Below are 55,224 nucleotides of genomic sequence, written 5' to 3' on the forward strand. Positions count from 1 at the left end.
CAGCGCCTCCGAGGTGGCCTTGCCGTACTTCTGCATCAGCCGCTTGTCCAGCGAGCCGGCGTTCACCCCGATGCGGATCGGGGTGCCGTGGTCCTTGGCCGCCTGGGCGATCTCCTTGACCTGGTCGTCGAACTTGCGGATGTTGCCGGGGTTCACCCGGACGGCCGCACAGCCCGCCTCGATGGCCGCGAACACGTACTTCGGCTGGAAGTGGATGTCCGCGATGACCGGGATCTTGGACTTGCGGGCGATGGCCGGCAGCGCCTCGGCGTCGTCGGCGCTGGGGCAGGCCACCCGGACGATGTCACAGCCGGCGGCCGTGAGCTCCGCGATCTGCTGCAGGGTGGAGTTGACGTCGGAGGTCAGTGTGGTGGTCATGGACTGCACCGAGACCGGGTAGTCGCTGCCCACCCCGACGGGGCCGACATGCAGCTGTCGGGTGGGCCGCCGGTCGGCGAGGGTCGGCGGCGGCGTGGCTGGCATACCGAGGCTGACGGTGGTTGCGCTCACGACCCCCAGTATCCCCCGGCGCCGGCGGCACCGGCCAACTCGGTGGCGGATACCTCAGCTGACCAGGCGGATAGTGAGCGGATAGCGGTACGGCTCACCGTTGCTCACCTTGATCGTGGCCACGATCGTGAGCACCAGCCAGAACACGAACACCGCGCCCAGCACCACGAACCCGATCAGCACGAACACCAGGATCCAGCCGATGATGGAGTAGATCAGCACGCTGATGTTGAAGTTCAGCGCCTCCACCGCCTGCGACCGCACGTACGGCGACTCCTTGCCCTTGGCCAGCAGCACCACCAGCGGGCCGAGCGCGCCGAGGAAGCCGATCCAGATGCCCAGCACCGAGGACAGGTGCGCGGCCACCGCCCAGTTCCGCTCCTCGGTGGTGTGCCCGGGTACACCGGCGGCACCGCCGGAGTACGGCGGCGGGTACTGGCCGAACGGTTCGCTCATAGGCCCAGCGTAGCCGGGCGATCGAGGAAATAATCGGGTCTGTATGCCTATTGCAACATGCCTATTGCAACCGGATCGGGTTGACGATGTCCGCGGTGATCGTCAGCAGGCTGATCCCACCGATGATCAGGATGAACACGTAGGTGAGCGGCAGCAGCCGGGTGTAGTCCACCGGCGGCATCTTCGGCTTGCCCAGCCGCCGACGCACCGAGTCGCGCACCCGCTCGTACAGGTTCACCGCGACGTGCCCGCCGTCCAGCGGCAGCAGCGGCAGCAGGTTGAACACGCCGATGAAGAAGTTGAACACCGCCAGCAGCATCAGGAACGTCGGCCACTGGCCCTGGTCGACAGCGTCACCGCCGATGATGCTCACGCCGACCACACTCACCGGCCGGTTCGGGTCGGTCTCCCCGCCGATGGCCCGCAGCACCGCCGGCACCTTCTCCGGGAACATCAGCAGGCCTTCCCAGGTCTTCTCGAACATGTAGCCGGTGAAGACGACCGTGCCCGGGATGGCGGTCAGCGCGTTGTAGTGGTTCGGCGGCAGGATGCCGGCGCCCAGCCCGATGGCGCCCACCGTGGTGAGCGGGTTGTGCTGGCCGGGCTTGGCCTTGGTGTCCGCCCGCTGCACCTGGACCACGTCCACCTGGAGGGTGAGCTGGCGGTCCCCGCGCTCGATCACGAACGGCACCGGGCCGGTCTGGCGCCGGATCGTCTCGACGGCGTCCTCCCAGGTCGGCGTGGGTGTGCCGGCGACGGAGAGGATGCGGTCGCCCGGCTGGATGCCGGCCCGCTGGGCCGGCGAGGCGTCGGCGGGCGCGCAGGACGCGTACTGCAGCGTGGTCGGGTCCTGCGAGGACGGCACGCACGCCGTCTGCCCGGCCACCGCGCCCTCCCGGGTGTCCGGCAGCCCGAACGACACCGCCAGCGCGTAGATCAGCGCGATGCCCAGCAGGAAGTGCATGGCCGAGCCGGCGCACAGCACCACGACGCGCTTCCACGTCTTGCGGGTGAAGAACGCCCTCGGCGCCTCGTCCACGGTCACCGGGTCCAGCGCGGTCATCCCGGCGATATCACAGAACCCGCCGATGGGCAGCCACTTGAGGCCGTACTCGGTCTCTCCCCGGCGGTACGAGAAGACGGTGGGCCCCATGCCGACGAAGTAACGGCGGACCTTCATGCCGAACGCGCGCGCCGACCACATGTGGCCCGCCTCGTGCAGCGCCACCGATAGGCCGATGCCGAGCGCGAACAGCACCACACCCAGAGCAAAACTCACCCGACTGATCCTCTCGCCGTGCTCTTCACCGTGCTGCCAACCCGGCGTCCACCAGCTCACGGGCGCGGGCTCTCGCCCACGCCTCGGCCGCTAATACGTCATCCACAGTATCGGGATCGGTGTTACATCCGTGCGCGGTGGCGAGCACCTCGCCGACCAGATCGGTGATTCCGGTGAACGACAGCCGCCCGGCCACGAACGCCGCCACCGCCTCCTCGTTCGCCGCGTTGAACACCGCCGGCACGCAGCCCCCCGCCGCGCCGGCCGCGCGGGCCAGCGCCACGCCGGGGAACGCCTCGTCGTCCAGCGGCTCGAAGGTCCAGCTCTCCGGCCGGTCGAAGGCGCAGGCAGCGGCCGCACCGGACACCCGCTCCGGCCAGCCCAGGGCCAGGGCTATGGGCAGCCGCATGTCGGGCGGGCTGGCCTGAGCGATGGTCGAGCCGTCGGTGAAGGTGACCATGGAGTGGATCACCGACTGCGGGTGCACCACCACGTCGATGTGCTCGTAGGGCACGTCGAAGAGCAGGTGCGCCTCGATCAGCTCCAGGCCCTTGTTCACCAGGGTGGCCGAGTTGATGGTCACCACCGGCCCCATGTCCCAGGTCGGGTGCTTGAGCGCGTCGTCCAGGCCGACGTGCGCGAGCTCGTCGCGGCGCCGCCCCCGGAACGGGCCGCCGGACGCGGTCAGCACCAGCTTGGCCACCTCGTCCCGGCGGCCACCGCGCAGGCATTGGGCCAGCGCGGAGTGTTCCGAGTCCACCGGCACGATCTGCCCCGGCGCCGCCGCCCTGGTCACCAGCGGCCCGCCGGCCACCAGCGACTCCTTGTTGGCCAGCGCGAGGCGGGCCCCGCTGGCCAGCGCGGCCAGGGTGGCGCTCAGGCCCCGGGAACCGGTGATGCCGTTGAGCACCACGTCGGACGGCGCGCGTTCGATCAGCTCGAGCACCGCGTCGGGCCCGGCGTACACCTCGGCCGACGACCCGGCGGCGCGCAGCTCGGCGCGCAGCTCGTGCTCGGCCTCCGGCTTGGCCACCGCCACCCTGGGCACGTCGAACTGGGCGGCCTGCCGGGCCAGCAGGGCCACCCCGGCCTCGGTGCTGCCCGCCGTGGCCAGGCCGGTCACCGCGAACCGGTCCCGCCGGCCCCGGATGACGTCCAGCGCCTGGGTGCCGATCGACCCGCTCGAGCCCAGCAGCAGTACTCCGCGAATGGTCATCGACGGCCATTGTCCAGCACGCCCGTACCGCCGTCCGCATGACACTGTGACAACATGGACCGCACATCATTTGAGGCATGAGCAGGCTGGAGGATCTGTGTCAGGCACGGGTCAGGAGCTGGCGAAGCGCAACGGGCACGCACCGGCGACGGTGGACCCGGACGAGGAGCCGTCGGCGGAGTGGGGCTGGCACGGCAGCTTCCCGCGCGGCACGCTGATCGCCGGCTGGGTGTCCACCGTCTTCATCCTGCTGATGCTGATCGGCAACCACACCGGCAAGGTGGAGGACCTCTGGCTGGTCGGCACCGCGCTGGTGATGGCCTACGGCCTGATCCGGATGCAGCTCAAGCAGCGGCGTTCCTGGCGGCAGTAGCGCTCCACGATGGAGCTGGAGGTCGAGGATCGGGTCGTCCGGATCAGCAATCCGGACCGGGTCTACTTCCCGGCGCGGGGAGAGACCAAGCTGGACCTCGTCAACTACTACCTCGCGGTGGCCGAGGGCGTGGTGCGCGGGCTGCGTGAACGCCCGTGCATGCTGCACCGCTTCCCCAAGGGCGTGACCGGCGAGAAGGTGCACCAGAAGCGCCTGCCGAACGGCGCCCCGGACTGGGTGCGGACGGTGCGGGTGGACTTCCCCCGCTACGGCCGGCACGCCTACGAGCTGTGCGTGACCCACCCGGCGGACGTGATCTGGGCGGTGCAGATGTCCACCGTGGAGTTCCACCCCTGGAACTCCCGCCGGGCGGACGTGGAGAAGCCCGACGAGTGGCGGATCGACCTGGACCCGATGCCCCAGGCCGGCTTCGACGACGTGCGCGAGGTGGCCCGGGTCGCGCACGAGGTGCTGGACGAGCTGGGCGCGGTCGGCTGGCCGAAGACCTCGGGCGGCAAAGGGCTGCACATCTACGTGCGGATCGAGCCGCGCTGGGGGTTCGCCGACGTGCGCCGCGCCGCGCACGCGTTCGCCCGCGAGGTGGAGCGGCGCTGCGAGCTGGTCGACCTGACCTGGTGGCGCAAGGACCGGGATCCGGCCTCGGTGTTCGTGGACTACAACCAGAACACCCGGGACCACACCCTGCGCTGCGCCTACTCGGTGCGCGGCGCGCCGGAGGCCCCGGTCTCCGCGCCGATCCGCTGGGACGAGCTCCCCACGGTGCACCCCGGCGACTTCACCATCGCCACCATGCCCGCCCGCTTCGCCCAGCTGGGCGACCTCCACGCCGGCATTGACGACGCCGTCTACCAGCTGGACGAACTCCTCGACTGGGCCGCCCGCGACGAACGCGACGGCGCCGAAGCACCCCCACCCGAGGACGACTGACGCAGCGGCCAGGCCGCTGTCAGGCGCCGATGCGGGCGGCTAGGAGTAGGAGTGGTTGGCCGGGACCGGAGGGTTCGGCGACCACGTGTTTGCGGCCAAACCTCTCGCAGCTGGTGAGTCTCCGTCAACCGTTCGTAGAAACTTACCGACCGGGGCCGCGGTCGCGGGGCGCCACCGGCTCCGGCTCGGGCACCGGTTCCCCCGGGCACTGGGACAGCACCTTGGCGATGGCGTCCCGCTCGGCCGAGGTGACCCACAGGCGGTACCGGGTCTTCACCGCCACCTGCCGGGCCACGTACCGACACCGGTAGGCCTTGTTCGGCGGCAGCCAGGTGGCCGCGTCGGAGTCCGACTTGCGGATGTTGGTCGGGCCGTCCACGGCGAGCAGGTTCAGCGGGTCGTTGGCCAGCTGCTTGCGGGTGGCCTCGTCCAGTTGCTGCGCGCCCTTCTGCCAGGCGTCGGAAAGGGCCACGACGTGGTCGATCTGCACGTCGTCGCTGGTCCCCTCGCCGCGCACGAACTGGATGACCGTGTTGGTGTACGGGTCGTCCAGCCGCCCGGTGAGCACCACACAGTTGCGGGTGCCGGGCTTGAACGTCTCGTCCGTCATGTCCCGGGCCATCACCTGGTTGCGCTGGTCGCAGCCGTCCCGGTCGATGTCCGACCAGGCCGGGCCGAACTGGTCGCGCGAGTAGCCGGTCTTCGGCGCGCGGCCCTTCACCGGGAGCCCGTCCAGCGCCGTCCGCGCCGTGCCGTGGGCCGGCTCGGCCGGGCCGACGGTCAGGGTGGCCGCCTCGGCGGTCGGCGCGACCACCCCGCAGGCCACGAAGGAAATCGAACACATCAGCACCAGGCCGGTCAGCCGCCCGCCCGCCACTGCCGACCGCCGGCCCGCCCGCGCCAACCCGCCCACCCCGGACACTCGCCCACCCACCCTCGCCACCCCACGAACCCGCCCCATAAACGCCGCCCCACCAGCCTCGGCGATATCCCGCCGGCAGGCGATCCGCCACGCCGGTGGCGCCCGGTAGCTCCTGGTAACCGAAACGCTTGACATTGACGCAACGTCAACTTCTACCGTGGTCCATGTGGTTCACGAGTGGTCCATCCAGGACATCGCGCGGGCGGCCGGCACGACCAGCCGGACCCTGCGGCACTACGACACGATCGGGTTGCTCACGCCCAGCCGGGTCGGCAGCAACGGCTACCGCTACTACGACGAGCACGCGCTCGTCCGGTTGCAGCGGATCCTGCTGCTGCGCGAGCTGGGCCTGGGTCTGCCCGCCATCGCCGGGGTGCTCGCCGGGCAGCGGGACACGGCCGGCGCGCTGCGCGAACACCTGGAGCTGCTCGAGTCACAGCGCGCCCGGCTGGGCCGGCAGATCGAGTCGGTGCGCACCACGCTGCGCAAGACGGAAGGAGGTGAGCAGTTGATGGCGAGGGAGGTATTCGACGGCTTCGACCACACCAAGTACCGGGAGGAGGTGATCGAGCGCTGGGGCAAGGAGGCCTACCAGCGCGGGGACAACTGGTGGCGGGCGCTTTCCGCCGACCAACGGGCCGAGTTCCAGCGGCGCCAGGCCGACATAGCGGCCGGCTTCGGCCGGTTGCGCGCGGCCGGCGCGGCGCCCGACGGCGCCGAGGCCCAGGCGCTGACCCGCGAGCACTACCGATGGGTCACCGCCGGCTGGCAGGGCAACCGGCCGACGGCGGAGCAGTTCGCCGGGCTGGGCCGGATGTACACCGACGACCCCCGGTTCACCGCGCACTACGACGTGCACGGCGAAGGCACCGCGGCGTTCATCCGGGACGCCATGGCCGCCTTCGCGGCGGCCCTGTGAGTGGCGAGTGTTGCTATAGCGATACTCGCCACTCACAGGGCGCCGCATGGCGCCATACTGGCCCCCGTGCAGCTACCCGTTATGCCACCGGTCAAGCCGATGCTGGCCAAGCCGGTCAACGCCATCCCGCCCGGGCACCTGTACGAACCGAAGTGGGACGGGTTCCGGTCGATCATCTTCCGCGACGGCGACGACGTGGAGATCGGCAGCCGCAACGAGCGGCCGATGACCAGGTACTTCCCCGAAGTGGTGGAGGCGGTCAAGGCCAACTTCCCGGACCGCGCGGTGATCGACGGGGAGATCGTGATCATCGACCGGGCCGCCAACCGGCTGGACTTCGAGGCGCTGCAGCAGCGAATCCACCCCGCCGCGAGCCGGGTGAACTTGCTGGCCGGCGAGACCCCGGCCAGCTTCATCGCCTTCGACCTGCTCGCCCTCGGCGACCGGGACCTGACCGGCGAGCCGCTGGCCGCCCGGCGAGCCGCCCTGGAGGAGGCGCTGGCCAAGGCCTCACCCCCGGTGCACGTCACCCCGCTGACCTCGGACGACGCCCTGGCCGGCCAGTGGTTCGACCAGTTCGAGGGCGCCGGCCTGGACGGCCTGATCGCCAAGCCCAAGGAGTTGACCTACCAGCCCGACAAGCGGGTGATGTTCAAGATCAAGCACGAGCGCACGGCGGACTGCGTGCTGGCCGGCTACCGGGTGCACAAGTCCGGCCCGGACGCGATCGGTTCGCTGCTGCTCGGGCTGTTCGACGAGACCCGGCCGGACGCCGGCCTGGTATCCGTCGGCGTGGTCGGCGCGTTCCCCATGGCCCGCCGCCGCGAGCTGTTCACCGAGCTGCAGCCGCTGATCACCACCTTCGACGACCACCCGTGGGCCTGGGCCCGCCAGGAGGAGGGGCACCGCACCCCGCGCAAGAGCGAGACCAGCCGGTGGAACGCGGGCAAGGACCTGTCCTTCGTGCCGCTGCGGCCGGAGCGGGTGGTCGAGGTGCGCTACGACTACATGGAAGGCCCCCGCTTCCGGCACACCACCCAGTTCGTGCGCTGGCGCCCCGACCGGACCCCGGAATCGTGCACCTACGCCCAGCTGGAGCGCCCGGTCACCTTCAACATCGACCAGGTCCTGAGCGGCTGACCCCTCTGACGCCGGCCGGCGGGTTGGGTGGGTTGCGTTCCAAGGATCGCTTGGACGGCCGCGGCTGGTCTGTGGCCCGGCTTGGCTGGGCTGCCGCCCGTCGCATTCCGCTCGCTCCAGCGCCCGGCCGCCGTCACCCGGCGTAGTCACCCCGCACGGATTCCGAGGGGGTGCCGCGGGAGCGCCGCATCGAGTGGCAGCTGAGTCGCGTCTTCACATGATCGAAAGGCGACTGGACTGCCACTCGGCGAAACCGGGGGCCGCGCCAGGAGCAACGCGCTCACGCTCGGCAGCGAAGGACTCCGATTCGGTGCCGTCGAGCTCCATCGGAACGTCCGAGGCCGCCGCGAAGCCGGGAAAGCTCCTAGCCGCGCCGTCCAAGCCGCTTTTTTGAAACCCGCACCGCGCCTAACCGCCACCGTCACGCACAGCCGCGTAGGCGGTGCGCACGGCCGACGAGACCTCCCCGACACCGGCCGGCGGTGACTCGGTGGACTCCTCCGGGCGCGCCCAACCGGGCGCCTCGCCGGTGAGTGCCCACGCCGCCTGCCGCGCCGCCCCCAAAGCCACGTACTCGGCCGGCGCCAACACCGTCACCGGCACGCCGAACACCAGCGGCGCGATCGCGCGCACCGCCGCCGACCGGCTGCCCCCGCCCAGCAACAGCACCCGCCGCACCGGCACGCCCTGCGCCACCAACCCGTCCAGCCCGTCGGCCAGGCCGCAGAGCATGCCCTCCACCACCGCCCGGGCCAGGTTGGCCGGGGTGGCGTTCGCGCCGGTCAGGCCGGCGACCGCGCCGCGGGCGGTGGGCCGGTTGGGGGTCCGTTCCCCCTCCAGGTAGGGCAGCAGGACCAGCCCATCGGCCCCGGGTGAGGCGGATAGGGCCAGCCGGTCCAGCTCGGCCAGGTCCACGCCGAGCAGGTCAGCACCGGCCCGCAGCACCCTGGCCGCGTTCAGCGTGGCCACCAGCGGCAGGTAGCCGCCGGCCGCGTCGGCGAACCCGGCGACCACTCCGGAGGCGTCCGCGCTCGGCCGGTCGTGGGTGGCGAACACGGTTCCGCTGGTGCCGATGGAGACCAGCACGTCCCCCGGCTCGGCGCCGGCGCCCAGCGCGGCCGCCATGTTGTCCCCGGTGCCCGCTCCGAGCACCGCGCCCGGCACGAACTCGGCCACGGAACCGGCCCGTTCGCCCGGACCGCACACCCTGGGCACCTCGAGGTCACGGCCGAAGGCCAGGCGCAGCAGGTCCGGCCGGTATTCGCCGGTCACCGTCGACCAGTAGCCGGTGCCCGACGCTTCGCCCCGGTCGGTCACCGCCCCGGCGGGGCGGCCGGCGAGCAGCCAGGTCAGCCAGTCGTGCGGCAGCAGCACCCGAGCCGCCCGTCCGGCCACCTCGGGTTCGGCGCGGGCGGTCCAGCGCAGCTTGGTGGCGGTGATGCTGGCCACCGGCACGGTACCCACCTCGGCCGCCCAGCGCGCCGGCCCGCCCAGCTCATCGATGAGGTCCCGGGCCGCGCCGGCCGAGCGGGTGTCGTTCCACAGCAGCGCGTCGCGCACCGGCTCGCCGGCCGCGTCCAGCAGCACCATGCCGTGCTGCTGGCCGCCGACGGAGATCGCCGCGACTCCGTCGAGCACCCCGCCGGCCGCGGCGAACGCCGCCCACCACGCCCCGGGGTCCACCTCGGTGCCCGGCGGGTGCGCGGCCCGCTCCTCACGCACGGTCCGCCCGGTGGCCAGGTCCACCACGACGATCTTGGTTGCCTGGGTGGAGGAGTCGACGCCGGCGACAAGGTCCATGCCCGAAGTATCACCGAACCAGGCGGAAGAACGCGCGCACCTCGTCCACGAAGATCTCCGGCTGCTCGAAGGCGGCGAAGTGACCGCCGCGCGCGGGTTCGCTCCACCGCCGGATGTCCGGGAAGCGCCGCTGCGCCCAGCGCCGGGACGGGCGGGGCAGCTCCTTGGGGAACACCGCGCAGCCGGTCGGCACGTCGACCGGGTCCGGCGTGGCCGAGGTGAACCAGGACTGCACCTCGCGGATGCTCTCCCAGTACAGCCGGGCCGAGGAGGCGGCGGTGCCGGTCAGCCAGTACAGCGTGACGTTGTCCAGCATCTCGTCCCGGGTGAACACCGTCTCCGGGTCGCCGCCGCAGTCGCTCCACGCGCGCAGCTTCTCCACGATCCAGCCGCACAGCCCGGCCGGCGAGTCGACCAGGCCGTAGCCGAGGGTCTGCGGCCGGGTGGCCTGCTGCACCGAGTAGCCGTCCTCCCAGCGCTGGGCGTGCTCCAAGGCCTCCAGGGTGGCCCGCTCAGCCTCGGTCAGGTCGTCGTACGTCGAAGGGTCGGGCGCGGCCAGCGGCGGGGTGAGGTGGATGCCGGCCAGGTGCCCGGCGTCCAGTTCGGCCAGGCAGGTGGTCACGCTGGTGCCCCAGTCGCCGCCCTGGGCGCCGTACCGGTGGTAGCCCAGCCGGGCCATCAGCTCGGCCCAGGCGGCGGCGATGCGGCGGATCCCCCAACCGGTGCGGCCGGGCTGGTCACTGAACCCGTAGCCGGGCAGCGAGGGGCAGACCACGTGGAAGGCGTCGGCCGGGTCACCGCCGTGCGCGGCCGGGTCGGTGAGCGGCCCGATCACCTTCAGGAACTCCACCACCGAACCCGGCCAGCCGTGGGTGAGCACCAGCGGCAGCGCGTCGGGGTGGGGCGAGCGCGCGTGCAGCAGGTGGATGCCGAGGCCGTCGACGGGGATGCGCAGCTGCGGGATGGCGTTCAGCCGGGCCTCGCAGGCCCGCCAGTCGTAGCCGCGCTCCCAGTAGTCGCACAGCTCGCGCAGGTAGCCCAGCGGCACGCCCTGGGACCAGTCCGGCACGGTCTGCGCGTCCGGCCACCGGGTGGCGGCCAGCCGCCGCCGCAGGTCGACCAGGTCAGCCTCGGGGACCTCGATCCGGTACCGGGTCATGCGTTGCACACTAGAGCTGGCGCAACCGGTCGATGCGTTCCTCCAGCGGCGGGTGGGTGTCGTACATCCGGTTCAGCCAGGCGAACCGGCCCTCCGACTTCCGCCGGGGCAGCGGCGACTCGATCCACAGGTGCGCCGTGGCCCGGCTGTGCGCGGACACCACGGTCTGGTCGTCCCGCAGCTTCTCCAGCGCCGAGATCAGGCCGGCCGGGTACCGGGTCAGTTCGGCGCCCCGGGCGTCCGCGAGGGACTCCCGGTTGCGGCTCACCGCGTACTGCATCAGCTGCGCCAGGAACGGGCCGAACACCAGCAGCAACGCGCCGACCACGGCCAGCGGCCCGCCGCCCTCGCGGTCGCTGTGCCGCCGGCCGGAGAACCGCATGGACAGGTCGGACACGATGGCGATCGCGCCGACCATGGTCACCGCGAGCGTGGCCACCAGCGTGTCGTAGTTCTTGATGTGCGCCAGTTCGTGGGCCAGCACCCCCTCCAGCTCGGCCCGGTTCATCTTGGCCAGCAGCCCGGTGGTGACCGCGATCGCCGCGTGGTCGGGGTCGCGGCCGGTGGCGAAGGCATTGGGCGCGTCGTCCTCGATGACGTAGATGCGCGGCTTGGGCAGCGCGCCGGACAGGCACAGCCCCTCGACCAGGTTGTGCAGCCGAGTGAACTCCTCCTCCGGCGCCGGGCGCGCGCCGCTCACCGCCAGGGCGATCCGGTCGGACGTCCAGTAGGACGCGAACGCCATCCCGCCGGCCACCAGCACCGCCAGCACAATGGCTCCGGAACCGAACTTCATCTGCCGGAAAGCCGCCGCGAAAATCGCGGTTGTAAGGAGAATGAAAATCCCCAGCAGCAACACGCTCCGCCGTTTGTTCCGGTCTATTTCGTCGAGCAGCATCAGAACTGGACCCGCACGTTTTCCCGGCGCGCGTCGTCCACCTCGAAGTACTCGCGGCGGGTGGCCCTGGCCAGGCCGGCCAGCCACATCGACGGGACCGTCTCGATCCGGGTGTTCAGCTCCCGCACGCTGTCGTTGAGGAACTGCCGGGAGTAGGCGATGCGGTCCTCGGTGGAGGTCAGCTCCTCCTGCAGCTGCAGGAAGTTCTCGTTGGCCTTCAGCTCCGGGTAGGCCTCGGTGACCGCGAACAGCGACTTCAGCGTGTTGGAGAGCGCGTCCTCGGCCCGGGCCCGCTCCGCGGAACCCCGCGCGGACATCGCCGCGCCCCGGGCCGCGACCACCCGCTCCAGGGTCTCCCGCTCGTGGGCGGCGTACCCCTTCACGGTCTCCACCAGGTTCGGGATCAGGTCGTGCCGCCGGTTCAGCTGCACGTCGATCTGCGCCCAGGCCGAGTCCACCCGGTTCCGCAACGTGACCAGCCGGTTGAAGCAGATGACCCCATAACCCGCCACCGCCAGCAGGAGCAACAGAATAATTGCGCCAGTCATTTCTTCCCCTCGAAAAGCTCGCTTGATCGACCGCTTGATTGTTCAAGTCGAGCTTTCCGGCAACAAACGTGTGGACACCCGCTCCGGGGAGGGAAAACCCTACCTATGCTCACCTGGATGAAGGCAAAGTTCTGGCCGGCGGTGCTGCTCGCGGTGGCACTGGCCACCGGCTGCGCGTCCGGCGGCGGCGACGCACCGCCACCGGCGACCAACCCGACCAATGCGGACCATCTGGCCCAGTGCCAGGACGGGCCGTGCCAGGTCACCGTCACCGCTCCGGCCGAGTTCGTCCTGCGCGGCATCCGGACCGAGCTCACTGTGGCCAACGGCCGGGTGAAGCTGCGCCAGTCCACCGAGGACGGGTCGAACAACCAGGTGATGAGCACCGGCAGGGGCGGCCGGTCCTCGATGAGCGGCGACCAGGGCGAGGTCACCATCAAGGTGCGCTCGGTGGAGGGCAACGAGGTGGCCATGGACATCTCCTGAGCGGCTCGACGGGTCCGAGCCGACAGAGGTGATCTCCCGACGTACCGTGTCCCCCATGTCCAAGCTGCCGCTCGCGGCCGTGCTGCTCATCCTGACCCTCGCCTCCGCCGCCTGCGGCTCACCCGAGCCGGCCCCGGCCCCACCGCCACCCGTCGAGTCATCGGCCCCGTCCTCGGCGCCCGCCGCGGCAGGGCTGCCCCCGGCGGCGGACGGCACGAACCTGGAGGCCTGCCGGGACGGCGCCTGCCAGGTCTCGGTCACCGGCTCGGCGCAGACCGTGGTCAACGGGCGCCCGACGAAGATCACCGTCAGGGACGGCCGGGCGCAGATCACCATGAGCGACTCGAGCAACAACCGGATCAGCTCGGGGCTGCGGCCCGGCAACACGACCACCATGGTCAGCTCCGGCCACAAGTTGGTCATCCGGCTGGTCGCCGCCCGGGGCGACACGGCCGTGGTGCAGTTCTCGGCAAACTGACGCCAGTCTCAAGGTTCCTCTCTGTGCCGACGGTGCATGTCAGGGAGGGGTCGATGCCGGTTCAAAGATCGACTTGGACGGCGTGGCGTGGGAGCCCTGCCGAGGTTCGGGTGCCGCCCGGCGCGTTCCCGTTCGTCACTTCGTTTCACGACCGATGGTGCGGCCCTGGCGACCGGTCCATGATCAGCATGACATGGTGGTCTTGTCGGCCCGTCCGGAGCGGCCCTGGTGTCATGCTGACCATGAAATCGATGATCATCAGGCATCCACCGGAGCGCCGACGCGAACCGAACGCACGAGGCGGCACCCAAGCGGCGGCAGGGCCCCACGCCGCGCCGTCCAAGCCGCTCTTCGATCTGGTTACGCACCGTAATGCAGACGGAGCGGGGCGGTGGCGAATGGTTCGGCCAGCGTCGGTCGACATCGACACCAGTCTGGATCCAGCAAGATCCAACCCGGCTCAGGTCGATCTCGATGACGCAAGGTGGGCCGGACGCCCGCCCAGTCGTCACGGACCGTGATTGTGGGGTGCCGGTTGGGGTGATCACTGTTCCGGCGGTCGAGCCGCGATCAAAACTAGCGCGGGCAGCCGCAGGAGTCGCGGTGCACGAAGGTGGGCGGTAGCCGCACGGTGCGCGCCGGGGCCAACGGGTCGGCCATCCGGGCCAGCAGCATCTCCACCGCGCGCCGCCCCATCTCCACGAACGGTTGGGCGATGGCGGTGAGCCCGGGGCTGAACAGGTCCGCCCACGGGAAGTCGTCGAATCCGGCCACCGCCATGCCGGCCGGCACCGGCACCTTGGCGTCACGCAGCGCGGCCAGCGTGCCGATGGTCATCGAGTTGTTCCCGGCGATGATCGCGGTCGGCCGCTCGGCCAGCTCCAGCAGCGAGCGCACCGCCGCGCGCGCCGCCTCGGTCTCCGAGTTCCCGTCCACCACCAGCTCGGGTTCGGCGGGCAGGCCGGCCCGGCGCAGGCCGAGCAGGTAGCCGTCCCGGCGCTCGGTGGTGGTGGCCAGCCCCCGGTGCCCGGCGACCAGCGCGATCCGCCGGTGGCCGCGCCGGGCGAAATGGCCGACCAGTTCGGCCACCGGCTCCACGTTCGCCGAGCCGACCTGGTCCAGGCCGGCGTTGATCAGGCGGTCCACCAGCACGGTGGGCACGCCGTGCTCCTTCAGGTAGGCCAGCGCGGCGGTCGGCTCGCCGGAAGGCGCGAGTACCAGGCCGTCCACCCGGCGCTGGCGCAGCCGGCGAACCACGGTCAGCTCGTAGTCCGGCTCCTCCCGGGGATCGGCCAGCAGCAGGGTGTACCCGGCGGCCGCCGCCGTGGCCTCGATCGCGCGGAGCAGGTCGCCGAAGTACGGGTTGGAGATGGCCGAGATGGCCAGCCCGATGGTGGTGGTGCGCGCGGTGGCCAGCGAGCGCGCCACCGTGTTCGGCGTGTAGTTCGCCTCCTGGACGGCGGCCAGCACCAGGTCCCGGGTCCGCGGCCGGACCACCCGCGTGCCGTTCAGCACGTGCGACACGGTGGCCACCGACACCCCGGCGAGGCGCGCGACATCCGCCATGGTCGCGATGGGGCACCTCCGGTAGGCGCTCTGGGCCACCATCCTCCGATCGTGGCGCCGCTCACACACGCTACCCCGCAAGCGGTTGCGCAAGCGCTTACGTCACCCGTATGGTGACCCCCAGCTGTGACTCAGCCCACTGGGAGGGCACCGTGGCCCCACCGCCAGAGCTTCGCCGTGAGATCGGCCGAGGAAGCGCCCGCTGGCGCGCGTTGCTGTGCGCCCTGTTCGCCCTCGTCCCGGCCGGCTGCGCCGGCGCGGGCGCGCTGGGCGGCGGGGGCGACGGCGTCAAGACGGTGACCGTGGCGATCGTGTCCAACCCACAGATGGAGGACGCGATATCCCTGGTCCCGGAGTTCGAGAAGGCCCACCCGAACATCCGGCCCAAGTTCGTCAGCCTCTCCGAGAACGAGGCCCGCGCGAAGATCACCGCTTCGGTGGCGACCGGCGGTGGCGAGTTCGACGTGGTGATGATCAGCAACTATGAGACTCCGCAGTGGGCGCGCAACGGCTGGCTGACCGACCTGCAGCCCCTGGCCGACGCCACCCCCGGCTACGACCCGAACGACTTCCTGCCCACGGTGCGGGACGCGCTGTCCTACGACGGGCACCTCTACTCGGTGCCGTTCTACGGTGAGTCGTCGTTCCTGATGTACCGCAAGGACCTGTTCGAGCAGGCCGGGCTGACCATGCCGGCCAAGCCCACCTGGCAGCAGGTGCGGGACTTCGCCGCCCGGCTGCACGACCCCGAGCAGGGGCGCTCCGGCATCTGCCTGCGCGGCAAGCCGGGCTGGGGCGAGGTGCTCGCCCCGCTGGACACGGTGATCAACACGTTCGGCGGCAGCTGGTACGACAAGGACTGGCAGGCCAAGCTGGGCTCGCCGGAGTCGGTCGAGGCGGTCAAGTTCTACGTCGACCTGCTGCGCGAGTACGGCCAGCCGGGCGGCGCGATCTCCGGCTTCTCCGAGTGCGCCACCCAGTTCGGCCAGGGCAACGCCGCGATGTGGTACGACGCCACCTCGGCGGTCGGCGTGCTGGAGGACCCGAAGGAGAGCAAGGTCGCAGGCAAGGTCGGCTACGTGCCCGCCCCGGTGGTGAAGACCCCGCAGTCCGGCTGGCTGTACAGCTGGTCGCTGGCCATCCCGAAGACCTCGGAGAACACCCAGGAAGCCTGGCAGTTCATGGCCTGGATGACCTCCAAGCAGTACATGCGGCTGGTCGGGGAGAAGTACGGTTGGTCACGGGTGCCGCCGGGCTCCCGGGCGTCCACCTACCAGATCCCGGAGTACCGGCAGGCCGCCGCCGCGTTCCTGCAGCCGACCCTGGACGCGATGAACGCCGCCGACCAGCGGAAACCCACGGTGAACCCGGTGCCGTACATCGGCCTGCAGTTCGTCGGCATCCCGGAGTTCCAGGACCTGGGTACCCGGGTCAGCCAGCAGATCAGTGCGGCGATCGCCGGCCAGCAGTCGGTGGACGAGGCGATGCGGCAGTCTCAGGAGTACGCGCAGACCGTGGGTGACACCTACCGGGAGGGATCCCGATGACAACCACCGTTGAACGGGTCACCACGACCAAGCCGGCCCGCCCGGAGCACGGACCGGGATCGCGCGCGGACGGCTGGGTGCGGCGGATCCCGCTGCTGCCCGCGCTGATCTTCCTGTTCGTGGTCACCCAGCTGCCGTTCGTGGTGACCATCTACTACTCGTTGCAGTCGTGGAACCTGGTCCGGCCCGGCTCGCGGCACTTCGTCGGCCTGGACAACTACGTCCAGGTGTTCACCGACAGCACGTTCCGAGCGGTGGCCTTCCAGACCGTGCTGCTGACCGTCGGCGCGGTGCTCATCGCCGTGGTCCTCGGGCTGGGCCTGGCGCTGCTGCTGAACCGGCGGTTCGCCGGCCGGGGCGTGGTGCGCACCCTGCTCATCACGCCGTTCCTGATCACTCCGGTGGCCGCCGCGCTGCTGTGGAAGACGGTGCTGCTGGACCCGACGTTCGGCCTGGTCAACTTCGTGCTGCGGCCGTTCGGCGCACGCGGCGTGGACTGGATCTCCACGTTCCCGCTGCTCGCGGTGATCATGGCGCTGGTCTGGCAGTGGACGCCGTTCATGATGTTGCTGCTGCTGGCCGGGCTGCAGAGCCAGTCCCACGAGATCCTGGAGGCGGCGGCCGTAGACGGCGCGACCGGGGCCGCGATATTCCGCGAGGTCACCCTGCCGCACCTGCGCCGGTTCATCGAGCTGGGCATCGTGCTCGGCACCATCTACCTGATCAACACCTTCGACGCCATCTACATGATGACCCGGGGCGGACCGGGCACGGCCAGCGCGAACCTGCCCTTCTACATCTACCAACGGGCGTTCCTCGGCTTCGACATAGGCCAGTCGGCGGCGATGGGCGTGGTGGTGGCCCTGCTGACCACCATCGTGTCCACCTTCGCGCTGCGGCTGATCTTCCGCACGTTCAGCGGCACGGAGAGGGCAGCCTGATGAAAGAGCGACGCTCCGCCGGCGGCAGCCTGATGAAAAATACAGCGCTCAACGTGTTCACCTGGATCATCGCCATCGGGTTCTTCTTCCCGGTGCTGTGGATGGTGCTCACCGCGTTCAAACACGAGGCGGACGCCTACACCGACCCGCCGACGCTGTTCTTCGTGCCCACCCTGGAGCAGTTCGAGCAGGTCTTCGGCTCGGGCATCGGCCCGTCCCTGCTCAACTCGGTGGGCGCGACGCTGATCTCCACGGTGATCGTGCTGCTGCTGGGCATCCCGGCCGCGTTCGCGGTGTCACTGCGCCCGGTCGGCAAGACCAGGGACGCGCTGTTCTTCTTCATCAGCACCAAGATGCTGCCGGCCGTGGCCGCCATCGTGCCCATCTACGTGGTGGTCAACGAGCTGCACATGCTGGACAACATCTGGACGCTGGTGGTGTTGTACACGGCGATGAACCTGCCCATCGCGGTGTGGATGATGCGCTCGTTCTTCCTCGAGGTGCCCGGCGCGCTGCTGGAGGCGGCGAGCATCGACGGGGCGTCGGTGCCGCGCACCATGCGCGAGGTGGTGCTGCCGGTGGTCTCCCCCGGTATCGCCGCGACCGCGCTGATCTGCGTGATCTTCGCCTGGAACGAGTTCTTCCTCGCGGTGAACCTGACGGCGGCGCGGGCCGGCACCGTGCCGGTGTTCCTGGTCGGGTTCATCACCAGCGAGGGGTTGTACTTCGCCAAGCTCTGCGCGGCGGCCACCATGGCCGCGCTGCCGGTGATCATCGCCGGCTGGATCGCGCAGAACAAGCTGGTGCAGGGTCTTTCTTTCGGCGCCGTGAAGTAGGGGAGCTCATCATGGCTGAAGTGGTCTACGACTCGGCGTCGCGCATCTACACCCCGGGGGCGCGCCCCGCCGTCAACCAGCTCAACCTGAACGTCGACGACGGCGAGTTCGTGGTGTTCGTCGGGCCGTCCGGGTGCGGCAAGTCCACCGCGCTGCGCATGCTCGCCGGCCTCGAGGAGATCGACGGCGGGCAGATCCGCATCGGTGGCAAGAACATGGTCGGCGTGCCGTCCCGGGAACGGGACATCGCCATGGTGTTCCAGAACTACGCCCTGTACCCGAACAAGACGGTCGGCGAGAACATGGACTTCCCGCTCAAGATGCGCGGGCTGCCGAAGTCCGAGCGGGACGAGAAGGTGCGCGCCGCCGCCGAGACGCTCGGGCTGACCGAGTTCCTGGACCGCAAGCCCGGCGCGCTCTCCGGCGGCCAGCGCCAGCGGGTGGCCATGGGCCGGGCCATCGTGCGCGAGCCCCAGGTGTTCCTGATGGACGAGCCGCTGTCCAACCTGGACGCCAAGATGCGGGTGGGCACCCGCGCGGAGATCGCCGCGCTGCAGCAGCGGCTCGGCGTCACCACCATCTACGTCACCCACGACCAGGTCGAGGCCATGACCATGGGCAACCGGGTGGCCGTGCTCAAGCTCGGCGAGCTGCAGCAGTTCGCCAGCCCGGCCGAGCTGTACGACAAGCCCGGCAACGCGTTCGTCGCCGGGTTCATCGGTTCGCCGGCGATGAACCTGTACACCGTCCCCCTGGCCGACGGCGGGGCCCGGCTGGGTGGCGCGGTGGTACCACTCACCGGTGAGCAGCGCGCCGCGCTGGAGCGGGCCGGACTGAGCACGGTCACCCTGGGCATCCGCCCGGAGCAGTGGACCGCGAACGGCGACTCGCCGGCGAACGGAACCGGGGAGGGCATCGCGGCCGAGGTCACCGTGGTGGAGGAGCTCGGCAGCGACGCCTTCCTCTACGGCAACCTGGCCACCGAGCCGGAGCAGGGCATCGTGGTGCGAGCCCCGGGCCGCTCCGGCGCACGGATCGGCGACAAGATCACCCTGCGCACGATCAGCGACCAGCTGCACCTGTTCCACCCCGACACCGGCGAACGGATGTAGGTCCGCGGTGGTCGACCACTAACCCCGATCTGGCAGCAGAATCGATTCGGCCCAGTCTGGAACAGAGGAGAATCTGCGGAAAGGTACTCGGAAAGTCACTCAAGCAGACTCTCGATAGTCCCGCTCCCGCTCACTCGTCCGGCGCAGTTGCTCGCGATCCTCGTACACCCGCCGGGCGATCTCCTCGACCTGCCCGACCGTGAGCACCGGCACGCTCGGTCCGTTCAGCGCCTCGGTGAGCAACCGCCGGACCAGCGCCGAGGTGGGGATCCGCTCGATGTCCGCGCGTGCCTTAAGCGCGGCGGCCAGGGAGGCCGGCACCCGCAATGACAGCGCCGCCGTCTGCTGGCCCTCCGCAATCTCCGCCGCGATCGCCTCAGCCTCGTCCTCCATCACCGCCTCACGAGCGTCGGCCATCCGCAGCCGGTCCGCCCGGATCGCCGGGTCCGGTTCCGCGTTCGCGCGCCGCCGCAACTCGGCGATCTCCTCGCGGAGTTTGACCAGCACCTCGTCCTTAGTCATGTTCCCTGTTCCGGTCATGGTCGCGCCTCCCTTTCGGCTCGGTACGAGCGCAGATCCGCACCGCTGGTTCGCCACGCCGTAGCCCCGGAGTGGTTGTCCGACCGGATCATCACGGTGATCACGAACCCCGCTGATGGCGAGTAGCCGATCAGCCGGATGTCGCCCGCCCATCTCCTGGGATCGGGGTCTCGGACTATTCGGTCGGGTCGGCGGCCGCCTCCAGGGTCCACTCAGGTTGAACGTCTACGGCGCTGGGGTAGCGAACCGATCGGGATCGGATATGTTCCGCGTCCTGCTCAGTCCACCACAGTCCGCTTGTCAAACATACATTTTCACACGTCTACACACTCAATATAACGGAACCGTGTCCGCCAACTATGGCCTGCGGACCAGTTGGGCGAGGCCGTCCAGTACCTCGGCCCGCGCCAGCGGTACCTGGATGTCCAACGACACCCGACCCACGGTACGGGTGACCGCGAAGTCGAAGAAGGAACAGCAGCGGCTCTCCCGTCGGGCCAGGTCGCGCACCCTTGCGGCGACGCCGTCCGCGTCGGCGAAGCTCACCCGCAGCCACCGCTGGTCCACCCGGGTGACGTCGAGCGCGGTGCCGAACAAGGCCGCAAACTCGGCCTCCCGGATCGGCTGCTCGGCGGTCGGCAGGGTGCATTCGGTAGGGCTCTGGAAGCTGGTCATACCTCGACAGTAAGTCCGTACCCGGGTACCGGATGCAAGTCCTCAGAGCGCATCTCCGAACTCCGGGCCTACTTTCGGGACGCGCGTTGTGACCGACGGCGCAGGGGGACCGTCCTGAATTGACCCGCGAGTGCACCACCACCCGTCCGTCTCGAGGCCTGCTTGGGAGTGGTCCCTCGGGCTACGGGTGCGGTCACTTCGTCTTCGTGAGGGGTACGCGGTGGGGGTTGCGGCAGAGGTCGGTTCAAGGTCATCAGGACCTCACGGCCGTTTTCGACCGGCCGTACCGACCGTGGTGTCCTGATGACCATGTAACGGGCTGAGCATCGGGCAGCACCCGGTACTCACACGAACCACCGTCACCTGGCGTGACGGTCGAGTCGGAATGCGTGACGGAACGCGACCGGCGCGGCCTCGGCGACGGCAGACCGCTCAGCCGGTGCCGTCCAGCCACTTTTGTTGGACCACCCGCCGCGCCGGCATCCGCGCCCCGCCGGGGACAAGCACGAAGGCCTCACCGAACGAGTCCGAGTTCGAAGCCGCGCTATGACAGCGAGAAACCGAAGGGCAGCTCGAGGCGGTGCCGGCGCAGTAGCTCGGGGTCGGCAAGCAGCTCGCGGGTGGGGCCGTCGGCCACCACGATGCCGTCGTCCAGGATCACCGAGCGCGGGCACAGCTGCACCGCGTAGGGCAGGTCGTGGGTGACCATCAGCATGGTCCGGTCCAGCCGGAGCAGCACCTCGGCCAGCTCGCGGCGGGCCACCGGGTCCAGGTTGGCGGACGGCTCGTCCAGCACCAGGATCTCCGGGTCACAGGCCAGCACGGTGGCCAGCGCCACCCGGCGGCGCTGCCCGCCGGACAGGTGCAACGGGGAGCGCTCGGCGTGCTCGGTCATGTCCACCGAGGCCAGCGCGTCGGTCACCCGCCGCGCCAGCTCCGGCTCGCGCACGCCGAAGTTCAGCGGGCCGAAGGCCACGTCCTGTCCCACGGTGGGCATGAACAGCTGGTCGTCCGGGTCCTGGAAGACGATGCCCACCCGGCGGCGGATCTCCGCCAGGTGCGGCTTGGTGACCGGCAGGCCGCCCACCGCCACGGTGCCGTGGCCGGCGGTGAGGATGCCGTTCAGGTGCAGCACCAGGGTGGTCTTGCCGGCGCCATTGGGGCCGAGCAGGGCGACCCGCTCCCCCGGCTCGATGCGCAGGTTCACGCCGAACAGCGCCTGGTGCCCGTCCGGGTAGGCGAAGGCCAGCTCGCCGACCTCGAGGGACGGCTCGACGGACGACACGGCCTCGGGCGTGGAGACCGAGGCGCGGCCGGGCTCGGGGCGGTTCACCAGGCCACCAGTGCGGTCAGGGCGAGCGCGGCGGCGCAGGCCACCGGGGTGAGCCCGGCGGCCCACTGGCGGGCCGAGGCCGGCCGTTCGGCCAGCGCCGGCATGGTGCCGGTCCAGCCCCGGGAGAGCATGGCCAGGTGTACCCGCTCGCCCCGCTCGTAACCCCGGATGAACAGCGTGCCGATGCCCCGGGCGACCGCGCCGGCCTGCCAGAGGAACCGGGGGTCGTGGCCCCGGGAGATCCGGGCCATGCGCATCCGGCGGGCCTCGCCGGCGATCACGTCCAGGTAGCGCAGCATCAGGGTGCAGATGGTGACCACCACGTTGGGCGCGCGCAACCGCTGCAGGCCGAGCAACAGGTCGGGCAGCGGTGTGGTGGCCGCCAGGGTGAGCGAGGTGAGCACGCCCAGCGTGCCCTTGGCCAGGATGTTCCACGCGGCCAGCAGGCCGGGCTGGGACAGCGACAGCCCCAGCCAGTCCACCCGCTCGCCGCCCTCGGCGAACGGCAGCAGCACCGCCAGCACCACGAACGGTGCCTCGATCAGCGCCCGCGAGGCCAGCCAGCGCGGCGGGATGCCGGCCACCAGCCATACCCCGGCCAGCACCGCCAGGTAGCCGCCGAACGCGCCGAACGCCTCACGCGGCGTGGCCACCACGCAGATCAGGCCCGACACCGCCGCCACGATCTTCACCTGCGGCGGCAGCCGGTGCACCGGCGAGTTGCCGGCCAGGTACAGCGGATGGGCGTGTCCGGCTCCCACCGGCTACTCCGCCGGGCGGCGCCGCAGCAGCCAGAACAGGCCACCGGCCAGCGCGAAGGTGACCAGCACGCCGACCACCCCGGCCACCCCGGTGAGCGCCGGGTTGCCACCGACCGCGTAGTCGGCCAGCGGTGAGGAAGCGGTGGCCGGGTCGGTGGCGTTCCGCGCGATGCAGGTGCCGACCAGCTGCTCCTTGCCGTCTATCTCGGTGACCTGACAGCCCTCCTGGGCGACCGTGTCCAGCCCGTCCGGGTGCGGGTAGGCCAGGTAGGAAACCACGCCGGCCAGCAACAGCGCGGCCAGCAGGAAGCCCAGGTAGAAGCGTTTCATGCCGGGCTCCCCTCCGCTCGGTGGCGCAGCGCGAGCTCCGGCTTGGGCAGTCCGCGCAGCAGGTGGATCAGGTCCGGCCGGGTGGCCGCCACCGAGCCCACGGTGAGCGCGGTGATCACGCCCTCACCGATGCCGATCAGCGCGTGCAGCCCGACCATCAGCGCGAACACCGTGCCCAGGGACAGGCCCGGACTGCCGCCGACGGCGTACTCCAGGACGAACCCGAGCGAGGCCACCACGGTGTTGATGAACGCGGCCAGGAAGGCGGTGGCGATCAGCCCACCCCGGCCCCGGGCGGCCAGGCCGCGCAGCGCACGGGCCACCCCGTAGCCGACGAACACGCCGATCAGGGCCATGTTGGTGATGTTCATGCCCAGCGCGGTGATGCCGCCGTCGGCGAACAGCAGGCTCTGCACCACCAGCACCAGCGCGATGCAGATCGAGCCCACCCAGGGGCCGACCAGGATGGCCACCAGCGCTCCGCCGAGCAGGTGGCCGCTGGCGCCGGGCAGGATCGGGAAGTTCAGCATCTGCACGGCGAACACGAACGCCGCCACCAGGCCGGCCATCGGGGCGGTGCGGCTGTCCAGGTCGGCGCGCGCCTTGGCCACGCACACGGCCAGGCCGAGCGCGGCCACCACGGCGAACGCGGCGGAAGTCGGCGCGTTGACCAGGCCGTCGCTCATGTGCATCGCCAAGTACATGGCTCGAGCTAAACACCAGGTAGCGGCAATCGCAATATATTGCTGATAAGGGCGGCGTCACCCTTCGGCGGCGAGCTGGCCGCAGGCGGCGGCGATCTCCTGGCCCCGGGTGTCCCGGACGGTGCAGGCCACGCCCTGCGCGTTCACCCGCCGCACGAACTCCCGCTCCACCGGCTTCGGGCTGGCGTCCCACTTGCTGCCCGGGGTCGGGTTGAGCGGGATCACGTTCACGTGCGCGAACTGGCCGAGGTGCCGGCGGAGCAGTTTGCCCAGCAGGTCCGCCCGCCACGGCTGGTCGTTCACGTCCCGGATCAGGGCGTACTCGATGGACACCCGGCGGCCGGTGCGGTCCGCGTAGCCCCGGGCCGCCTCCAGCACCTCGGCCACCTTCCACCGGTTGTTCACCGGCACCAGGGTGTCCCTCAGCTCGTCGTCCGGGGTGTGCAGGGACACCGCCAGGCGCACCTGTAGGCCTTCCTCGGTGAGCTTGCGGATGGCCGGCACCAGGCCGACCGTGGACACCGTCACCGAGCGCTGCGAGATGCCCAGGCCGTCCGGTGCCGGGTCGCAGATGCGGTGCACGGCGTCGATCACCCGGCGATAGTTGGCCAGCGGTTCGCCCATGCCCATGAACACGATGTTGGACAACCGGCCCGGAGCACCGGTAGCTCCCTCGCGCATCGCCACCGCGCCCATCCGCACCTGGTCCACGATCTCGGCGGTGGACAGGTTGCGGGTCAGCCCGCCCTGGCCGGTGGCGCAGAACGGGCAGGCCATGCCGCAGCCGGCCTGGCTGGAGATGCACAGCGTGGCCCGGTCCGGGTAGCGCATCAGCACGCTTTCGATGAGCGTGCCGTCGTGCGCCCGCAACAGCGTCTTGACCGTTTCGCCGTCGTCGCAGCTCATCGCGCGAACCACGGTGAACAGCGGGGGCATCATCTCGGCCACCAACCGCTCCCGGCTGGCCGCCGGGATGTCCGTCATGTCTGCCGGGTCGACGGTCAGCCGGGCGAAGTAGTGCCGGGACAGCTGGTTGGCCCGGAACGGCTTCTCGCCCAGCGCGACCACGGCCGCCCGCCGGTCATCGGCGGAAAGGTCGGCGAGGTGGGAGGGCGGGAGACCGCGCTTGGGCGCGTCGAACACCAACGGCAGTGAGCTCATGACGGGTCCATTGTCCCACGTAGCGGACGGGAGTCCTCGGCCGGCGACGCGTTCCATTTGGGCCACGGAAAGCAACCGGCAAGCACACCGACCGGGGGCTGTGGTGGACTGGCGGACCTCCCACCACGAAGAAAGGTCAACAACGTGTCCGAAGGCAACGCCGCACCCCCGAACACCGCGCCGCGGCTGAACCGGCGGGGGGCGCTGGCCGCCGGTGGCGCCGCGACCGCGGCCGCCGCCCTGGTGGCCACCGGCTGCTCCACCTACTCCCCCGCGCCGGCCCCCGCTCCCGCTCCCACTCCCGCCGAGCCGGCCACCGGCGGCCAGGCCGCGTCCGGCGCCCCCCAGGCCGCCGCGCCCGGAAACCCCCCGGCGGCCCAGCCCTCGGGCATCGACCTCGGCCCGGCCAGCGCGGTCCCGGTGGGCGGCGGCAAGGTCTTCTCCGCGCAGCGGGTGGTGGTCACCCAACCGGCCGCCGGAACTTTCAAGGCGTTCTCCGCCACCTGCACCCACCAGGGCTGTACGGTCGGCTCGGTGAGCGGTGGGAACATCATCTGCCCCTGCCACGGCAGCGAGTTCAGCGCCACCGACGGCTCGGTCACCAACGGTCCGGCGAAGCGACCGCTGGCGGCCCGCCCGGTGTCCGCCGAGGGCGGCCAGCTCCGGCTGAGCTAAGGCAGCACCAGGCCCGACGGCTTGCGGCGGGTGTGCAGCCGGTAGCCGACCGGCAGGGTCAGCCCGTCGGTGGCCGCGATCGCCCGGCCGGCCACCTCGGCGGAGAACTCGATCCGCAGCACCGCCTCCAGGGTGGCCCGGTCGGCGAACCGCCAGCGGGTGTCCACCCGGCGCTGTCGGAACCCCTGGCGGGCGAAGAACCGCTCCACCTCGGCCGGGTCGTAGCGGGGCAGGTCGGCGCGCATCCAGTCGCCGTACGGCGGGCACGTGGCGTCCAGGTCGACGATGGCCAGCAGGCCGCCGGGGCGCAGCACCCGGTCCGCCTCGGCCAGTCCCGGCTCGCAGCCCGGGCCGAAGAAGTACGCGGTGCGCGCGTGCACCAGGTCCACGCTGGCGTCCGGCAGCGGCAGCGACTCGGCACCGCCGGCCAGCACGCGCACCTCCGGGAGGCCGGTCACTCGAGCCCGGGCGCGGGCCACCAGCGGCGGGTGGGGCTCGACCCCGGCCACGGTGCGCGCGGTCCGGGCGAAGTACGGCAGGTGGAAGCCGTCCCCGCAGCCGACGTCCAGCACATCCGCGCCGGCCCAGTCGCCGGCCTCGCGCAGCGCCGCCCAGATCTGCCCGGCGGCGTCCTGCGCGCGGTTCTCCTGCTCGTAGACCTCGGGCCAGTGCCAGATGTTCGGGCTGGGCACCGGGGCCGGGACACCGGGGGCGGACCCGCGCCTCACGGGGCGGTAGGCACGAACGTGCTCAGCAGCACCCAGGCGACCAGTGCGGTGGGCAACATGGAGTCCATCCGGTCCATCAGCCCGCCGTGCCCCGGCAACAGCGAGCCCATGTCCTTCAACCCGAGGTCACGTTTGATCAGCGACTCGATCAGGTCGCCGATGGTGGCCGCCGCGACCAGCAGTGCCCCCAGCGGCGCGCCCAGCCGCCAGTCCCCGTGCAGCAGCTCGGAGACGCAGATCGCGCCGGCGACGGAACCGGCGATCAGCGAACCGGCGAAGCCCTCCCACGACTTCTTCGGGCTGATGTTCGGGGCCATCGGGTGCCGCCCGGCGAGCACACCGGCCGCGTAGCCGCCCACGTCCGAGGCGACCACGCACAGCATCCAGGTGAGCACCCGCTGGGTGCCGTCCAGCGGCAGCACCAGCATCGCCGCGAAGGCGGCGAAGAACGGCACGTAGGCCACGGTGAACATGGACGCGCTGACGTCCCGGAGGAAGTTGTCCGGCCCGTCCGGCATCCGCCACAGCATGCAGGCCAGCATCGTGGTCGCGGCCGCCGCGACCACGCCGAGCGCGCCCAACGGCCAGGCCAGCCACAGCATCGCCTGGCCGCCGATGAGCGCCGGCCACAGCGACACCTTGATGCCGCCACCGCGGCGCAGCGCGCCGGCCAGCTCCCAGGTGGAGACCGCCACGGCCACGGCGACGACCACGATGAACAGCTCGCGAATGAACCACAGGCTGGCCACTATGACCACGCCGAGAGCGACTCCCACCGAGATCGCCGCAGGCAGATCTCGACCTAGCCGGGAAGGCGGTCGATCCGCCGCGGTAGCCACCTCGCTCACACCTCGAGGAGTTCCGCTTCCTTGTGTTTGACCAGCTCGTCGACCTGGGCCACGTATCGGTCGGTGGCCTGCTGCAGTTCCTTCTCCGCGCGGGACACCTCGTCCTCGCCGGCCTCGCCGTCCTTGGCGATGCGGTGAAGCTCTTCCATCGCCTTGCGCCGGATGCTGCGGATGGACACCCGGCCGTCCTCGCCCTTGCCCTTGACCACCTTCACCAGGTCCCGGCGGCGTTCCTCGGACAGCTGCGGGATCACCACCCGGATGATCAGGCCGTCGTTGGAGGGATTGACACCCAGGTCGGAGTCCCGGATCGCCTTCTCCAACGCCTTGAGCTGGCTGGCGTCGTAGGGCTTGATCACCGCCATCCGGGCCTCGGGGATGTTCACCGAGGCCAGCTGGTTCAGCGGGGTGGGCGCCCCGTAGTAGTCCACCACGATCCGGGAGAACATCGCCGGGGTGGCCCTGCCGGCACGCACCGCGCTGAGGTCCTCTCGGGTGACCGAGACGGCCTTCTCCATCTTCTCCTCGGCTTCGAAGAGAGTCTCGTCGATCACGGCTGCTCCAGGTGCTTGCAGTGGTTGGGCCGGACGCCCGCGCGCTTGGTTCGGCTACTCGGGCGTACTGACCAATGTGCCGATCCTCTCACCCCGGACCGCGCGGCCGATGTTGCCCTCGGTCAACAGGTTGAACACGATGATCGGCATCCGGTTTTCCATGCACAGGCTGAACGCCGTGGCGTCCGCGACCTTGAGCCCGCGCTCGAGTGCCTCCCGGTGGCTGATCTCGTCGAACATCTTGGCGTTCGGCTCGGTCTTGGGGTCGGCGTCGTAGACCCCGTCCACGCCCTTGGCCAGCAGGACCACGTCGCAGCCGATCTCCAGGGCCCGCTGCGCGCCGGCCGTGTCGGTGGAGAAGTACGGCATGCCGACCCCGGACCCGAAGATGACCACGCGGCCCTTCTCCAGGTGCCGGATGGCCCGGCGCGGGATGTACGGCTCGGCGACCTGCCCCATGGTGATCGCCGTCTGCACCCGGGTGTCGATGCCGTGCTCGCGCTCCAGGAAGTCCTGCAGCGCGAGACAGTTCATCACCGTGCCCAGCATGCCCATGTAGTCGGCGCGCGAGCGCTCCATGCCGCCCTCGATGAGCTGGGCGCCGCGGAAGAAGTTGCCGCCGCCGATCACCACCGCGACCTGTACCCCGCTGGCTACGACGTCGGCCAGCTGACGGGCCACCGTCTGCACCACGATCGGGTCCACCCCGACCGAGCCGCCGCCGAACATCTCACCGCCGAGCTTGAGCAGCACACGGCGGTAGCCGCCGAGATGACTCGGACGGCCACCGCCGTTGGTGCCAGTCACGCGCTCAGGCCTGCCCGACTTCGAGGCGGGCAAACTGGTTCACGGTCACGCCGGCCTCGGCCAGCGCGGCCTTGACGGTCTTCTTGGTGTCCTGCACCGAGGCCTGCTCGAGCAGCACGACGTCCTTGAAGAAGCCGTTGACCCGGCCTTCGATGATCTTCGGCAGGGCCTGCTCGGGCTTGCCCTCCTCGCGGGCGGTCGCCTCGGCGATGCGCCGCTCGTTGGTCACCGCCTCCTCGGGCACGTCGTCCCGGGTGAGGTACTTCGGCCGGGCGGCGGCGATGTGCATCGCCACGCCCCGGGCGAACTCGGCGGCCGACTCGCCTTCGCCGGTGTAGGAGACCAGGATGCCGATCGCCGGCGGCAGGTCGGTGGCCCTGCGGTGCAGGTACAGCGCGACCGGGCCGTCGAAGTGCACGTACCGGGAGAGCTGGAGCTTCTCGCCGATCCGGGCGGAGAGTGCCTGCACCGCGTCATCCACCGTCCCGCCGTCCAGCGCGGCCGCGCGCAGCGCGTCCACGTCGGCCGGGGTGGTCGCGGCGGCGGCGGCCAGCACCTTGGCGGCCAGCGCCTGGAAGTCGTCGCTCTTCGCCACGAAGTCGGTCTCGCAGAGCAGCTCGACGACGGTGCCGCCGTTGTCGCTGGTCTGACCGACCACGAGACCGGCCGAGGTGGCCCGCTCGGCGCGCTTGCCCACGTCCTTCGCGCCCTTGATGCGGAGCAGCTCGACGGCCTTGTCCAGGTCGCCGTCCGACTCCTCCAGGGCCTTCTTGCAGTCCATCATCCCGGAGCCGGTGATTTCACGGAGTCGCTTGACGTCGGCGGCCGTGTAATTCGCCATGGTGGTGTGCTACCCGTCCTTGCTGAGGTTTGAACTGGGGACTTACTCGGCGGTCTGCTGCGCACCGTTGCTGGTGCTGGCGGGCGCCGCACCGGCGGCGACCGGGTCACCACCGGCCTCGGGGGCGGTCAGGGTCGCGCCGTCCGAACCACCGGCCAGCAGCTCCTGCTCCCACTCGGCCAACGGCTCGTCGGTGGCCGGGCCGGCCTCCGGCTTCTCCTCGCCGTCGTTGCCCCGGCCGCGCGAGGAGCGGGCCATCAGGCCGTCGGCGGCGGCGCGCGCGATCACCTTGGTGAGCAACGCGGCGGACCGGATCGCGTCGTCGTTGCCCGGGATCGGGAAGTCGACCTCGTCCGGGTCGCAGTTGGTGTCCAGGATGGCCACCACCGGGATGCCCAGCTTGCGGGCCTCACCGACCGCGATGTGCTCCTTCTTGGTGTCGACCACCCACACCGCGCTGGGCACCTTGGCCATGTCCCGGATGCCGCCGAGGGTGCGCTCGAGCTTGTCCTTCTCCCGGGTCAGCATCAAGATTTCCTTCTTGGTGCGCCCGTCGAAGCCGCCGCTCTGCTCCATCGACTCCAGCTCCTTGAGCCGCTGGAGGCGCTTGTGCACGGTCTGGAAGTTGGTCAGCATGCCGCCCAGCCAGCGCTGGTTGACGTACGGCATGTTCACCCGCTGGGCCTCGTCGGCGATGGCCTCCTGGGCCTGCTTCTTGGTGCCGATGAACAGCACCGAGCCGCCGTGGGCGACGGTCTCCCGGACGAACTCGTACGCCCGGTCGATGTAGGACAGCGTCTGCTGCAGGTCGATGATGTAGATGCCGTTGCGCTCGGTGAAGATGTAGCGCTTCATCTTCGGGTTCCAGCGGCGGGTCTGATGCCCGAAGTGCACGCCGGAGTCGAGCAGTTGCTTCATCGTGACGACGGCCATGGCCTGTCCTCACTCCTCTTTTCGATCAGCGGTTGTGTCGCGGCACCGGGTGGTACCGCCCTAGCGCCGCGCCGTCTCCCGGACCCTCGGGCCGATGTTGCTGACGCCCTCGGGACCGCCCGGGCTACGTTGCCCGCCGACCGGCCGCGAACGACTCGGACAACGGGTTGCGCGGACGCGCGAAGTCACCTCGTGGTACACGAGATGCGTCCGTCAGTGTACGCCGGAACGGATCGGTGACCACACCGGGTCGGTGGAGGTGACCGGGTTGTGCACAGCGGCCGGAGTTGTCCACAGCGGCGGGTCCGCCGGGTGACTCCGGGGACCTGGTCGACGCACCATCGCGGGCATGGCGCTGGGACGGGTTCGGATGGCGATGGTGCTGGTCAGCGTGGTTATGGCCGGGTTGGGCGGGAGTGCCCGAGCCGAGCCGATGGCGACGTTCCGGGACGATTCGCGGCCGGTAGCGGCGGTGCCGGGCTGGGTGCGGCCGGTGCCGGTGGCGCGGTTCGGCTGGCCGCTCGCGCCGGTGCCCTCGGTGACCCGGCCGTTCCAGCCGCCGTCCATGCCGTACGGACCCGGCCACCGAGGAGCCGACCTGGCCGGTGTGCCCGACCAGCCAGTGCTGGCGCCGGCCGATGGCACGATCGTGTACGCCGCCCCGCTGGCCGACCGGGGCGTGGTGGCGGTTGATCACGCCGACGGGCTGCGCACCAGCTACGAGCCGGTCACCGCCGCGGTGCGGGCCGGGCAGCGGGTGAGCCGGGGTGAGCCGCTCGGCCGGCTGGCGCCCGGACACCGGGCCTGCCCGGCGGCCGCCTGCCTGCACTGGGGCCTGCGGCGGGACGGCGAGTACCTGGACCCGTTGCTGCTGGTCCGCGCGCTACGGGTGCGCCTGCTCCCCTGGTCCGGCCCGCCGCGCTGAGAGCGCCGGGGCGCGCTGAGCGTGATCGCCGTTCCGGGCGATCGATCAGACGTCACGCCCTGGGGTGCGCCTGGTCGTGAATTGCCTTGAGGCGGTCCACCGTGACGTGTGTGTACAGCTGGGTGGTGGCCAGCGTGGCGTGGCCGAGCAGCTCCTGCACGGAGCGCAGGTCCGCGCCGCCGACCAGCAGGTGGGTCGCGGCGCTGTGCCGCAGGCCGTGCGGCGACAGCGCCGGCCCGCCGGGCACGGCGCCGGCGGCGGCGTTGACCACGGAACGGGCCACCCTCGGGTCCAGCCGGCCGCCGCGCGCGCCGAGCAGCAGCGCGGCCGGCGAGCCGGGCCGGGCCAGCGCGCTCCGGTGCCCGCCGAGCCAGCGCTCCAGGGCGCGCTGGGCGGGCACGCCGTACACCACGGTGCGTTCCCTGCCGCCCTTGCCGAGCACGCGCAGCGCCCTCCGGCGCTGGTCGACGCCGTCCAGGTCGAGGCCGCACAGCTCGGACACCCGGACCCCGGTGGCGTAGAGCAGCTCGAGCAATAACAGGTCACGCACCGCGACCGGGTCCTCCTCGGCCGCACCGGAGGTGGCCGCGGTGAGCATGGCGTCGGCCTGTTCCACGGTCAGCACCGACGGCAGCGTGCGGTGCTTGCGCGGCGCGGCGAGCCGCTGGCCGGGGTCGGTGGCCAGCCGGCCGGTCCGCGCCGCCCACGCGGTGAACACCCGCGCCGAGGAGGCCCGTCGGGTGAGGGTGGCCCGGCTGGCCCCGGCCGCCCGTTGCGCGGCCAGCCAGCGGCGCAGCGCGGCGAGGTCCAGGCCGGCGAGGCCGGTGTCGGCCACCGTGCGCAGCAGGGCGTCCAGGTCGCCCAGGTAGGCGCGGACGGTGTGCGCCGACGTCGCCCGCTCCAGCCGGAGGTGGCGCTCGAACGCCCGGCGCGCGTCCGCCAGGTCCGCCGGCAGCGCGTCCGCATCTGCCGGTTCGTCGGAGCTCGGCATACCTGGTGCCCAACCTTCCGTGTCGAGGCGGCACCAGCACGGTGCGCTCCCGGGGCCGCCCGGTCAAGCACCGCCACGCCGGTTACCCGAGCCGGGGACAGCGCCGCCAGCCGTTCCCTGTGCGCTCGGCGAGGCCGTTGCGTACCAGCTCGGGCAGCGCCACCCGGACCAGCTCGACGGGCAGCCCGGATTCCATGGAAACCTGGTCCGGGTCGCTGGCCGCCGACCAGGACAGCGACTCGTGCACCCGCTGCCCGGCGTCGGAAAGCCCGTCGGTGATACGCCTCGGACCGCCGCCCTCGGCCAACCCCGGGGCGAGGTCGACGCCGATCCGGCCGACTGCTTCGATGACCTCTTCCGGCCGGGTCACCGCCACCGTGCCGGGCTCACGCAGCAGCCGGTGGCACCCGACCGACATCGCCGAGGTCACCGGCCCGGGCACGGCCATCAACGGCCGGCCGAGCAGCCCCGCGTCCGAGGCGGTGCGCCGCGAACCGCTGCGCCAGCCCGCCTCCACCACGACCGTGCCGCCGGCCAGACCGGCGATGATCCGGTTGCGCACCAGGAACCGGTGGCGCGCCGGCGCGGTACCCGGCGGGTACTCGGAGACGACCAACCCGGTCCGCGCGATGTGCCGCAGCAGCCGGTCGTGGGCCATCGGGTAGGCGCGTTCGATGCCGCAGGCGAGCACCGCGATGGTGCGCCCATCGGCGGCGAGCGCCCCCCGGTGCGCCGCCGCGTCGATGCCGAACGCGGCGCCGGAGACAACCGTGAACCCCGCGCCGGCCACGCCGAGGGCCAGCGTGTGGGCGACCCGGCCGCCGTAGCCGGTGGCCGCCCTGGAACCGACGATGGCCACCGACCGCTCGACCATCTCGTCCAGCCGGGCCTCGCCGCGCACCCACAGCGCGATCGGGGCCGGCAGGTGCCTGTGGCCGGCCAGCTCGAACGCCAGGCACTGGGCGGCCGGCCACTCGGCGTCCTCCGGCGTGACCAGCCGGGCACCCACCGCCGCCGCCGCGCTGAGGTGGGCCACCACCCGGTCTCGGTCCCGGCGCGCGATCGTCTCCTTCTCCACGATCTCCGGCACCTCACCCGCGCGCACCAACTCGGCCGCCCGGACCGGGCCGTGACGGGCCACGAACGCCGCGAGCGCGGGGGCCGGCGGTTCAGCGACGGCGGACAGGTAGGTCCGGGCCAGCCGCACCTCACTGGCATCCTGGCTATGCCTCATGCTCATGCCACCCGCCGTTCCTTGAACTGGATGGCCCGCTCCACCATGTCCCGGTCCGGCCGGGACGCACCGGCCAGGTCGGCCAGCGTCCAGGCCACCCGCAGTGCCCGGTCGGCGCCGCGAGCGGTGAGCAGGCCCCGGCTCAGCCCCACGTCCAGCGGCTGGACCACCGGCCGGGGCAACCGGAAGCCGGTGCGCAGCACCGTCCCCGGAACCTCGGCGTTGGTGTGCCAGCCGAACTCGACCCACCTGGCCCGCGCGGCCGCCCGGGCGGCGAGGACCCGCGCCCGCACCGTCGCGGTGCTCTCCGACGGCTCGTGGCCCGGCTCGCACAGCCCGACCAGCGGGTGCAGCTCGGCGCGCAGGTCCACCCGGTCGAGCAACGGGCCGGACAGTTTGGCCAGGTAGCGGCGGCGGACCGAGGAGGGGCAGCTGCAGTCCCGGTCGTGCGCGGGAGCACACGGGCACGGGTTGGTCGCCAGCACCAGCTGGAACCGGGCCGGATAGCGCACCGAACCGTCGGTCCGGGCCAGCCGGATCTCCCCCTCCTCCAGGGGCGTACGCAGCGACTCCAGCAGGTGCGACGGCCACTCGGCCGCTTCGTCGACGAACAGCACGCCGAGGTGGGCCAGGGAGACCGAGCCGGGTTTGGCCAGGCCGCCACCGCCACCGACCAGCGAGGCCAACGAGGCCGACTGGTGCGGGGCGATGAACGGCGGCGTCCGGGACAGCGGCCCGCTCCTGGGCAGCTTCCCGGCAACCGAGCGGACGGCGGCGAGCTCCAGCGCCTCGTCCGGAGTCAGCTCGGGTAACAGGCCCACCAGCCGCCGGGCCAGCATGGTCTTGCCGGTGCCCGGCGGGCCGACCAGCAACAGGTGATGCCCGCCGGCGGCGGCGATCTCCAGCGCGGCGCGGGCATGCTCCTGCCCGAGCACATCGGCCAGCTCGGGGGCCGGCTCCCCATCGGCGACGGTGACCGGCCCACCCGGGCGGACCAGCTCGGCCCGGCCCTTCAACCACTCCAGCACGTCGTTCAGCCGGCGCGCACCGAGCACGGGCAGGCCGGTGACCAGGGACGCCTCCGGCAGCGTCGACTCGGGGACCACCACCGCGCGGGCCGCGACACCCCGCGCGGCGAGCAGGCAGGGCAGCACCCCGGGCACGGGCCGCAGCCGGCCGTCCAACGCCAGTTCCCCGACCAGCACCGCCCGGTCCAGCCGGCTGACCGGGACCTCACCGGCCGCCGCGAGCACCGCGCAGGCCAGGGCGAGATCGAACCCACTCCCCGCCTTGCGCATGGTCGCCGGGGACAGCGCCAGGGTGATCCGCCGGTTCGGCCACTCCCAGCCCGAGTTGACCACGGCGGAGCGCACCCGGTCCTTGGCCTCGCCGAGCGCCGCGTCCGGCAGGCCGACCAGGTGCACTCCGGGCAGCCCGATGCCGATGTCGGCCTCGATCTCCACCAGCCGGCCGTCCACCCCGAGCAGCGCGACCGACCAGGCCCTGGCCAGCCCCATCAGAACGCCCCCGGGTAGTGCCGCACGGTGACCTGGCCGCCCGGCGGGGCCATGACCGCCAGCACGTCGAACCGGATCTCACACCAGCGGGTCCGGTGCGCGGCCAGCCAGGACTGGGTGACCCGGCGGATCCGGGCGGCCTTCTGGTGGGTCACCGCCTCGGCCGGCGAACCGTAGCCCGTCCCGGAGCGCGTCTTGACCTCGCACACCACCAGCCGCGTGCGGTCGGTGGCCACCACGTCCAGCTCGCCGTCCCGGCAGCGCCAGTTGCGCGACAGCACCACCAGGCCCTGCCGCTCCAGGTACTCGACGGCGAGGTCTTCGCCCCGCCGACCCAGCTCGTCCTTGGCTCTCACACCGCCAACGGTGGCGCACCGCCGAGGCACCGACCAGGCGTTCCGGGCCGCCTGTGGACAACTCGACCCGATGTGCACAACTCGGCCATCGGGCCGCCCCGGTTCAGCCGAACGCCTCGTTTTCTGGTAAACGCAGGTCCGGCTTGTCCAGCTCCTCCACGTGCACGTCCTTGAAGGTGATCACCCGGACGTGCTTGACGAACCGCGCGGGCCGGTACATGTCCCACACCCACGCGTCCGACATCCGCACCTCGAAGTAGATCTCGCCGTCCGAGTTCCTCGGCGCCACGTCGACCGCGTTCGCCAGGTAGAAGCGGCGCTCCGTCTCCACCACGTAGGAGAACTGACCGACGATGTCCCGGTACTCCTTGTAGAGCGAGAGCTCCATCTCGGTCTCGTACTTCTCGAGGTCCTCCGCGCTCACTCTCCCACCCCCGCTCCGATCTTCTCCCTGATCTCGTCCGATCCGTCGGCCGAGCCCACCACGGCGAACCTCGATTCGCCCGTTCCCAGATTGTCCCGCATGCCGGCCACCGCGCGAGCGGCCCGCGCCACGTTGACGAACGAGTACCGGTGCACCGGGCTCGGGCCGTGCTCGGCCAGCGCCCGGTCGTGCGCCGGTGTGCAGTAACCCTTGTGCTCGGCGAACCCGTAGGCCGGCCACTCCCGGTCCAGCTCGACCATGATTCGGTCCCGGGTGACCTTAGCCAGCACCGAGGCGGACGCGACACAGGCCGCCGCCTGGTCCCCCTTCGGTACGGCCAGGGCGGGCACGGAGAAGCCCTTCACCGCGAAGCCGTCGGTCAGCACGTAACCGACCGGCAGCTTCAGCTTGGCGACCGCGCGGCGCATCCCGGCCACGTTCGCCGCATGCACCCCGCGCACATCCACCTCGGCCGGCGGGATGATCAGCACCGCCCAGTCCAGCGCGCGGCGGACGATCTTCTTGTAGAACGCCTCGCGGGCGGCCGGAGTGAGCAGCTTGGAGTCGGTGAGGCCGTCGAACCGGCCGGCGTCACCCGGGCGCGGCACGCAGGCGGCGACCACCAACGGGCCGGCGCAGGCGCCCCGGCCGGCCTCGTCCACCCCGACGACCGGGCCGAGCCCGTGCCGGTGCAGGGCGGACTCCCAGGCCCATATGCCGGTGGAGCGACGCACCACGGCGCGCGGCGGGCGCGGCCACGGCTCCGGACGGACCGCGACGGATCGAACCATGGGCTGACTACTTACCGGATGGCGGTCGACGCTCGACAGGTGGGGCGGCCAACACCACTCGCTGCGGATTCGGGTCGGGAATCGACTTGATCCGGGAGAACGGCAGCACCACGAACCGCGCCTTGCCGATCACGTTGCCGATCGGGATCGCCCCGTGCCCCGGCCAGCGCGAGTCCTTCGAGTTGTTGCGGCTGTCCCCCATCACCCACAGGAACCCCTCCGGCACCTTGACCGGGCCGAAGGACTGCTGGCCGACCGGGCGGGTGGGCACGTAGTAGATGTACGGCTCGGCCAGCGGTTTCCCGTCCACGGTGACCCGGTTCTGCGCGTCGCAGCAGGCCACCGTCTGGCCCCCCACCGCGATCACCCGTTTGATCAGGTCCTTCTCGTCCGGCGCGGCCAGGCCGATCAGCGAGCCGGCCGACTGCAGCGCGCTCACCACCGGGTTGCTCGACCGGGAGCTCTCCGTGTCGTCCTCGTCCTTCCAGCTGGGCGGACCCTCGAAGACGACGACATCACCCGGGGACGGGTCGCCGAACCGGTAGCTCAGCTTGTCCACCATCACCCGGTCGTTGGTGCAGCCGGTGCACCCGTGCAGCGTCTTCTCCATCGAGCCGGACGGGATCTCGTACACCCGGGCCAGGAAGGTCTGGATGAGCGAGGTGAGCAGCAGCGCGACCAGCAGCAGCATGGGGATCTCGCGCCAGAGGTTCTCCTTCTTCCGGCGCCGGCCGCTCCTGGTCTTGACGGCCGCGGCGCCGTTTTCGGAGGCAGGCGCGGTGGCCGGGCGGCGTTCGGTCTTCGAGTCGTCCTCGGCCGACCGGCGCCGGCGCGGGGTGCTCGGTTGACCCCGGTCCAGCAGTTCCAGCCCGCCGTCGGCGGTCCGTGCGCTCGGCACCGAATCGGACCGCACCGCTTCGGTGCGCTCGGCGCCGGCGACGTCCGGCTCGGCCTCGGCCAGGCCGGGCGCGGCGGCCCTGACCGCCTCGGTGCGCTCCGCTCCGAACCCGGGTTCGCCGGGCACCGGTTCGGGCTTGCCCAGGCCCGGTTCGGCCAGGCCGGTCGGCGGGCCGGACCACGTCTCGGCCGGGGCCGGTACGTCCGCCGGCCGGTCGCCCGGACGCGGCGGCGCCGGGGCGCCGAGCCCCATGCTGGCGGCCGGCGGGAGCGCTCCGGGGATGCCGGGGGTGCTCCTGGTGCCGCCGCCGATGGACCGCCGCCCCGGCGAACGAGGACCCGGGGGAGGTTGGCCGGGCGCCGGCGAACCGGTCGGGCCGAAGGTCCGCGGCGGCTGGCCGATCGGCCGAGGACCGCCCGGCACGAAACCGTCCGGCTGACCGGGGGGCCGGGGGCCATCGGGTACGAAGCCGTCCGGCTGACCGGCTGGGCCGGGACCACCCGGCACGAAACCGTTCGGCTGGCGCAGGCCGTTCGCTCCCGGACCACCGGGCTGGAAACCGCTGGGCGGCGCACCTGGTCGGCCGGCCGAGGGCGGGCCACCGGGAGGCTGGCCCGGCACGCCAGGAGGCGGCTGGTGCATCGGGGGTGGCCCGCCCCGGCGCGGCGGGCGCGGCGGCCCGTCCGAAGGCGGCCCGCCGGGCGGGACGGCCCACGGCGGCGGAGGCGAGCCCGCGCGCTGGCGGGGTGGCATGGCCCCGGGCGGCAGCGCGCCGGGTGGCAGCGCACCGGGGCGGGATCTGCCCGATGGCGGAGCACCGGGCGGCGGAGCCCCCGGGGCGAAGGAGGACGGCGGCTGGCCGTTCCCCGTCGGCCCACCCGCACGCCTCGAACCCGAGCGCGGCGGGGCCTGGTCGGGCAGCGGCGGGCGCTCCAGGAACGACGAGGGCGACTCTCCGAACAGCGGGTCGTCCGCGAACGACGGCGTCCCGGCGAACGGAGGCGAGTCGTTCGACGGCCGCGCCCGGTCGAACGAGGTCGAACCGCCGAACGACGTGGATCCGTTGAAGGACGGCGAGTCGCCGGAGGACCGGTGCGCGCCGCGGGGAGGCGAGTCCGTGAACGAGGACGTGCCGTTGAACGAAGCCGAGTCCGTGAACGACGAGTCCCCGTTGAACGAGGACGAGTCGGTAAACGACGAGGTCCCGTTGAACGAAGACGACTCGGTAAACGACGAAGTCCCGTTGAACGAGGACGAGTCACTCGGCGACCGATGCCCGTCCAACAGGGACTCGGAAGGCGACCGGGCGCCACCGAGCGGAGACGACTCGGTGAACGACGAGGCTCCGTTGAACGAGGACGAGTCGGTGAACGACGACGGGGACTCGGTGGGCGGCGCCGGTGGGAGCGGTAGCGACCCGGAGGCCTGGTCGAGGGGCGAAACCGGGTAAGCCCCGCTTCGGTAGGTCTGCTCGGGACCGGACGCGTGCCGGGGCCCGGGCAGCTGGCCCGGTTGCTCCGGAACGGGCGGATCGGACCGCCAGGAGTCCCGATAGCCGATGCTGCCCAAGCCGTCCAGCCCGGAGGCCGCGGCGCCGTTGCCCTCGGCCGGGCGGGAGTGCCGGCCGGCCGAGGGCGACTCCGGCGACTGTGACGTACGCCATGAGTCGCTCAGCGAGCTCAGCGGGGCTTCAGCTTCGGACCGGCGATGCCTGGGCGGCGCCCCGTTCGCGCCGTCGGCCAGGCCGTTGCCGGAGCTGTGTCGACCGTTGCCGTTGCCGTTACCACCCGACGAGCCGTTGCCCGGCAGGCCGTTGTGCCAGCTCAGGCCGTTGACGGAGGGGCTCCACGTGGATCGGCCGCCGGCCGAGTGCCGCCCGGGATCGGCGCCGTTGTGGTGCCCGTTGCCCTCCGGCTCGACCTCGTCGAGACCGTCCTCCTCCAGCGGCTCCTCGAACTGGGTAGAGGTGCCCCAACGCCCCACTCTGCGGGGAGGTAGCCGAGACTCGCCCGGACCGTTGGGGAAGACCACGGCTACGAGGCTACGGCAACGGCCGAGATTCGGTCAGGGCCTACGAGGCGGACGGGGTCTCCCGCTTTTCCTTGATCTTCGCGGCCTTGCCACGGAGGTCGCGGAGGTAGTAGAGCTTCGCGCGGCGCACGTCGCCACGGGTGGCGACCTCGATCTGCGCGATGTTCGGGGAGTGCACCGGGAAGGTCCGCTCGACGCCCACGCCGAAGGAGACCTTGCGCACGGTGAAGGTCTCGCGCAGCCCGGCGCCCTGCCGGCGGATGACCACGCCCTGGAACACCTGGACCCGCGAGCGGGATCCCTCGATGACCTTGACGTGGACCTTCAGGGTGTCGCCGGGGCGAAAGTCCGGGATGTCGGACCGCAGCGACGTCGCGTCCAGTTCGTCCAGGGTGTTCATCGTGAAGGTCCGTTCTCCAGAGTCATTACCGTAAGTTTGGTTGCCCAGCGTTCGCGTGCTGCCGCCCGACCGGCGTCCGCCGGTGGGTCCGGCGCCCCCTGCACGGGGCGGTAGCAACCAGTCCAGTGTGCCAGACGAGATATCCCAGATTGAAATCGGTGCTACCGGTCCGGGCGTTCGCCCAGCGCGTCGAGCACCTCGCGGTCCCGGTCGGTGAGCGCACCGGGGGGCAGGGCGGCGAGCAGGTCGGGACGCCGCGACGCGGTGCGCGCCAGCGACTGCTCCCGCCGCCACCGGGCGATCGCGCCGTGGTCGCCGCCGCGCAGCACGTCCGGGACGGCCAGCTCGCGCCACTCGGCGGGCCGGGTGTAGGCGGGTCCTTCCAGCAGGCCGTCGGAGAACGAGTCCTGCTCGGCCGACTCCGGGTTGCCCAGCACACCGGGCAGCAGCCGGGCCACCGCCTCCACCACGACCAGCACCGCGACCTCGCCGCCGACCAGCACGTAGTCCCCGATGGAGACCTCGTCGACCACCATTCGGCGGCGCGCGTCGTCCAGGACCCGCTGGTCGATGCCCTCGTAGCGGCCGCAGGCGAACGCCAGCCTGGGCTCGGTGGCGTACTCCCGGGCCAGGGCCTGGGTGAACGGCCGCCCGGCCGGGGTGGGCACCACCAGCCGGGGGGCCGGGCCGGCGCACACGGCGTCCAGCGCGTCGCCCCACACGGTGGGGCGCATGACCATGCCGGGACCGCCGCCGTACGGCGCGTCGTCCACCGCCTGGTGCACGTCGTGCGTCCAGTCCCGCAGGTTGTGTACGCGCAGCTCGATCAGCCCGGCGGTGATCGCCTTGCCCACCAGCGCCTCGCGCAGCGGGGCCAGGTAGCCGGGGAAGATGGTGACGACGTCGATCCGCATACCGGGCAAATCCTGCCACTCGATGTGCTGAAGTGACTGAATCAGCCTGCTGAAGCGACTGAATCAGGTCTCGGGGGGTAGGTCGAGGAGGCCTTCGGGTGGGGTGAGGGTGAGGACGCCGGACGTGAGGTCCACCGTCGGCACGATGTCCCGCACGAAAGGCACCAGCGCGTCCGGCTGGCCCTCCCGGGCCAGCACCAACAGCTCGCCGGCCGGGCCGTGCAGGACGTCCCGCACGGTCCCGGCCGGCCGGCCGTCGGCCAGTTCGGCACGCAGGCCGACCAGCTGGTGGTCGTGGAACTCCTCGGGGTCCTCCGGCGGGGGAAGGTCGTCGACGGCCACGGTGAGCACCGTGCCGCGCAACCGCTCGGCGGCGTCCCGGTCGGCGATGCCGTCCAGGCGCAGCAACAGGACACCCCGGTGCCAGCGGTGACCGGCCACGGTGAGGCGTTCGCCGGGCACGTCGAAAACCGTGCCCGGCGCGAACCGGGTCTCCGGTGCGTCGGTGCGCACGGTGACGCTCACCTCGCCGCGAAGGCCGTGGGGCCGGCCGATCCGGCCGACCACCACGCTGCGCCGCTCGGGCGCGGACAACGCGAGCCCCTCAGCGATCGGTGTCGACCACGTCCACCCGGACGCCCCGGCCACCCACGCCACTGATCACGGTGCGCAGCGCGGTGGCCGTACGGCCACCGCGACCGATCACCTTGCCCAGGTCGTCCGGGTGCACCCGAACCTCCAGGGTGCGCCCCCGGCGAGTGGTGACCAGCTCCACCTGGACCTCGTCCGGGTGATCCACAATCCCCCGCACCAGGTGCTCGAGGGCATCGACCAGCGCGCTCACGAGTCAACCCCGGACACCAGCTCGATCACTGTGCCCAACACGGAAGCTCCCCCGCTCACGCCCCAGCCTCGGCCGGGGCCTCGGCACCCGACTTCGAGGCGTCCTTCTCGGAGTCCTTCTTGGCCTTGGCGTCCTTGTTGTCCTTGGACTCCTTGGCCTCGCCCTTCTTCTTGGGCGTGGTCGCGTCGCCGGCGGTCTCGCCGCCGGCCTCGGCCAGCGCGGCGTTGAACCGGGCCAGCTTGTCCACCGGCGGGGCCGGCTGGCGCAGCGTGCCCTCGGCGCCGGGCAGGCCCTTGAACTTCTGCCAGTCACCGGTGATCTTCAGGAGGTTCAGCACCGGCTCGGTGGGCTGCGCGCCGACCCCCAGCCAGTACTGGGCGCGCTCGGAGTCGACCTCGATGAAGCTCGGGTCGCTCTTGGGGTGGTACTTGCCGATGGTCTCGATGGCGCGGCCGCTGCGGCGGGTACGCGCGTCCGCCACCACGATGCGGTAGTAGGGGGCGCGGATCTTGCCGAGCCTCAACAGCTTGATCTTGACTGCCACGGGTCTTGCTGCTCCTCGCGGATCGTGTTGCTTGATTCAGGTCGGGACCCGCGTCGGACCAGCCGGTGTGGAGACCGGAGGTTACGGCGCGAGTCGAACCACGGCACGGGGAGAGGGCCGGGCCACGGCGGTCAGCCGACCATTCTGCCAGACGCGAACGGAGCGGGTGTCACGCCCTTGGCTTCCAGCGCGGCGCGGACCGCCCGGGCGTGTTCCACCGCCCCCGGGGTGTCCCCGTGAAGGCACAGCGATCGCGCGCGCACGGGCAGCACGGTGCCGTCCACCGCGACGATCTCTCCCGCCTCGGCCAGCCGGACCGCACGCTCCACCACGGCGTCCGTGCCGGTCAGCAGCGCGTCCGGGGAGGACCGGGGCACCAGGGTGCCCTCGGGGGTGTAGCCCCGGTCGGCGAACGCCTCGAACACCGGCGTCAGCCCGACCCGCTCGGCCTCCGCGAGCAGCTCCGACCCGGGCAGGCCGAGGATCGGCAGCGCACCGAACGCCCGAGCGCCCTCCGCCACCGCGCGGGCCTGCCCGGTGTGCCGAACGGTGGCGTTGTACAGGGCACCGTGCGGTTTCACGTAGCCGACCCGGGTGCCGGCGGCCCGCGCGCACGCGTCCAGCGCGCCGATCTGGTACAGCACCTCGTCGGCCAGCTGACCAGGGTTGACATCGATGAACCGGCGGCCGAAGCCGGCCAGGTCCCGGTAGGAGACCTGGGCGCCGACGACCACCCCTCGCGCGGCGGCGGAGACGCAGACCCCGCGCATGATCGAGGGATCTCCGGCGTGGAATCCACAGGCCACGTTGGCCGAGGTGACCACGCCGAGCAGGGCCTCGTCGTCGCCCAGCTTCCAGCTGCCGAAACCCTCGCCGAGGTCCGCGTTCAGGTCCAAAGGATGCACGACCGCCGATCATAGGGCTCTAATATCGGGGAGTGAGCGTGATCTTGGTGCCGTTCCACCAGGACCAGCGACTCCCGGACGGCGACCTGCCGGTTTCCGGGGACCCGTCGCGGGTGGAACCGGATCTCCCGGCGGGCGACGTCTGGCAACGCCTGGCCGCGCTGTACGACGCGGTGGCCGATGCGGTCGCCGAGCGGGCCGGCGGGATGCCCACCGTGGTCTCCGGCGACTGCCTGGTGACCCTGGGCACGCTGACCGGCCTGCACCGCGCCGGCCTGGACCCCGCGCTGGTCTGGTTCGACGCGCACGGGGACGTGCACACGCTGCACACCACGACCTCCGGCTACCTCGGCGGCCTGGCCCTGCGGCTGGCGTTGGGTGCGCACGAGGAGAAGCTGGCCGAGCCGTTGGGGCTGCGCCCGCTGCCGGAGGAACGCGCCGTGCTGGTGGACGCACGGGACCTGGACCCGGCCGAGGTGGAATACCTCGCCTCCGCGCGGGTGCGGCGGTTGGGCGTTTCGGAGGTGGAACCCGCGCTGTTGCCGGACGGGCCGATCCTGCTGCACGTGGACGTGGACGTGATCGACCGAGGCGAGCTGCCCGGGTTGCGGTTCCCGGCGGCTGGCGGGCCGTCCAGCGGGGAGACACTCGCGGCGGTGAAGCGGGTGCTGGAGAGTGGGCGGGTGGTTGGGCTGGACATTGCGTGCCCGTGGCATCCCGGCTCGGCTGGAGACGCGGTCATCCGCCGCGAGCTGCTGGCCCGGTTGACCGGCTGATTGCGCCAGGTGGGTGCGACGCCGGTTTAAGAGATCGCTCAGACGGCGCTGCTGGGCTTGGCGCCGGCTTGGGTGCGGCCCGTTGCGTTCGGCTCCGGTGACGCGCGGTGACGCCGGTCGGGAAGGGGGTGATCGCCGTTGGTGGCGGTTTAGCGTCGAATATCGAGGCTGAACCGCCAGAGATGACGATCACCCTTCAGTTCTCGCCGGGCAAAGCCCAGCCGGCGCCGTCCGAGCGATCTCTTAAACCGGCGCCGTACCCAACCGGAGCGGCACGGCCGAGCTGGCGCGCAGGTAGCCGATGCCCAGGTCCAGCGCGGCGGCCAGGTGGGTGTCGTCGCCGGTGGACATCATCATGACCACTCCGCCCTGGATGCCGGCCAGGATCGCGGCCGCCGTCCGGTCCACGTCCAGTTCCCGCGGCACCTCCCCGGCGTCGCGAAGACGCCGGATGCCGTCGGCGATCTCGGCCTGCCAGCGGTGCACCAACTGGGTGACCACGGCCTGGGCGCCGGGCGTGGTGTGGCCGAGCTGGGTGAGCAGGGCGTTGAGCGGGCAACACTGACCCTGCCCCCGGTACCGGGCCAGCACCGCGTCCCGCCACGCCGACCAGGCCGGCCAGGAGCCGAGGTCGGACAGCTGGGGCTGCTGGTCGGCCAGCACCAGGTCCGCCTCGTGCCGGGCCACCGCCAGCAGCAGCTCCTCGCGGCCGTCCGGAAAGTAGTGGAACAGCTGGCTCTTGCTGGTGCCGGTGCGGGCGCGGATGTCGTCCAGGGTCGCGGTCACGCCGCGCTCGCGGATCTCCTCGGCCGCGCCCTCGATGATCCGCCGCCGGGTCGCGGTTCCCTTGCGGGTGAGTGTCACCGGTTGCTCCCTCAGATTGGACTTGCTGGTCCATTTTTTCTCGGGCACCGTGGCTTGGCAAGCCAGTAACCAGCCCAAAGGAGCACCGGCAATGCCCGCACGCCTGAGCGATCGAAACGCCCTGGTCACCGGTTCCACCGACGGCATCGGGGCGGCGATCGCCCGCGCCCTGGCCACCGAGGGTGCGCACGTCGTGGTCAGCGGCCGCAACTCCGCCCGGGGCGAGAAGGTGGTCGCCGGGATCGCCGAGGCCGGCGGGCGCGCCACATTCGTCGCCGCCGACCTGGGCACCGGGGCGGCCGTGCGCGAGCTTGCCGACGCGAGCGGTCCGCTGGACATCCTGGTGAACAACGCCGCGATGCTGCTCAACCCGGCTCCCACCGCCGACGTGCCCGAGGAACTGGTCGACGGCGCGCTGGCGGTGAACGTCAAGGCCGCGTTCCTGCTCACCGGGTTGGTCGCGCCCCGGATGGCGGCCCTGGGGCGGGGCGCGATCGTGAACCTGGGCTCGATCAACGGCCTGTTCGGCAGCGCCGGTTCCGCGCTCTACAGCATGACCAAGGCCGCGATGCACTCGATGACCAAGTCCTGGGCCGACGAGTACGGCCCGTCCGGCGTGCGGGTGAACGCGGTCGCCCCCGGCCCGACCAGCACGGAAAAGGTCGCCGCGCTGACCGAGCACGTGGCGCCGATCCTGGCCAAGGTGCCGTCGCGCCGGGCCAGCACCCCCGAGGAGGTTGCGCGGGCGGTCGTCTTCCTGGCCAGCGACGAGGCCGCCAACATCCACGGCGCAATCCTCTCCGTGGACGGCGGCCGATCAGCTATTTAGATGTTCTCCAGCCCGGGCAGGCCCAGTAGCAGACCGAGCAGCGCGAATGCCGGCAGCAGGTTGTTGATCTGGTGCGCGACCACGCTGGCCCACAGCCGGCCGGTGTACAACCGGGCCAGCCCGATGGGCACCGAGATGATCAGGAGCAACGGAGTCCGGGTGAACTCGAAGTGGGCCAGCGCGAAGCACAGCGTGGTCAGGCTGAATGCCCACCAGCGGGCCGCACCGGCCCGCTCCAGGGCCCCCCACAGCAGGCCCCGGTACACGATCTCCTCGCAGATCGGCGCGACCAGCAGCACCGCCAGGAACACGCCGATCGCCAGCGGCAGGGCAAACCGCTGCCCGGCGAACAGCTCGGCCACCGCCGCGTTCGCCTCCCCCGGCCCGACCACCGCCGACCAGAGCGCGGCCGCCGGGATGGTCAGCACCAACCCGCCGAGGCCGTACATCAGGCCCAGCCGCAGGTCACCCGGTTCGAAGCGCAGGCCCAGGTCGCGCACCGGTCCGCCACCGCGCCACTGGGTGAGCAACAGCGCCACCGACGCAGCCAGCACGGTGGGCACGCTCAGGCTGAGCAGCAGCACCCACGGCGGCGGCTTGGCGTCCGGCTGGTTGACGTAGGGCAGCACCAGCAGCACCGATACGCCCAGGAACACGGCCTCGACCAGCAGGTAGGCGCCCAGCCCCCACCGGGGAGTCGGCGACTCCGGTAAAGCCGGCGAAGGCTCGCCCGGGGTCTTCTCGATGGTCATCGGTCAGCCGGCGGAGCCGGCGTCGTGGGTCGGGCGCCCAGTTAGGCGCCCGACGGGGACAGAGCTGGCGGAGCCGGCGTCATGGGTCGGGCGCCCAGCTAGGCGCCCGCTAGCGGCAGAGCCGGTCACCACGGGGCGGCCGGCCAGCATGACCAGGGACGGCTCGCGCACCGTGGTCAGGTCGGCCCGGGGATCGGCGCGGTACACCACCAGGTCGGCCGGTGCGCCGGGAACCAGTGCCCGCGCACCCAGCCAGTCCCGCGTCGCCCAGCTGCCGGCGGCCAGCGCGTCGATCGCGGACAGCCCGGCCTCGTGCAGCGCCAGCAGCTCGTCGGCGATCCGGCCGTGCGCAATGCCGCCGCCGGCGTCGGTGCCGGCGTACACGGTGACGCCGGCCTCCGCCGCGCGGCGGACCGTGTCGTACGCCCCGGCGTGCAGGCGCCGCATGTGGTCGGCGTAGGCCGGGTACTTCTTCGCCTGGTCGGCGATGCCCGGGAAGGTGGCCACGTTGATCAGCGTGGGCACCAGCGCGGTGCCCCGGCGGGCCATCTCGTCGATCAGGTCGTCGGCCAGCCCGGTGCCGTGCTCCAGGCAGTCGATGCCGGCCCGGACCAGACCCTCGGCGGCGGCGCCGCTGAACACGTGCGCCGTCACCCTGGCGCCCTCGGCGTGCGCCGCCTCGATCGCCTCCACCAGCACGTCGTCCGGCCACACCGGGGTCAGGTCGCCCTCCGACCGGTCGATCCAGTCGCCGACCAGCTTCACCCAGCCATCCCCGGCCCTGGCCTGCTCGGCCACCTCACCGGGCAGCAGCCAGGGGTCGTCCAGCTCCACCGCCAACCCCGGGATGTACCGCTTCGGGCGGGCGATGTGCCGGGCGGCCCGGATGATCACGGGCAGATCGGTGCGGCCCTGCAGCGGGCGGGTGTCCAGCGGGGAGCCGCAGTCGCGCAGCAGCAGCGCCCCCGCGTCCCGGTCCGTGATGGCGTCCTCGGCCGCCTCGTCCAGCGTCTTTGCGCCCTTCGAGCCGAGGCCGACGTGGCAGTGCGCGTCGACCAGCCCGGGCACGATCCAGCCCCGGTCGACCAGCGTGGTCGCCCCCGGGATCGGTTCCTCGGACAGCCGCCCGTCCGCGCCCACCCACAGCTCGGTGTCCCGCTCCTCCGGGAGCAGGACGCCGCGTAACCGGTACGCCTCGCTCATTTGGACTTCGGGAACTTCAGCTTGGTCGGGTCGATGCCCGAGGACAGCTCGTTCAGTCCGCCCAGGCCCGGTGGCACCTGGTTCATGCCCGGAGGCATACCGCCGGGCATCGCGGGCATCTGGCGCGGCCGGCCCTGGCTGCCCTTGCGGTTCTTCACCTTCTTGCCCTTGCGGGTCTTGGACTGCCGCTTCCCGCCGAAGCCGAACTGGCCGGCCATCTGCTTCATCATCTTGCGGGCCTCGAAGAACCGGTTCACCAGGTCGTTCACCTCGGAGACCGAGACCCCGGAACCCTTCGAGATGCGCAGCCGGCGGGACCCGTTGATGATCTTCGGGTCGGCCCGCTCGGCGGGCGTCATGCCCCGGATGATGGCCTGCAGGCGGTCCAGCTGCTTGTCGTCGACCTGGGACAGCGCTTCCTTCATCTGGCCGGTGTTGGCGCCGGGCAGCATGCCGAGCAGGTTGCCGATCGGCCCCATCTTGCGGATGGCCAGCATCTGCTCGAGGAAGTCCTCCAGGCTCAGCTCGCCCGCGGTGATCTTGTTCGCGGTCTGCTGGGCCTGCTCCTTGTCGAAGACCTGCTCGGCCTGCTCGATCAGGGTGAGCACGTCGCCCATGCCCAGGATCCGGCTGGCCATCCGGTCGGGGTGGAAGACGTCGAAGTCCTCCAGCTTCTCCCCGTTCGAGGCGAACAGGATCGGCTGGCCGGTGACCTCCCGCACGGACAGCGCCGCGCCACCCCGGGCGTCGCCGTCCAGCTTGGTCAGCACCACGCCGGTGAAGCCGACGCCGTCCCGGAACGCCTCGGCGGTGGCCACCGCGTCCTGGCCGATCATGGCGTCGACCACGAACAGCACCTCGTCCGGGTCGGTCGCGTCCCGGATCGCCGAGGCCTGGGCCATCAGCTCCTGGTCCACACCCAGCCGGCCGGCGGTGTCGATGATGACCGTGTCGTACTGCTTCTCCCGGGCGAACCGGATGCCTTTCGCCGCGACATCCACCGGGTCGCCGACGCCGTTGCCCGGCTCGGGGGCGAAGGTGGTGGCGCCGGCCCGCTCGCCGACGATCTGCAGCTGGTTCACCGCGTTCGGCCGCTGCAGGTCGCAGGCCACCAGTAGCGGGGTGTGCCCCTGCCCGGCCAGCCACTTGGCCAGCTTGCCGGCCAGCGTGGTCTTACCGGAGCCCTGAAGGCCGGCCAGCATGATCACGCTGGGCGCCTGCTTGGCCAGGTTCAGCCGCCGGGTCTCCCCGCCGAGGATGCCGATGAGCTCCTCGTTGACGATCTTGACGACCTGTTGGGCCGGGTTCAGCGCGGCGGACACCTCGGCGCCCTTGGCCCGTTCCTTGATCTTCGCCACGAAGGCGCGCACGACCGGCAGGGCCACGTCCGCCTCGAGCAGCGCGATGCGGATCTCGCGGCAGGTGGCGTCGATGTCGGCATCGGAGAGCCGACCCTTGCCGCGCAGATCGCGCAGTGCACCGGTGAGGCGCTCGGAGAGGGTGTCGAACACGGTGAGAAGTCGCTTCCAGCTCGTCGTGCGGGATCTTTCGCGTGTCGCGGCACGCGTGTCCCCACGAGCCTAGATGAGTGTGGTGTCGTCCGGGCGTTGGTGGGCGTTGCCGGCCAGCACGAGTCCCCGGCCGGCCTGGCGGCGGTCGAGCACCAGCACGCCGGACCAGCCCGGCGGGCGGTACCCCTCGCGGAGCCGGCGCACGAACTCGGTGCCCCGGCGCGCGTGCCGCTTGAAACAGCGCTCGCCGAGCACCCGCCCCCGGCTGAACTGCCCCCGCCGGGCCTCCGTCGGGTCCACGTCCAACCAGATCAGGTACGGGCGGCGCAGCGCGAGCACCGCCACCGTCAGCATCGCGGCGCGCGTGAAAACACCGGTCGCCGGCAGGTGCACCACCAGCGGCCCGACCAGGCCGAACATGGCCAGCAGCACCTGAAACCGGTAGCAAAGGTGAACCAGCGGCCGGTACCAGCGGTACGCCGTGCCGGCCGGCAGGCGGGCCTCCATCCGCTCCCGGACGAGGTCCGAGTCGAGCACCGCCGGCTCGGGCCCGGTGGTGCGCAGCCCGCGTAACAGGCGGCTCTTGCCGGCGCCGGGAATCCCGGACACCAGCACCAACGATCGGTCCGCCACGGCCAGCACAGTTGGTCCACCAGCGAGCACCGTCACTAACACCCAACGGACGGCCGCCCCACATCGTTCCGAATCCCCCCAGATCCGATTCGGTCACTTCAGCAGGCCGAGTCGGTCACTCCGGGACGAGTACGGCCGCGCCGGTGATCCGGTCCTCGGCGAGGTCCTTGACGGTGTGCGCGGCCGCGCTCAGCGGGCGCCGGTCCACCTCCGGGTGGATTGCCAGCGCGGCGGCCAGGCGGAGGAACTCCTCGCCGTCGGCGCGGGTGTTCGCGGTGACGCTGCGCAGCTGCTTCTCCCGGAACAGCTCGGCGTCGTAGTTCAGCCCCGGGATGTCGGTGAGGTAGATGCCGGCCACGGCCAGCGTGCCGCCGGCGTCCAGCGCACGCAGCGCCACCGGCACCAGGTCCCCGACCGGGGCGAACAGCAGCGCCGCGTCCAGCGGATCCGGCGGACCCTGCTCGGCCGGGCGGGCCGAGGCCGCGCCGAGGCGCAACGCCAGCTCGCGAGCGGGTTCGGAGCGGGTGAGGACGTGCACCTCGGCGCCCTGGCCGATCGCCACCTGGGCCACCACGTGCGCGGACGCGCCGAACCCGTAGATGCCCAGCCGGCCGCCGGGCGGCAGCTCCGCCCGCTTCAACGCGCGGTAACCCACGATGCCGGCGCACAGCAGCGGAGCGGCGGCCACCGGGTCCAGCCCGGCCGGCATCCGGTACGCGTAGGCCTCCGGGACCAGCGCGAACTCCGCGTACCCGCCGTCGGCGTGCCAGCCGGTGAAGGCGGCGTCCGGGCACAGGTTCTCCCGGCCGGTGCGGCAGAACCGGCAACGCCCGCAGGTCGACCGCAGCCAGGCGATGCCCACCCGGTCCCCCTCCCGGAACCGGTCCGCCCCCGGACCGCGCGCCTCCACGACCCCGACCACCTCGTGTCCGGGCACCGTGTCCGGCCGGCGCGGCGGCAGCTCGCCGAGCGCCAGGTGCAGGTCCGTGCGGCAGACCCCGCAGGCCTCCACCCGGATCCGCACCTCGCCCGGCCCCGGCTCGGGAATCGGCAGGTCGGCTCGTACCAGCGACTCCGCCGGGTCCGGCCCTGGCCGCCGCACCACCCATGCGCGCATTCGTTCAGCTTGCCAGCGGTGCGGGTTCAAGGATGGCCCGGACGCGGGACGTTGGGTGATCTGCCGCGGCGTGGCTGCCCGGCCATCCGGTTGGCTGGGGACCCGGGTCTCGAGGCTGCTCACCGTGCGTTGCGGTCGTCCGGCGCCGAGCGCAAGCTGAGTCCGGTTCGCCGGGCGGGAACACCGGACCCAGCTTGCGCTCGATGCCCTGGCCGGCCCGCCGCACCCGGTTCGTCGACACTTCCGCCCCACACATCACATAGCGCTTACTCAGCGTGAGCGCCGGCCGGGCCGCGTCCCGTCGGTAGCGGCGGTGCGCACGCCGAGTGGCAGCACAGTCGCCTTATTGATCACGAAATGGGCGACTGGGCTGCCACTCGATGAGGACGCGCCCGAGAAAGCCCCGTCGCGCCGCTACGGTCCGTAAACCCGCGTGAGGCGACGGCCCGCACCCAAGCCCGGGAGTGGCGCCAAACCGCGCCGTCCCGTCGGCTTCGAGCCCACCCCCAACCCGACGCGACGGGCGACGCCGAACCCGCGGCGCACTCAGGCCCCGCCGTCCCGGCGATCTTCGAACCCACCCCCTCGCGCGACGCGACGGGCGGCGCCAAACCCGCGGCGCACCCAAGCCCCGCCGTCCCGGCGATCTTCGAACCCACCCCCTCGCGCGACGCTACGGGCGACGCCGAACCCGCGGCGCACCCCATTCCCCGCGATCTTGGAACCCGACCCCTCGTGCGACGCGACGGCCGGCGCCAAACCCGCGGCGCACCCCATTCCCTGCGGTCTTCGAACCCAACCCCTCGCGTGACGCAACGGGGCGAGATCCCGAACGATCGGGCTCACGTAAGGTACGGGCGGATCAGGAGGTGCGAGGTGCGGCAACGGGCGTGGCGGCGGTGGCCGGCGATCCCGCTGCTCGCGGTCCTGCTGACGCTGGGCTTCGGCCATCTGGCCGCCGCGGCCGAGTCGGCCGAGTCCCCCGGTCCCGGTCCCGGCCTCGGCGGAGGCGCCGCGCAGTTCGTCCGGGCGCCGGTCAACACCGGCGGTGAGCTGCGCGGACTGTCGTCCGCGCCGGACTCCGCCGGCACCCGCCCGGCGTCGAACCGGCAGTACCTGACCGACCAGAACCGGGGCGCGGCGGGCTGGCAGCTGCTGGCGGACCACGAGGCCGGCGCGCGGCGCGAAGCCGGGCCGGGCCGGTTCCCCGCCTCGCTGGCCGCCAGCGACCGTCACCGGGTCTCCAAGTTCGCCGATCGACGCCGCGACCGCGCACCACCGCTTTCCCTCGGATAACCCTCTTTTCCGTAATCCTTTTATCCAAGGGATCTTTTGCATGCTCATCTCATTTGTCCTGAGCGTTTTACTGACCGTTTCCGGCGTCGTGATGCTCGTTCTCATGATGGTTCGTGACGACTCAATTCTCGGCGTTTTCGGATTTATGGCACTGAACGTCGCCGGCATGTTCGGCGCCGCATACGGCGTGCTGAGCAGCGCATGACGAAACCGACGGTTCACTACCGGCCCGAGCTGCACGGGCTGCGCGCGTTGGCCGCCGCGCTGGTGGTCGTCTATCACGTGTGGCTGGGTCGGGTGTCCGGCGGGGTCGACGTGTTCTTCCTACTCACAGGTTTCCTGCTGACCGGACAGGTCGTGCGGGCGCTGGAGGACGGACGGTTCGCGCTCGGCGCGCTGTACGGGCGGACGCTGCGCCGGCTGCTCCCGGCGGCGACGGTGGTACTGCTCGCCTGCGTCGTTTTCGGCGCATTGATACTACCGCCCGAACAATGGTCCCAGACAATTCGTGAAGTATTCGCCGCCGCGCTCTTCGTGGAGAACTGGCAGCTCGTCCACGACTCCGCCGATTATTTCTCCGAGCACGTCGGGGCGAGCCCCGTCCAGCATTTCTGGTCGCTTTCCGTGCAGGGCCAGTTCACCCTGGTCTGGCCGGCGTTGGCGGCCATCGTGGTGGCCGCCGGCCGCCGCCGGGGATGGGCGCCCCGGCCGGTGGTCGGCGCGGCGCTGCTGGCCGTCACCGGGGGTTCGCTGGCGTACTCGGTCTGGCTGACCTCGGCCAACCAGCAGCTGGCCTACTTCGACTCGCTCACCCGGGTCTGGGAGTTCACCCTGGGCGGCCTGCTCGCGTTGGTGATCGACCGGCTCACGGTGCCCCGGCCGGCCCGGATCGCCCTGGGCTGGCTGGGGGTGCTGGGCCTGGTGGCGTGTGGGCTCGTGCTTCGGGTGGGCACGGATTTCCCCGGCTACGCGGCGCTGTGGCCGACCCTGGCGGCGGCCGCCGTCCTGATCGGCGGCACCCCGGGTGGAGGCGCCGTGTCCCCGTCGGCCGCCGAACCGGGCGCCCGACCCAGGACGGCGCCCCCAGGCGCCGATCGCCTGCTCACCAGCCGGTCGGCGCGCTACCTGGCCGACATCAGCTACCCGCTCTACCTCTGGCACTGGCCGGTGCTGGTGTTCTTCCTGGTCGCCGCGAAGCGCACGGAACCGGGCGTGATCGATGGCCTGCTGGTCGTCGGGCTGTCCGTGCTGCTCGCCGCCGCGACCCGTGAACTGCTGGACTGCCCCGCCGCCCAGCCGCGCACGCTGGCCCGGCTGGCCGCCGCCACCCTGGTCCCGACGCTGCTCGCCGCCGGGGCCTGGCAGCTGATCGGCTGGCAGCGGGCGAACTCGTACGCACTGGCCGTGGACGACCCGAACCACCCCGGCGCGCTGGCCATGGAGCCGGGCTTCGAGTACTGGGGCGAGCCGGACGTGCCGCCCGCGCCCTCACCGATCGCGCTGCCCGGCGACTGGGCGGGCCTGGCCGGCCTGCGCTGCGAAACGCGCGATGGGGAGCTGGAGGTGTGCACCTCGCCGACCGCCGGTGAGCCGGCCTTGCGGCTGGCGGTGGTCGGCGACTCGCACCCCACCCAGTTCCTCGCCGCGCTGCGGCCGATCGCGGCCCGCCGGGACTGGCAGCTGATCGTGCTGTCCCGGCCCGGTTGCCCGTTCTCCTCCGACGCGGAGATCGACCCGGCCGACCAGGCCTGCCGGGACTGGACGACAGCCGCTGCCGACGAGCTGCTCGCACAGCGCCCGGACGCGGTGCTCACCATGGCCACCCGCGACGTGCGGGCCGGCCTGACCGAGCGCACCCCGCCGGGCTTCGTCGCCGAATGGCGCCGGCTGGACGGCGAGGACCGGCCGATCCCGGTACTGGCGGTCCGGGACAACCCCCGGTTCGACTTCTCGCCGCCGCGCTGCGTGCGGGAGCACGGCCCGGACGCGCCGCACTGCGCCGGCCGGCGGGCCGAGCTGCTCGCGCCGGTGCCGCCCTACGCCGAGCTGCCCGACGTGCCGGCCAACGTGTCGTTCCTGGACTTCACCGACTACTACTGCGACCCCGAACAGTGCCCGCCGGTGATCGGCAACGTGTCCGTCTACATGGACGACAACCACGTCAGCGCGACCTACCTGACCAGCATGGCGCCCGCGGTGGAGCGGGAGATCGACCGCGCGCTGAACGACTACCACGCGCGCAACTCACCCTCGTGAGGGCTACGGAGCGGTGGCCGCGCCCAGGGACATCGCGGAGTACGGCTTGGGCGCGCCCGGCTGGTAGAACGCGTCCAGCTCGGTCACCGTGAAGCCGGCCGAGGTGAGCAGGTCCGGCACGCTCCGGGTCAGGTGGCAGCCGCCGAAGAGCCGCTTCTGCATCGGCTCCAGCCGATGCTGCCAGCGCCGCACGCCCTCGTCCGGCGCCCGGCCGTGCTCGAGGAAGCGCAGAGTGCCGCCGGGTTTGAGCACCCGGCGCACCTCGCGCAACGCGGCCGCCGCGTCCGGGATGGTGCACAGCGTGTAGGTGCACAGCGCGGCGTCGTAGCTGTCGTCGGCGAAGGGCAGCGACTGCCCGTCCAACCCCGACCGGTTGACCGGGACGCGCGCCGCGTCCAGCCGCCGCCGGGCCAGCCGCCAGCCCAGGTCGGCCGGCTCCACCGCCGAAACGCTGGTCACCGCCGCCGGGTAGAACGGCACGTTGAGCCCCGACCCGAAGCCGATCTCCAGCACGTCCCCGGCCAGGTCCGCGCAGGCCCGCGCGCGCAGCGGCGCGAGCAGCTTGGTCCCGCAGGCCACGTTGACGATCCTCGGCACGACCTGGTCCTCGTAGAACCCCATGACGCGGATTATCGCGCGCTACGGATCACCCGCAACCGGCCGGCCAGTGGACGGGCACCGGTGAGCGCGAGCCGGTAGTCGGCCCGGTCCGCGTCGGCCGGGTCGTGGGTGGCGTGCAGCACGGTCACCCCGCGCCGGGCCTGCTCGCCTATGGCCGCCGCGATCCGCTCGCGGGCCGGCGCGTCGATGCCGGCGGACGGCTCGTCCAGCAGCAGCACCGGGGCGCCCTGGGCGAGGCCCTGGGCCACCAGCGCCCGCTGGCGCTGCCCGCCGGAGAGCGCGCCGAGCCGCCGGCGGGCCAGGTCGGTGATGTCGAGCAGCTCCAGGCAATCGGCCACCACCAGCCGGTCCCGCCTGGTCAGCGGCCGCCAGGCGCCCCGGCGGGCCCAGCGCCCCATGGCCACCGCGTCCCGCACGGTGATCGGCAGCGCGTCGCCGACCAGGCTGTGCTGCGGCACGTAGGCCACCTCGGTGACCCCGGTGACCTTCCCCGACGACGGCGCGTGCAGCCCGGCCACCAGGCCCAGCAGCGTCGACTTGCCCGAACCGTTCGGCCCGGTCAGCGCGG

61 protein-coding genes (2 of these 61 cut by a window edge) are annotated in these 55,224 nt (G+C 72.0%); 17 read left to right on the top strand and 44 right to left on the bottom strand.

Annotated features, from left to right (window positions below; genetic code table 11):
- The 4 genes from ispG to dxr form a co-directional block, all read right to left on the bottom strand.
- Positions 1–483 carry the beginning of a flavodoxin-dependent (E)-4-hydroxy-3-methylbut-2-enyl-diphosphate synthase gene (gene ispG / locus ABEB12_RS04540; protein ID WP_185066077.1) on the bottom strand. 648 nt of this gene lie to the left of the window's left edge, so only the first 483 of its 1,131 coding nucleotides appear in the window; its start codon is at positions 481–483; its stop codon lies beyond the left edge, outside the window.
- 81 nt (positions 484–564) lie between these two features.
- Positions 565–966 (bottom strand): DUF4870 domain-containing protein, encoded by a 402-nt coding sequence (locus ABEB12_RS04545; protein ID WP_185064821.1) that lies wholly within the window; start codon positions 964–966, stop codon positions 565–567.
- 61 nt (positions 967–1,027) lie between these two features.
- On the bottom strand, positions 1,028–2,245 hold the full coding sequence (locus tag ABEB12_RS04550) for a site-2 protease family protein (RefSeq protein ID WP_185064820.1): 1,218 nt from the start codon (positions 2,243–2,245) through the stop codon (positions 1,028–1,030).
- Between the two features lie 25 nt (positions 2,246–2,270).
- Positions 2,271–3,461 (bottom strand): 1-deoxy-D-xylulose-5-phosphate reductoisomerase, encoded by a 1,191-nt coding sequence (dxr, locus tag ABEB12_RS04555; protein ID WP_185064819.1) that lies wholly within the window; start codon positions 3,459–3,461, stop codon positions 2,271–2,273.
- 97 nt (positions 3,462–3,558) lie between these two features.
- Between dxr and ABEB12_RS04560 the strand changes: the two genes are divergently transcribed.
- Together ABEB12_RS04560 and ligD are read left to right on the top strand one after the other, a co-directional pair.
- Positions 3,559–3,834, top strand: coding sequence for a DUF2631 domain-containing protein (locus tag ABEB12_RS04560; protein ID WP_345702559.1), 276 nt, complete (start codon positions 3,559–3,561; stop codon positions 3,832–3,834).
- A gap of 9 nt (positions 3,835–3,843) precedes the next feature.
- Positions 3,844–4,782 carry a non-homologous end-joining DNA ligase gene (gene ligD, locus ABEB12_RS04565; protein ID WP_185064817.1) on the top strand — a complete coding sequence of 313 codons (939 nt, stop codon included), beginning with the start codon at positions 3,844–3,846 and terminating at the stop codon, positions 4,780–4,782.
- A gap of 142 nt (positions 4,783–4,924) precedes the next feature.
- On the opposite strand, the gene ABEB12_RS04570 is transcribed toward ligD, so the two are convergent.
- Entirely contained in the window at positions 4,925–5,716 is a 792-nt protein-coding gene (locus tag ABEB12_RS04570; RefSeq protein ID WP_345702560.1) for an HNH endonuclease family protein, read from the bottom strand.
- A gap of 154 nt (positions 5,717–5,870) precedes the next feature.
- Here ABEB12_RS04570 and ABEB12_RS04575 point away from each other — a divergent pair, with 154 nt between their 5' ends.
- Both ABEB12_RS04575 and ABEB12_RS04580 read left to right on the top strand, forming a co-directional pair.
- Positions 5,871–6,623: a TipAS antibiotic-recognition domain-containing protein gene (locus ABEB12_RS04575; protein ID WP_185064815.1), complete on the top strand. Its 753-nt coding sequence runs from the start codon at positions 5,871–5,873 to the stop codon at positions 6,621–6,623.
- A gap of 66 nt (positions 6,624–6,689) precedes the next feature.
- Positions 6,690–7,763, top strand: coding sequence for an ATP-dependent DNA ligase (locus tag ABEB12_RS04580; protein ID WP_185064814.1), 1,074 nt, complete (start codon positions 6,690–6,692; stop codon positions 7,761–7,763).
- Positions 7,764–8,171: 408 nt separating this feature from the next.
- On the opposite strand, the gene xylB is transcribed toward ABEB12_RS04580, so the two are convergent.
- From xylB to ABEB12_RS04600, 4 genes are all read right to left on the bottom strand, one after another.
- Positions 8,172–9,563, bottom strand: a complete 1,392-nt coding sequence (gene xylB, locus ABEB12_RS04585; RefSeq protein ID WP_185064813.1) for a xylulokinase — start codon at positions 9,561–9,563, stop codon at positions 8,172–8,174.
- A gap of 10 nt (positions 9,564–9,573) precedes the next feature.
- Positions 9,574–10,722 (bottom strand): alpha/beta fold hydrolase, encoded by a 1,149-nt coding sequence (locus tag ABEB12_RS04590; RefSeq protein WP_185064812.1) that lies wholly within the window; start codon positions 10,720–10,722, stop codon positions 9,574–9,576.
- 10 nt (positions 10,723–10,732) lie between these two features.
- A complete protein-coding gene (locus tag ABEB12_RS04595; RefSeq protein WP_221498724.1) occupies positions 10,733–11,518 on the bottom strand; it encodes a M48 family metalloprotease in 786 nt (261 codons plus the stop codon).
- A 101-nt stretch (positions 11,519–11,619) separates the two neighbouring features.
- Positions 11,620–12,168: a LemA family protein gene (locus ABEB12_RS04600; RefSeq protein ID WP_185064810.1), complete on the bottom strand. Its 549-nt coding sequence runs from the start codon at positions 12,166–12,168 to the stop codon at positions 11,620–11,622.
- A gap of 117 nt (positions 12,169–12,285) precedes the next feature.
- Here ABEB12_RS04600 and ABEB12_RS04605 point away from each other — a divergent pair, with 117 nt between their 5' ends.
- Together ABEB12_RS04605 and ABEB12_RS04610 are read left to right on the top strand one after the other, a co-directional pair.
- Positions 12,286–12,654, top strand: coding sequence for a hypothetical protein (locus tag ABEB12_RS04605; protein WP_185064809.1), 369 nt, complete (start codon positions 12,286–12,288; stop codon positions 12,652–12,654).
- 55 nt (positions 12,655–12,709) lie between these two features.
- Positions 12,710–13,132 (top strand): hypothetical protein, encoded by a 423-nt coding sequence (locus ABEB12_RS04610; protein WP_185064808.1) that lies wholly within the window; start codon positions 12,710–12,712, stop codon positions 13,130–13,132.
- 576 nt (positions 13,133–13,708) lie between these two features.
- On the opposite strand, the gene ABEB12_RS04615 is transcribed toward ABEB12_RS04610, so the two are convergent.
- On the bottom strand, positions 13,709–14,698 hold the full coding sequence (locus tag ABEB12_RS04615) for a substrate-binding domain-containing protein (protein WP_221498723.1): 990 nt from the start codon (positions 14,696–14,698) through the stop codon (positions 13,709–13,711).
- Positions 14,699–14,910: 212 nt separating this feature from the next.
- Here ABEB12_RS04615 and ABEB12_RS04620 point away from each other — a divergent pair, with 212 nt between their 5' ends.
- From ABEB12_RS04620 to ABEB12_RS04635, 4 genes are read left to right on the top strand one after another with little or no spacing between them, the layout of a single operon-like run.
- A complete protein-coding gene (locus ABEB12_RS04620) occupies positions 14,911–16,245 on the top strand; it encodes an ABC transporter substrate-binding protein (protein ID WP_345702575.1) in 1,335 nt (444 codons plus the stop codon).
- Entirely contained in the window at positions 16,242–17,186 is a 945-nt protein-coding gene (locus ABEB12_RS04625; RefSeq protein ID WP_185064806.1) for an ABC transporter permease subunit, read from the top strand. The genes ABEB12_RS04620 and ABEB12_RS04625 overlap by 4 nt, the downstream gene beginning before the upstream one ends.
- Complete coding sequence (locus ABEB12_RS04630) at positions 17,186–18,022, top strand: ABC transporter permease subunit (protein ID WP_185064805.1); 837 nt, start codon at positions 17,186–17,188, stop codon at positions 18,020–18,022. Before ABEB12_RS04625 ends, ABEB12_RS04630 begins: the two co-directional genes overlap by 1 nt.
- Positions 18,023–18,033: 11 nt before the next feature.
- Entirely contained in the window at positions 18,034–19,134 is a 1,101-nt protein-coding gene (locus ABEB12_RS04635; RefSeq protein ID WP_185064804.1) for an ATP-binding cassette domain-containing protein, read from the top strand.
- 99 nt (positions 19,135–19,233) lie between these two features.
- On the opposite strand, the gene ABEB12_RS04640 is transcribed toward ABEB12_RS04635, so the two are convergent.
- From ABEB12_RS04640 to rlmN, 7 genes are all read right to left on the bottom strand, one after another.
- A complete protein-coding gene (locus ABEB12_RS04640) occupies positions 19,234–19,674 on the bottom strand; it encodes a hypothetical protein (protein WP_221498722.1) in 441 nt (146 codons plus the stop codon).
- A 357-nt stretch (positions 19,675–20,031) separates the two neighbouring features.
- Entirely contained in the window at positions 20,032–20,349 is a 318-nt protein-coding gene (locus ABEB12_RS04645) for a hypothetical protein (RefSeq protein ID WP_185064803.1), read from the bottom strand.
- Between the two features lie 544 nt (positions 20,350–20,893).
- A complete protein-coding gene (locus ABEB12_RS04650) occupies positions 20,894–21,634 on the bottom strand; it encodes an ATP-binding cassette domain-containing protein (protein WP_185066075.1) in 741 nt (246 codons plus the stop codon).
- Positions 21,635–21,678: 44 nt separating this feature from the next.
- The gene (gene cbiQ, locus ABEB12_RS04655) at positions 21,679–22,443 is read right to left on the bottom strand and encodes a cobalt ECF transporter T component CbiQ (protein WP_185064802.1); all 765 of its coding nucleotides are present in this window, start codon (positions 22,441–22,443) and stop codon (positions 21,679–21,681) included.
- 3 nt (positions 22,444–22,446) lie between these two features.
- The gene (locus tag ABEB12_RS04660; RefSeq protein WP_185064801.1) at positions 22,447–22,773 is read right to left on the bottom strand and encodes a PDGLE domain-containing protein; all 327 of its coding nucleotides are present in this window, start codon (positions 22,771–22,773) and stop codon (positions 22,447–22,449) included.
- A complete protein-coding gene (locus ABEB12_RS04665; RefSeq protein ID WP_221498721.1) occupies positions 22,770–23,477 on the bottom strand; it encodes an energy-coupling factor ABC transporter permease in 708 nt (235 codons plus the stop codon). Before ABEB12_RS04665 ends, ABEB12_RS04660 begins: the two co-directional genes overlap by 4 nt.
- A gap of 57 nt (positions 23,478–23,534) precedes the next feature.
- Entirely contained in the window at positions 23,535–24,638 is a 1,104-nt protein-coding gene (gene rlmN / locus ABEB12_RS04670; RefSeq protein WP_185064800.1) for a dual-specificity RNA methyltransferase RlmN, read from the bottom strand.
- 144 nt (positions 24,639–24,782) lie between these two features.
- On the opposite strand from rlmN, the gene ABEB12_RS04675 reads away from it, so the two are divergent.
- Positions 24,783–25,313: a Rieske (2Fe-2S) protein gene (locus tag ABEB12_RS04675; RefSeq protein ID WP_345702561.1), complete on the top strand. Its 531-nt coding sequence runs from the start codon at positions 24,783–24,785 to the stop codon at positions 25,311–25,313.
- Here ABEB12_RS04675 and ABEB12_RS04680 read toward each other — a convergent pair.
- Genes ABEB12_RS04680 through rpsB form a run of 6 tightly spaced genes read right to left on the bottom strand, consistent with a single transcriptional unit; the run spans position 25,310 to position 30,024 of the window.
- Entirely contained in the window at positions 25,310–26,005 is a 696-nt protein-coding gene (locus ABEB12_RS04680) for a class I SAM-dependent methyltransferase (protein ID WP_345702562.1), read from the bottom strand. The genes ABEB12_RS04675 and ABEB12_RS04680 overlap by 4 nt on opposite strands.
- Before the next feature lie 32 nt (positions 26,006–26,037).
- Positions 26,038–26,889 carry a phosphatidate cytidylyltransferase gene (locus ABEB12_RS04685; protein ID WP_185064798.1) on the bottom strand — a complete coding sequence of 284 codons (852 nt, stop codon included), beginning with the start codon at positions 26,887–26,889 and terminating at the stop codon, positions 26,038–26,040.
- Positions 26,886–27,443, bottom strand: a complete 558-nt coding sequence (gene frr / locus ABEB12_RS04690) for a ribosome recycling factor (RefSeq protein WP_185064797.1) — start codon at positions 27,441–27,443, stop codon at positions 26,886–26,888. Before frr ends, ABEB12_RS04685 begins: the two co-directional genes overlap by 4 nt.
- Before the next feature lie 54 nt (positions 27,444–27,497).
- Positions 27,498–28,250 (bottom strand): UMP kinase, encoded by a 753-nt coding sequence (pyrH, locus tag ABEB12_RS04695; protein ID WP_185064796.1) that lies wholly within the window; start codon positions 28,248–28,250, stop codon positions 27,498–27,500.
- A gap of 4 nt (positions 28,251–28,254) precedes the next feature.
- Positions 28,255–29,091 (bottom strand): translation elongation factor Ts, encoded by an 837-nt coding sequence (tsf, locus tag ABEB12_RS04700; RefSeq protein WP_185064795.1) that lies wholly within the window; start codon positions 29,089–29,091, stop codon positions 28,255–28,257.
- 42 nt (positions 29,092–29,133) lie between these two features.
- Positions 29,134–30,024, bottom strand: a complete 891-nt coding sequence (gene rpsB, locus ABEB12_RS04705; RefSeq protein ID WP_185064794.1) for a 30S ribosomal protein S2 — start codon at positions 30,022–30,024, stop codon at positions 29,134–29,136.
- 349 nt (positions 30,025–30,373) lie between these two features.
- Here rpsB and ABEB12_RS04710 point away from each other — a divergent pair, with 349 nt between their 5' ends.
- Positions 30,374–30,949: a murein hydrolase activator EnvC family protein gene (locus ABEB12_RS04710; protein ID WP_345702564.1), complete on the top strand. Its 576-nt coding sequence runs from the start codon at positions 30,374–30,376 to the stop codon at positions 30,947–30,949.
- A 52-nt stretch (positions 30,950–31,001) separates the two neighbouring features.
- On the opposite strand, the gene ABEB12_RS04715 is transcribed toward ABEB12_RS04710, so the two are convergent.
- From ABEB12_RS04715 to ABEB12_RS04775, 13 genes are all read right to left on the bottom strand, one after another.
- The gene (locus tag ABEB12_RS04715; protein WP_185064793.1) at positions 31,002–31,940 is read right to left on the bottom strand and encodes a tyrosine-type recombinase/integrase; all 939 of its coding nucleotides are present in this window, start codon (positions 31,938–31,940) and stop codon (positions 31,002–31,004) included.
- A gap of 82 nt (positions 31,941–32,022) precedes the next feature.
- Positions 32,023–33,180 carry a DNA-processing protein DprA gene (dprA, locus tag ABEB12_RS04720; RefSeq protein ID WP_345702565.1) on the bottom strand — a complete coding sequence of 386 codons (1,158 nt, stop codon included), beginning with the start codon at positions 33,178–33,180 and terminating at the stop codon, positions 32,023–32,025.
- A complete protein-coding gene (locus tag ABEB12_RS04725; RefSeq protein WP_185064792.1) occupies positions 33,177–34,691 on the bottom strand; it encodes a YifB family Mg chelatase-like AAA ATPase in 1,515 nt (504 codons plus the stop codon). The genes dprA and ABEB12_RS04725 overlap by 4 nt, the downstream gene beginning before the upstream one ends.
- On the bottom strand, positions 34,691–35,047 hold the full coding sequence (locus tag ABEB12_RS04730; protein ID WP_185064791.1) for a YraN family protein: 357 nt from the start codon (positions 35,045–35,047) through the stop codon (positions 34,691–34,693). Before ABEB12_RS04730 ends, ABEB12_RS04725 begins: the two co-directional genes overlap by 1 nt.
- Before the next feature lie 103 nt (positions 35,048–35,150).
- Positions 35,151–35,471 carry a DUF2469 family protein gene (locus tag ABEB12_RS04735; protein WP_185064790.1) on the bottom strand — a complete coding sequence of 107 codons (321 nt, stop codon included), beginning with the start codon at positions 35,469–35,471 and terminating at the stop codon, positions 35,151–35,153.
- Positions 35,468–36,262, bottom strand: a complete 795-nt coding sequence (locus ABEB12_RS04740) for a ribonuclease HII (protein WP_185064789.1) — start codon at positions 36,260–36,262, stop codon at positions 35,468–35,470. The genes ABEB12_RS04735 and ABEB12_RS04740 overlap by 4 nt, the downstream gene beginning before the upstream one ends.
- A gap of 7 nt (positions 36,263–36,269) precedes the next feature.
- Positions 36,270–39,191, bottom strand: coding sequence for a signal peptidase I (gene lepB / locus ABEB12_RS04745; protein WP_345702566.1), 2,922 nt, complete (start codon positions 39,189–39,191; stop codon positions 36,270–36,272).
- Positions 39,192–39,231: 40 nt separating this feature from the next.
- Positions 39,232–39,591, bottom strand: coding sequence for a 50S ribosomal protein L19 (gene rplS / locus ABEB12_RS04750; RefSeq protein ID WP_185064788.1), 360 nt, complete (start codon positions 39,589–39,591; stop codon positions 39,232–39,234).
- Between the two features lie 161 nt (positions 39,592–39,752).
- The gene (trmD, locus tag ABEB12_RS04755; protein WP_185064787.1) at positions 39,753–40,505 is read right to left on the bottom strand and encodes a tRNA (guanosine(37)-N1)-methyltransferase TrmD; all 753 of its coding nucleotides are present in this window, start codon (positions 40,503–40,505) and stop codon (positions 39,753–39,755) included.
- A 63-nt stretch (positions 40,506–40,568) separates the two neighbouring features.
- Positions 40,569–41,099 carry a ribosome maturation factor RimM gene (gene rimM, locus ABEB12_RS04760; protein WP_185064786.1) on the bottom strand — a complete coding sequence of 177 codons (531 nt, stop codon included), beginning with the start codon at positions 41,097–41,099 and terminating at the stop codon, positions 40,569–40,571.
- A gap of 10 nt (positions 41,100–41,109) precedes the next feature.
- Entirely contained in the window at positions 41,110–41,349 is a 240-nt protein-coding gene (locus tag ABEB12_RS04765) for an RNA-binding protein (RefSeq protein ID WP_028924861.1), read from the bottom strand.
- Between the two features lie 55 nt (positions 41,350–41,404).
- Complete coding sequence (gene rpsP / locus ABEB12_RS04770; protein ID WP_185064785.1) at positions 41,405–41,893, bottom strand: 30S ribosomal protein S16; 489 nt, start codon at positions 41,891–41,893, stop codon at positions 41,405–41,407.
- Positions 41,894–42,024: 131 nt separating this feature from the next.
- Positions 42,025–42,798, bottom strand: coding sequence for a 5-oxoprolinase subunit PxpA (locus ABEB12_RS04775; RefSeq protein ID WP_185064784.1), 774 nt, complete (start codon positions 42,796–42,798; stop codon positions 42,025–42,027).
- Between the two features lie 32 nt (positions 42,799–42,830).
- Here ABEB12_RS04775 and ABEB12_RS04780 point away from each other — a divergent pair, with 32 nt between their 5' ends.
- The gene (locus tag ABEB12_RS04780) at positions 42,831–43,574 is read left to right on the top strand and encodes an arginase family protein (RefSeq protein ID WP_185064783.1); all 744 of its coding nucleotides are present in this window, start codon (positions 42,831–42,833) and stop codon (positions 43,572–43,574) included.
- 243 nt (positions 43,575–43,817) lie between these two features.
- Here ABEB12_RS04780 and ABEB12_RS04785 read toward each other — a convergent pair whose 3' ends face one another.
- Positions 43,818–44,438, bottom strand: coding sequence for a TetR/AcrR family transcriptional regulator (locus ABEB12_RS04785; protein ID WP_345702568.1), 621 nt, complete (start codon positions 44,436–44,438; stop codon positions 43,818–43,820).
- 91 nt (positions 44,439–44,529) lie between these two features.
- Between ABEB12_RS04785 and ABEB12_RS04790 the strand changes: the two genes are divergently transcribed.
- A complete protein-coding gene (locus ABEB12_RS04790) occupies positions 44,530–45,267 on the top strand; it encodes a glucose 1-dehydrogenase (RefSeq protein ID WP_185064781.1) in 738 nt (245 codons plus the stop codon).
- On the opposite strand, the gene ABEB12_RS04795 is transcribed toward ABEB12_RS04790, so the two are convergent.
- The 5 genes from ABEB12_RS04795 to ABEB12_RS04815 form a co-directional block, all read right to left on the bottom strand.
- Positions 45,264–46,019: a CPBP family glutamic-type intramembrane protease gene (locus ABEB12_RS04795; protein ID WP_185064780.1), complete on the bottom strand. Its 756-nt coding sequence runs from the start codon at positions 46,017–46,019 to the stop codon at positions 45,264–45,266. The two genes, ABEB12_RS04790 and ABEB12_RS04795, sit on opposite strands and share 4 nt — an antisense overlap.
- Positions 46,020–46,022: 3 nt before the next feature.
- Complete coding sequence (locus tag ABEB12_RS04800) at positions 46,023–47,222, bottom strand: amidohydrolase family protein (RefSeq protein ID WP_185064779.1); 1,200 nt, start codon at positions 47,220–47,222, stop codon at positions 46,023–46,025.
- The gene (gene ffh / locus ABEB12_RS04805) at positions 47,219–48,733 is read right to left on the bottom strand and encodes a signal recognition particle protein (RefSeq protein ID WP_185064778.1); all 1,515 of its coding nucleotides are present in this window, start codon (positions 48,731–48,733) and stop codon (positions 47,219–47,221) included. The genes ABEB12_RS04800 and ffh overlap by 4 nt, the downstream gene beginning before the upstream one ends.
- A gap of 69 nt (positions 48,734–48,802) precedes the next feature.
- Positions 48,803–49,366, bottom strand: coding sequence for an AAA family ATPase (locus ABEB12_RS04810; RefSeq protein ID WP_185064777.1), 564 nt, complete (start codon positions 49,364–49,366; stop codon positions 48,803–48,805).
- A gap of 115 nt (positions 49,367–49,481) precedes the next feature.
- Positions 49,482–50,483 (bottom strand): zinc-binding alcohol dehydrogenase family protein, encoded by a 1,002-nt coding sequence (locus tag ABEB12_RS04815; protein ID WP_185064776.1) that lies wholly within the window; start codon positions 50,481–50,483, stop codon positions 49,482–49,484.
- Between the two features lie 876 nt (positions 50,484–51,359).
- On the opposite strand from ABEB12_RS04815, the gene ABEB12_RS04820 reads away from it, so the two are divergent.
- The 3 genes from ABEB12_RS04820 to ABEB12_RS04830 are packed head-to-tail and all read left to right on the top strand — an operon-like array spanning position 51,360 to position 54,035.
- Positions 51,360–51,779, top strand: coding sequence for a hypothetical protein (locus tag ABEB12_RS04820; protein WP_185064775.1), 420 nt, complete (start codon positions 51,360–51,362; stop codon positions 51,777–51,779).
- A gap of 40 nt (positions 51,780–51,819) precedes the next feature.
- Positions 51,820–51,984, top strand: coding sequence for a hypothetical protein (locus tag ABEB12_RS04825; RefSeq protein WP_185064774.1), 165 nt, complete (start codon positions 51,820–51,822; stop codon positions 51,982–51,984).
- Complete coding sequence (locus ABEB12_RS04830) at positions 51,981–54,035, top strand: acyltransferase family protein (protein WP_185064773.1); 2,055 nt, start codon at positions 51,981–51,983, stop codon at positions 54,033–54,035. Before ABEB12_RS04825 ends, ABEB12_RS04830 begins: the two co-directional genes overlap by 4 nt.
- 3 nt (positions 54,036–54,038) lie before the next feature.
- Here the strand turns inward: ABEB12_RS04830 and ABEB12_RS04835 are convergent, their stop codons facing one another.
- Together ABEB12_RS04835 and aztA are read right to left on the bottom strand one after the other, a co-directional pair.
- Positions 54,039–54,656: a methyltransferase domain-containing protein gene (locus ABEB12_RS04835; protein ID WP_185064772.1), complete on the bottom strand. Its 618-nt coding sequence runs from the start codon at positions 54,654–54,656 to the stop codon at positions 54,039–54,041.
- Between the two features lie 8 nt (positions 54,657–54,664).
- A protein-coding gene (aztA, locus tag ABEB12_RS04840; RefSeq protein ID WP_185064771.1) for a zinc ABC transporter ATP-binding protein AztA crosses the window boundary here: on the bottom strand, positions 54,665–55,224 show its 3' portion. Its footprint extends 100 nt past the window's final position; only the last 560 of its 660 coding nucleotides appear in the window; its start codon lies beyond the right edge, outside the window; its stop codon occupies positions 54,665–54,667.

Origin of the sequence: Actinospineispora eucalypti, assembly GCF_039543365.1 — a bacterium.
Lineage (GTDB): Bacteria > Actinomycetota > Actinomycetes > Mycobacteriales > Pseudonocardiaceae > Pseudonocardia > Pseudonocardia eucalypti.

Bases quoted from the DNA above. Each gene is read 5' to 3' on its own strand.
- tsf (WP_185064795.1), bottom strand. From the start codon at position 29,091: ATGGCGAATTACACGGCCGCCGACGTCAAGCGACTCCGTGAAATCACC.
- ABEB12_RS04635 (WP_185064804.1), top strand. From the start codon at position 18,034: ATGGCTGAAGTGGTCTACGACTCGGCGTCGCGCATCTACACCCCGGGG.
- rpsB (WP_185064794.1), bottom strand. From the start codon at position 30,024: ATGGCCGTCGTCACGATGAAGCAACTGCTCGACTCCGGCGTGCACTTC.
- dprA (WP_345702565.1), bottom strand. From the start codon at position 33,180: ATGAGCATGAGGCATAGCCAGGATGCCAGTGAGGTGCGGCTGGCCCGG.
- ABEB12_RS04590 (WP_185064812.1), bottom strand. From the start codon at position 10,722: ATGACCCGGTACCGGATCGAGGTCCCCGAGGCTGACCTGGTCGACCTG.
- ABEB12_RS04740 (WP_185064789.1), bottom strand. From the start codon at position 36,262: ATGGTTCGATCCGTCGCGGTCCGTCCGGAGCCGTGGCCGCGCCCGCCG.
- ABEB12_RS04600 (WP_185064810.1), bottom strand. From the start codon at position 12,168: ATGACTGGCGCAATTATTCTGTTGCTCCTGCTGGCGGTGGCGGGTTAT.
- ABEB12_RS04610 (WP_185064808.1), top strand. From the start codon at position 12,710: ATGTCCAAGCTGCCGCTCGCGGCCGTGCTGCTCATCCTGACCCTCGCC.
- ABEB12_RS04795 (WP_185064780.1), bottom strand. From the start codon at position 46,019: ATGACCATCGAGAAGACCCCGGGCGAGCCTTCGCCGGCTTTACCGGAG.
- rplS (WP_185064788.1), bottom strand. From the start codon at position 39,591: ATGAACACCCTGGACGAACTGGACGCGACGTCGCTGCGGTCCGACATC.
- ABEB12_RS04725 (WP_185064792.1), bottom strand. From the start codon at position 34,691: ATGGGGCTGGCCAGGGCCTGGTCGGTCGCGCTGCTCGGGGTGGACGGC.
- ABEB12_RS04605 (WP_185064809.1), top strand. From the start codon at position 12,286: ATGAAGGCAAAGTTCTGGCCGGCGGTGCTGCTCGCGGTGGCACTGGCC.
- ABEB12_RS04625 (WP_185064806.1), top strand. From the start codon at position 16,242: ATGACAACCACCGTTGAACGGGTCACCACGACCAAGCCGGCCCGCCCG.
- ligD (WP_185064817.1), top strand. From the start codon at position 3,844: ATGGAGCTGGAGGTCGAGGATCGGGTCGTCCGGATCAGCAATCCGGAC.
- ABEB12_RS04825 (WP_185064774.1), top strand. From the start codon at position 51,820: ATGCTCATCTCATTTGTCCTGAGCGTTTTACTGACCGTTTCCGGCGTC.
- trmD (WP_185064787.1), bottom strand. From the start codon at position 40,505: ATGCGGATCGACGTCGTCACCATCTTCCCCGGCTACCTGGCCCCGCTG.
- ABEB12_RS04710 (WP_345702564.1), top strand. From the start codon at position 30,374: ATGGCGCTGGGACGGGTTCGGATGGCGATGGTGCTGGTCAGCGTGGTT.
- xylB (WP_185064813.1), bottom strand. From the start codon at position 9,563: ATGGACCTTGTCGCCGGCGTCGACTCCTCCACCCAGGCAACCAAGATC.
- ABEB12_RS04660 (WP_185064801.1), bottom strand. From the start codon at position 22,773: ATGAAACGCTTCTACCTGGGCTTCCTGCTGGCCGCGCTGTTGCTGGCC.
- ABEB12_RS04815 (WP_185064776.1), bottom strand. From the start codon at position 50,483: ATGCGCGCATGGGTGGTGCGGCGGCCAGGGCCGGACCCGGCGGAGTCG.
- ABEB12_RS04715 (WP_185064793.1), bottom strand. From the start codon at position 31,940: ATGCCGAGCTCCGACGAACCGGCAGATGCGGACGCGCTGCCGGCGGAC.
- ABEB12_RS04640 (WP_221498722.1), bottom strand. From the start codon at position 19,674: ATGACCGGAACAGGGAACATGACTAAGGACGAGGTGCTGGTCAAACTC.
- ABEB12_RS04835 (WP_185064772.1), bottom strand. From the start codon at position 54,656: ATGGGGTTCTACGAGGACCAGGTCGTGCCGAGGATCGTCAACGTGGCC.
- rlmN (WP_185064800.1), bottom strand. From the start codon at position 24,638: ATGAGCTCACTGCCGTTGGTGTTCGACGCGCCCAAGCGCGGTCTCCCG.
- ABEB12_RS04790 (WP_185064781.1), top strand. From the start codon at position 44,530: ATGCCCGCACGCCTGAGCGATCGAAACGCCCTGGTCACCGGTTCCACC.
- ABEB12_RS04800 (WP_185064779.1), bottom strand. From the start codon at position 47,222: ATGAGCGAGGCGTACCGGTTACGCGGCGTCCTGCTCCCGGAGGAGCGG.
- ABEB12_RS04595 (WP_221498724.1), bottom strand. From the start codon at position 11,518: ATGAAGTTCGGTTCCGGAGCCATTGTGCTGGCGGTGCTGGTGGCCGGC.
- ABEB12_RS04830 (WP_185064773.1), top strand. From the start codon at position 51,981: ATGACGAAACCGACGGTTCACTACCGGCCCGAGCTGCACGGGCTGCGC.
- ABEB12_RS04630 (WP_185064805.1), top strand. From the start codon at position 17,186: ATGAAAGAGCGACGCTCCGCCGGCGGCAGCCTGATGAAAAATACAGCG.
- ABEB12_RS04665 (WP_221498721.1), bottom strand. From the start codon at position 23,477: ATGTACTTGGCGATGCACATGAGCGACGGCCTGGTCAACGCGCCGACT.
- dxr (WP_185064819.1), bottom strand. From the start codon at position 3,461: ATGACCATTCGCGGAGTACTGCTGCTGGGCTCGAGCGGGTCGATCGGC.
- ABEB12_RS04545 (WP_185064821.1), bottom strand. From the start codon at position 966: ATGAGCGAACCGTTCGGCCAGTACCCGCCGCCGTACTCCGGCGGTGCC.
- ABEB12_RS04615 (WP_221498723.1), bottom strand. From the start codon at position 14,698: ATGGCGGATGTCGCGCGCCTCGCCGGGGTGTCGGTGGCCACCGTGTCG.
- ABEB12_RS04645 (WP_185064803.1), bottom strand. From the start codon at position 20,349: ATGACCAGCTTCCAGAGCCCTACCGAATGCACCCTGCCGACCGCCGAG.